Source organism: Aromatoleum toluvorans, from assembly GCF_012910905.1.
Classification (GTDB): domain Bacteria; phylum Pseudomonadota; class Gammaproteobacteria; order Burkholderiales; family Rhodocyclaceae; genus Aromatoleum; species Aromatoleum toluvorans.
Map to the genome: position 1 here is coordinate 1 of NZ_WTVN01000031.1, position 55,985 is coordinate 55,985.

General features: G+C 68.4%; 50 protein-coding genes (1 of these 50 running past the window's edge). 20 read left to right on the plus strand and 30 right to left on the minus strand.

What is annotated here, in order from left to right:
• The first annotated feature begins 247 nt into the window (after positions 1 to 247).
• A complete protein-coding gene (locus GPA22_RS17380) occupies positions 248 to 1,180 on the plus strand; it encodes a LysR substrate-binding domain-containing protein (RefSeq protein ID WP_169257319.1) in 933 nt (310 codons plus the stop codon).
• A gap of 164 nt (positions 1,181 to 1,344) precedes the next feature.
• Here GPA22_RS17380 and GPA22_RS17385 read toward each other — a convergent pair whose 3' ends face one another.
• The 3 genes from GPA22_RS17385 to GPA22_RS17395 form a co-directional block, all read right to left on the minus strand.
• The gene (locus GPA22_RS17385) at positions 1,345 to 2,091 is read right to left on the minus strand and encodes a pirin family protein (RefSeq protein ID WP_169257320.1); all 747 of its coding nucleotides are present in this window, start codon (positions 2,089 to 2,091) and stop codon (positions 1,345 to 1,347) included.
• 260 nt (positions 2,092 to 2,351) lie between these two features.
• Positions 2,352 to 3,719 carry an MFS transporter gene (locus GPA22_RS17390; RefSeq protein WP_169257321.1) on the minus strand — a complete coding sequence of 456 codons (1,368 nt, stop codon included), beginning with the start codon at positions 3,717 to 3,719 and terminating at the stop codon, positions 2,352 to 2,354.
• A gap of 61 nt (positions 3,720 to 3,780) precedes the next feature.
• Positions 3,781 to 5,001: a M20 aminoacylase family protein gene (locus GPA22_RS17395; protein ID WP_246264486.1), complete on the minus strand. Its 1,221-nt coding sequence runs from the start codon at positions 4,999 to 5,001 to the stop codon at positions 3,781 to 3,783.
• 81 nt (positions 5,002 to 5,082) lie between these two features.
• On the opposite strand from GPA22_RS17395, the gene GPA22_RS17400 reads away from it, so the two are divergent.
• Positions 5,083 to 5,976 (plus strand): LysR substrate-binding domain-containing protein, encoded by an 894-nt coding sequence (locus GPA22_RS17400; protein WP_169257322.1) that lies wholly within the window; start codon positions 5,083 to 5,085, stop codon positions 5,974 to 5,976.
• A gap of 40 nt (positions 5,977 to 6,016) precedes the next feature.
• On the opposite strand, the gene GPA22_RS17405 is transcribed toward GPA22_RS17400, so the two are convergent.
• The 6 genes from GPA22_RS17405 to GPA22_RS17430 all read right to left on the minus strand — a co-directional run bounded on the left by GPA22_RS17405 (position 6,017) and on the right by GPA22_RS17430 (position 13,967).
• Complete coding sequence (locus tag GPA22_RS17405; protein ID WP_169257323.1) at positions 6,017 to 6,379, minus strand: copper-binding protein; 363 nt, start codon at positions 6,377 to 6,379, stop codon at positions 6,017 to 6,019.
• Positions 6,380 to 6,487: 108 nt separating this feature from the next.
• Positions 6,488 to 9,676, minus strand: coding sequence for an efflux RND transporter permease subunit (locus GPA22_RS17410; RefSeq protein WP_169257324.1), 3,189 nt, complete (start codon positions 9,674 to 9,676; stop codon positions 6,488 to 6,490).
• Positions 9,673 to 11,193, minus strand: coding sequence for an efflux RND transporter periplasmic adaptor subunit (locus GPA22_RS17415; RefSeq protein ID WP_169257325.1), 1,521 nt, complete (start codon positions 11,191 to 11,193; stop codon positions 9,673 to 9,675). Before GPA22_RS17415 ends, GPA22_RS17410 begins: the two co-directional genes overlap by 4 nt.
• Positions 11,190 to 12,488, minus strand: coding sequence for a TolC family protein (locus tag GPA22_RS17420; protein WP_169257326.1), 1,299 nt, complete (start codon positions 12,486 to 12,488; stop codon positions 11,190 to 11,192). The genes GPA22_RS17415 and GPA22_RS17420 overlap by 4 nt, the downstream gene beginning before the upstream one ends.
• Before the next feature lie 70 nt (positions 12,489 to 12,558).
• Positions 12,559 to 12,954 (minus strand): hypothetical protein, encoded by a 396-nt coding sequence (locus GPA22_RS17425; protein ID WP_169257327.1) that lies wholly within the window; start codon positions 12,952 to 12,954, stop codon positions 12,559 to 12,561.
• Positions 12,955 to 13,061: 107 nt separating this feature from the next.
• The gene (locus tag GPA22_RS17430) at positions 13,062 to 13,967 is read right to left on the minus strand and encodes a LysR substrate-binding domain-containing protein (RefSeq protein ID WP_169257328.1); all 906 of its coding nucleotides are present in this window, start codon (positions 13,965 to 13,967) and stop codon (positions 13,062 to 13,064) included.
• Positions 13,968 to 14,099: 132 nt separating this feature from the next.
• Between GPA22_RS17430 and gcvH the strand changes: the two genes are divergently transcribed.
• The 6 genes from gcvH to GPA22_RS17460 all read left to right on the plus strand — a co-directional run bounded on the left by gcvH (position 14,100) and on the right by GPA22_RS17460 (position 21,594).
• A complete protein-coding gene (gcvH, locus tag GPA22_RS17435) occupies positions 14,100 to 14,468 on the plus strand; it encodes a glycine cleavage system protein GcvH (RefSeq protein ID WP_169257329.1) in 369 nt (122 codons plus the stop codon).
• Between the two features lie 83 nt (positions 14,469 to 14,551).
• Positions 14,552 to 15,520 carry a lipoyl synthase gene (gene lipA / locus GPA22_RS17440; RefSeq protein WP_169257330.1) on the plus strand — a complete coding sequence of 323 codons (969 nt, stop codon included), beginning with the start codon at positions 14,552 to 14,554 and terminating at the stop codon, positions 15,518 to 15,520.
• A gap of 5 nt (positions 15,521 to 15,525) precedes the next feature.
• Positions 15,526 to 15,957 carry a dihydroneopterin aldolase gene (locus GPA22_RS17445; protein WP_169257331.1) on the plus strand — a complete coding sequence of 144 codons (432 nt, stop codon included), beginning with the start codon at positions 15,526 to 15,528 and terminating at the stop codon, positions 15,955 to 15,957.
• On the plus strand, positions 15,938 to 16,816 hold the full coding sequence (locus GPA22_RS17450) for a formyltetrahydrofolate deformylase (protein ID WP_169257332.1): 879 nt from the start codon (positions 15,938 to 15,940) through the stop codon (positions 16,814 to 16,816). Before GPA22_RS17445 ends, GPA22_RS17450 begins: the two co-directional genes overlap by 20 nt.
• Positions 16,817 to 16,821: 5 nt before the next feature.
• Entirely contained in the window at positions 16,822 to 17,943 is a 1,122-nt protein-coding gene (gene pabB / locus GPA22_RS17455) for an aminodeoxychorismate synthase component I (protein WP_169257333.1), read from the plus strand.
• Between the two features lie 201 nt (positions 17,944 to 18,144).
• Complete coding sequence (locus tag GPA22_RS17460) at positions 18,145 to 21,594, plus strand: pyruvate carboxylase (RefSeq protein WP_169257334.1); 3,450 nt, start codon at positions 18,145 to 18,147, stop codon at positions 21,592 to 21,594.
• 182 nt (positions 21,595 to 21,776) lie between these two features.
• On the opposite strand, the gene GPA22_RS17465 is transcribed toward GPA22_RS17460, so the two are convergent.
• The 6 genes from GPA22_RS17465 to GPA22_RS17490 all read right to left on the minus strand — a co-directional run bounded on the left by GPA22_RS17465 (position 21,777) and on the right by GPA22_RS17490 (position 28,966).
• A complete protein-coding gene (locus tag GPA22_RS17465) occupies positions 21,777 to 22,172 on the minus strand; it encodes a hypothetical protein (protein ID WP_169257335.1) in 396 nt (131 codons plus the stop codon).
• 47 nt (positions 22,173 to 22,219) lie between these two features.
• On the minus strand, positions 22,220 to 23,950 hold the full coding sequence (locus GPA22_RS17470; RefSeq protein WP_169257336.1) for a cytochrome c3 family protein: 1,731 nt from the start codon (positions 23,948 to 23,950) through the stop codon (positions 22,220 to 22,222).
• Positions 23,947 to 24,996, minus strand: coding sequence for an NHL repeat-containing protein (locus tag GPA22_RS17475; RefSeq protein ID WP_169257337.1), 1,050 nt, complete (start codon positions 24,994 to 24,996; stop codon positions 23,947 to 23,949). Before GPA22_RS17475 ends, GPA22_RS17470 begins: the two co-directional genes overlap by 4 nt.
• Positions 24,997 to 24,998: 2 nt before the next feature.
• Positions 24,999 to 27,044: a hypothetical protein gene (locus tag GPA22_RS17480; protein WP_169257338.1), complete on the minus strand. Its 2,046-nt coding sequence runs from the start codon at positions 27,042 to 27,044 to the stop codon at positions 24,999 to 25,001.
• 21 nt (positions 27,045 to 27,065) lie between these two features.
• Positions 27,066 to 28,220, minus strand: a complete 1,155-nt coding sequence (locus GPA22_RS17485; RefSeq protein WP_169257339.1) for an NHL repeat-containing protein — start codon at positions 28,218 to 28,220, stop codon at positions 27,066 to 27,068.
• Positions 28,221 to 28,300: 80 nt separating this feature from the next.
• Complete coding sequence (locus GPA22_RS17490; protein WP_211169197.1) at positions 28,301 to 28,966, minus strand: cytochrome c3 family protein; 666 nt, start codon at positions 28,964 to 28,966, stop codon at positions 28,301 to 28,303.
• 242 nt (positions 28,967 to 29,208) lie between these two features.
• Here GPA22_RS17490 and GPA22_RS17495 point away from each other — a divergent pair, with 242 nt between their 5' ends.
• From GPA22_RS17495 to GPA22_RS17520, 6 genes are all read left to right on the plus strand, one after another.
• Positions 29,209 to 30,081, plus strand: coding sequence for a hypothetical protein (locus tag GPA22_RS17495; RefSeq protein WP_169257340.1), 873 nt, complete (start codon positions 29,209 to 29,211; stop codon positions 30,079 to 30,081).
• On the plus strand, positions 30,071 to 31,606 hold the full coding sequence (locus GPA22_RS17500) for a cytochrome C (protein WP_169257341.1): 1,536 nt from the start codon (positions 30,071 to 30,073) through the stop codon (positions 31,604 to 31,606). The genes GPA22_RS17495 and GPA22_RS17500 overlap by 11 nt, the downstream gene beginning before the upstream one ends.
• Positions 31,603 to 32,904, plus strand: coding sequence for an NAD(P)-binding domain-containing protein (locus GPA22_RS17505; protein WP_169257342.1), 1,302 nt, complete (start codon positions 31,603 to 31,605; stop codon positions 32,902 to 32,904). The genes GPA22_RS17500 and GPA22_RS17505 overlap by 4 nt, the downstream gene beginning before the upstream one ends.
• 136 nt (positions 32,905 to 33,040) lie before the next feature.
• Positions 33,041 to 33,877, plus strand: coding sequence for a spermine/spermidine synthase domain-containing protein (locus GPA22_RS17510; protein WP_169257343.1), 837 nt, complete (start codon positions 33,041 to 33,043; stop codon positions 33,875 to 33,877).
• A gap of 71 nt (positions 33,878 to 33,948) precedes the next feature.
• On the plus strand, positions 33,949 to 34,236 hold the full coding sequence (locus GPA22_RS17515) for a type II toxin-antitoxin system HicA family toxin (protein WP_169257344.1): 288 nt from the start codon (positions 33,949 to 33,951) through the stop codon (positions 34,234 to 34,236).
• A 187-nt stretch (positions 34,237 to 34,423) separates the two neighbouring features.
• A complete protein-coding gene (locus GPA22_RS17520) occupies positions 34,424 to 34,873 on the plus strand; it encodes a MaoC family dehydratase (protein WP_169257345.1) in 450 nt (149 codons plus the stop codon).
• A 104-nt stretch (positions 34,874 to 34,977) separates the two neighbouring features.
• On the opposite strand, the gene folE2 is transcribed toward GPA22_RS17520, so the two are convergent.
• The 4 genes from folE2 to xseB are packed head-to-tail and all read right to left on the minus strand — an operon-like array spanning position 34,978 to position 38,872.
• Positions 34,978 to 35,787: a GTP cyclohydrolase FolE2 gene (gene folE2 / locus GPA22_RS17525; RefSeq protein WP_169257346.1), complete on the minus strand. Its 810-nt coding sequence runs from the start codon at positions 35,785 to 35,787 to the stop codon at positions 34,978 to 34,980.
• A 57-nt stretch (positions 35,788 to 35,844) separates the two neighbouring features.
• Positions 35,845 to 37,710 (minus strand): 1-deoxy-D-xylulose-5-phosphate synthase, encoded by a 1,866-nt coding sequence (dxs, locus tag GPA22_RS17530; RefSeq protein WP_169257347.1) that lies wholly within the window; start codon positions 37,708 to 37,710, stop codon positions 35,845 to 35,847.
• A 23-nt stretch (positions 37,711 to 37,733) separates the two neighbouring features.
• Entirely contained in the window at positions 37,734 to 38,603 is an 870-nt protein-coding gene (locus tag GPA22_RS17535; protein ID WP_169257368.1) for a polyprenyl synthetase family protein, read from the minus strand.
• Between the two features lie 23 nt (positions 38,604 to 38,626).
• Complete coding sequence (gene xseB / locus GPA22_RS17540; protein ID WP_169257348.1) at positions 38,627 to 38,872, minus strand: exodeoxyribonuclease VII small subunit; 246 nt, start codon at positions 38,870 to 38,872, stop codon at positions 38,627 to 38,629.
• Positions 38,873 to 38,999: 127 nt separating this feature from the next.
• Here xseB and GPA22_RS17545 point away from each other — a divergent pair, with 127 nt between their 5' ends.
• Positions 39,000 to 40,106, plus strand: coding sequence for an SRPBCC family protein (locus GPA22_RS17545; RefSeq protein ID WP_169257349.1), 1,107 nt, complete (start codon positions 39,000 to 39,002; stop codon positions 40,104 to 40,106).
• 116 nt (positions 40,107 to 40,222) lie between these two features.
• Here GPA22_RS17545 and ispH read toward each other — a convergent pair whose 3' ends face one another.
• The 7 genes from ispH to tsaE all read right to left on the minus strand — a co-directional run bounded on the left by ispH (position 40,223) and on the right by tsaE (position 47,924).
• Complete coding sequence (gene ispH / locus GPA22_RS17550; RefSeq protein WP_169257350.1) at positions 40,223 to 41,161, minus strand: 4-hydroxy-3-methylbut-2-enyl diphosphate reductase; 939 nt, start codon at positions 41,159 to 41,161, stop codon at positions 40,223 to 40,225.
• Between the two features lie 39 nt (positions 41,162 to 41,200).
• Positions 41,201 to 41,632, minus strand: a complete 432-nt coding sequence (locus GPA22_RS17555; protein WP_169257351.1) for an FKBP-type peptidyl-prolyl cis-trans isomerase — start codon at positions 41,630 to 41,632, stop codon at positions 41,201 to 41,203.
• Positions 41,629 to 42,168 (minus strand): signal peptidase II, encoded by a 540-nt coding sequence (gene lspA / locus GPA22_RS17560; protein WP_211169199.1) that lies wholly within the window; start codon positions 42,166 to 42,168, stop codon positions 41,629 to 41,631. The genes GPA22_RS17555 and lspA overlap by 4 nt, the downstream gene beginning before the upstream one ends.
• Positions 42,161 to 44,980 (minus strand): isoleucine--tRNA ligase, encoded by a 2,820-nt coding sequence (gene ileS, locus GPA22_RS17565; protein ID WP_169257352.1) that lies wholly within the window; start codon positions 44,978 to 44,980, stop codon positions 42,161 to 42,163. The genes lspA and ileS overlap by 8 nt, the downstream gene beginning before the upstream one ends.
• A 23-nt stretch (positions 44,981 to 45,003) precedes the next feature.
• The gene (locus tag GPA22_RS17570; RefSeq protein ID WP_169257353.1) at positions 45,004 to 45,951 is read right to left on the minus strand and encodes a bifunctional riboflavin kinase/FAD synthetase; all 948 of its coding nucleotides are present in this window, start codon (positions 45,949 to 45,951) and stop codon (positions 45,004 to 45,006) included.
• Between the two features lie 144 nt (positions 45,952 to 46,095).
• The gene (locus tag GPA22_RS17575; RefSeq protein ID WP_211169200.1) at positions 46,096 to 47,415 is read right to left on the minus strand and encodes an N-acetylmuramoyl-L-alanine amidase; all 1,320 of its coding nucleotides are present in this window, start codon (positions 47,413 to 47,415) and stop codon (positions 46,096 to 46,098) included.
• Positions 47,412 to 47,924 (minus strand): tRNA (adenosine(37)-N6)-threonylcarbamoyltransferase complex ATPase subunit type 1 TsaE, encoded by a 513-nt coding sequence (gene tsaE, locus GPA22_RS17580; RefSeq protein ID WP_169257355.1) that lies wholly within the window; start codon positions 47,922 to 47,924, stop codon positions 47,412 to 47,414. Before tsaE ends, GPA22_RS17575 begins: the two co-directional genes overlap by 4 nt.
• A gap of 57 nt (positions 47,925 to 47,981) precedes the next feature.
• Between tsaE and queG the strand changes: the two genes are divergently transcribed.
• Both queG and murI read left to right on the plus strand, forming a co-directional pair.
• The gene (queG, locus tag GPA22_RS17585; RefSeq protein ID WP_169257370.1) at positions 47,982 to 49,004 is read left to right on the plus strand and encodes a tRNA epoxyqueuosine(34) reductase QueG; all 1,023 of its coding nucleotides are present in this window, start codon (positions 47,982 to 47,984) and stop codon (positions 49,002 to 49,004) included.
• Between the two features lie 42 nt (positions 49,005 to 49,046).
• Complete coding sequence (gene murI, locus GPA22_RS17590; protein ID WP_211169201.1) at positions 49,047 to 49,850, plus strand: glutamate racemase; 804 nt, start codon at positions 49,047 to 49,049, stop codon at positions 49,848 to 49,850.
• A gap of 18 nt (positions 49,851 to 49,868) precedes the next feature.
• Here the strand turns inward: murI and GPA22_RS17595 are convergent, their stop codons facing one another.
• Genes GPA22_RS17595 through GPA22_RS17605 form a run of 3 tightly spaced genes read right to left on the minus strand, consistent with a single transcriptional unit; the run spans position 49,869 to position 52,051 of the window.
• Entirely contained in the window at positions 49,869 to 50,747 is an 879-nt protein-coding gene (locus GPA22_RS17595; RefSeq protein ID WP_169257356.1) for a rhodanese-like domain-containing protein, read from the minus strand.
• Positions 50,744 to 51,106: a SpoIIAA family protein gene (locus GPA22_RS17600; RefSeq protein WP_169257357.1), complete on the minus strand. Its 363-nt coding sequence runs from the start codon at positions 51,104 to 51,106 to the stop codon at positions 50,744 to 50,746. Before GPA22_RS17600 ends, GPA22_RS17595 begins: the two co-directional genes overlap by 4 nt.
• Positions 51,107 to 51,166: 60 nt before the next feature.
• Entirely contained in the window at positions 51,167 to 52,051 is an 885-nt protein-coding gene (locus GPA22_RS17605; RefSeq protein WP_169257358.1) for a DMT family transporter, read from the minus strand.
• A gap of 132 nt (positions 52,052 to 52,183) precedes the next feature.
• Here GPA22_RS17605 and glpK point away from each other — a divergent pair, with 132 nt between their 5' ends.
• Together glpK and GPA22_RS17615 are read left to right on the plus strand one after the other, a co-directional pair.
• Positions 52,184 to 53,674 carry a glycerol kinase GlpK gene (gene glpK, locus GPA22_RS17610; protein ID WP_169257359.1) on the plus strand — a complete coding sequence of 497 codons (1,491 nt, stop codon included), beginning with the start codon at positions 52,184 to 52,186 and terminating at the stop codon, positions 53,672 to 53,674.
• The gene (locus GPA22_RS17615; protein ID WP_169257360.1) at positions 53,671 to 55,248 is read left to right on the plus strand and encodes a glycerol-3-phosphate dehydrogenase/oxidase; all 1,578 of its coding nucleotides are present in this window, start codon (positions 53,671 to 53,673) and stop codon (positions 55,246 to 55,248) included. The genes glpK and GPA22_RS17615 overlap by 4 nt, the downstream gene beginning before the upstream one ends.
• Positions 55,249 to 55,297: 49 nt before the next feature.
• Here GPA22_RS17615 and GPA22_RS17620 read toward each other — a convergent pair whose 3' ends face one another.
• Positions 55,298 to 55,651, minus strand: a complete 354-nt coding sequence (locus GPA22_RS17620) for a DUF2917 domain-containing protein (protein WP_169257361.1) — start codon at positions 55,649 to 55,651, stop codon at positions 55,298 to 55,300.
• 111 nt (positions 55,652 to 55,762) lie between these two features.
• Between GPA22_RS17620 and gcvA the strand changes: the two genes are divergently transcribed.
• Positions 55,763 to 55,985 carry the 5' end (the start) of a transcriptional regulator GcvA gene (gcvA, locus tag GPA22_RS17625; RefSeq protein ID WP_169257362.1) on the plus strand. Its footprint extends 782 nt past the window's final position, so 223 of the gene's 1,005 nt are visible here — the first part of the coding sequence; the start codon lies at positions 55,763 to 55,765; its stop codon lies off the right edge, out of view.

Sequence of the window (55,985 nt, forward strand, 5' to 3'; positions counted from 1 at the left end):
CTTCGCAGCGTACTCAAGGTCGGAAAAGCTCGATTGCATGCTCAGTCTCGGAGGCCATGGGCTGACAGAATTATCTCAAACGCATCGATCGCACGGGGCGACGGTGTCCGAATAAATCAGCGTCTCCCTAGGTCCGCAACAATTCGCTGATAAGCACGTGCAAATGGGATACGTTGTTTCCCGGGGGAGACAATGCACGGCAGAGTTAGGGCATATAATCGGGCGCAAGGCACATCTCCCGGCCGCCATGTTCGACTTGAATGATTTCTACTATTTCCACGCGGTCGTGACCTACCACGGCTTTTCGGCCGCGGCGCGACAGATCGGGGTACCGAAGGCGACCCTGAGCAAACGCGTGGCAAAGCTCGAAGAAAGGCTGCAAGTGCGCCTGCTCGATCGCTCGACGCGCCAGTCGCGGATGACGGATGTCGGGCGCGCGTTCTACGAGCATTGCCAGACCATGCTGGCGGGCGCGGAGGCAGCCGAATCAGTGGCGGCGCAGTCGCATGCCGAGCCGCAGGGAATCGTTCGGGTGAGCTGCCCTCAGGGACTGATCCAGAATCTCGTCGACGATCTGTTGCCCGGTTTCATGAAGCAATATCCGAAGGTCCGCGTGCAATTGAAGGTCATCAATCGCCGCGCCGATCTCATCGAGGATCGGGTCGATATTGCAATCCGCGCGCGATCGCGGCTGGATAACGACCACAATCTGATCGTGCGGCCGCTGGGGCACAGCCGACTCGTGCTCGTGATGAGCCGGCAATTCTTCGCGACCTTCGGACAGCGGCCGACCGTCGATTGCCTTGCGAGCCTTCCCATCCTGTCGATGGTGGAGGATGCCGATGAAGATGTGTGGGAACTGGTCGGCCCAGAGGGCCAGACGCGCAGCTTTCAGCTCAAGCCGAGATTGTTCTGCAGTGATTTCGAATTGCTGCGCAAGGCCACCATCGAGGGGCTCGGCGTTTCACTGTTGCCCGAACACATCTGCATGCCTTTGCTGCTGACGGGGGAGTTGGTGAATGTGCTGCCCGACTGGCACACGCGGCCCACCATCGTCCATGCAGTGTTCATGAGCCGGAAGGGCTTGCTGCCTTCGGTGCGGATCCTGATCGATTATCTCGCCCGGGAAGTACCGCGAATACTCAGTCAGACGAGTTGTCCGACCGCCGTCACTGCATAAGAGGACTTTTCCGGTTCCATTTTGCAGCAGGCACCGGAAATCAGCGAATCGGCAATCGAAGGAACGGTCGGTTCCTCCGACAGGATCGAGGCGACGGGTATCTTTCGGTCGCAGCGTCGGACGATGGCAGGCCGTGCCCGCCGCTGCACGGAACGTTTCGTGCGTCAGCGATCCGGGGATTCCGCCATCTCGATGATGATGAAGTGCGCGTGCTCGCCGGCCAGCGAGAATTCGAGTTCGGCGGGGCCGACGACTTCCAGCGCATCGCGTTCCGCGAGCTCGGTCACGCCCTTGACCGCGACATGCCCCTCGATGTTGTTCACATATGCCTGGCGTCCGGCCTGCACCGTGAAGCTCACGCGCGCCTCGGGGTCCTGCAGCTCGCTCACGTAGAGATTCACGTCCTGGTTGAGGTACAGCGGGACTTCGTCGCGGTTTTCCGTGTTGCCGACGATGTGCAGCAGGCGGTTCAGGCGGTCCTGCGGCTCGAACCGGCGCTGGGCATAACGCACCGGCAGATTCGCCGCCGGCGGCAGGATCCAGATCTGCAGGAAGCGGCACCACTCGTCGTGGCGATTGAGTTCCGAATGCCAGACGCCGGTGCCGGCGGTGACGATCTGCACGTCGCCGCGACCGATCGTCGCCTCGACGTTGGTTGCGCTGTCCCAGTGCGTCAGCTTGCCGCCGACGACGTAGCTGACGATCTCCATGTCGCGGTGCGGATGGCGGTCGAAGCCGCCGTGGGGCTTGACGTCGTCATCATTGATGACCCGCAGCGCCCCGAACTGGATGTTGTCGGGGTTGTAATAATCGGCAAACGAAAAGTGGAAGTAGGTGTCGGCCGGATGCCGGTCGCTGGCAGGCAGGTAATGCAGGGTGGAAGCGTCGATCTTGCGGAACTGCGGGGACATCGTGTGGGCTCCGGGAGGTGTCTGGACGGAGCCACTTTAATCATGGCGAGGTGCACGATAAATCGACGCCGGCGCAAAAGATCTTTGGGCATATTGCAACAATACAATCGCCATGCCGTGCGGCAGCGGGGTCGTCCGGTCCGGGCTGCCCGGGTTTATTCAGCGAATGGCCGTCGCGGCATGCGCCACGCGGCCGCAATCTCCTTTCGATTGCGGCCGCATGGGGATATGCGTCGGGGCGGATACGGCGTGCGCCGTTTTCAGGTGTGACTGGCGGCGGCGCGCGGGTGGATGGCGGCTTTCTCGCCGCGCGGCCCGGCCTGCGGCACGGCGGCTTCCTCGTCGACCGCCGCGAGGTGCGCGACGTGGGTGCGGTCGGTGAGGAAGAGGGCGGAGACGAAGCCCAGTGCGGCCGCGAACATCACGTAGAACACCGGCGCGATGACGACGCCGGTGTTCTGGATCAGCCAGGTGACGATGAACTGGGCGAAGCCGCCGAACACCATCACTGCGACGTTGTAGGCGAGGGCGAGGCCGGTGGAGCGCACGCCGGCGGGGAACTGCTCGGCCATCACCGCCGAGATCGGCCCGAAGAAGGTCGCGAGCAGGATGCACAGCACCGCCTGCATCGTGACGAGGCGTTCGAACGAAGGCGCGGCATGCACCCACGAGAGCAGCGGGTAGGACGCGACGAGCAGGCCGGCCAGCGCGAGGATCACGAGGATCTTGCGCCCGATGCGGTCCGACAGCGCGCCGAACACCGGCATCAGCAGCGTCATCAGCGCCACCGCAATGACCTGGGCGGTGAAGGCGTCCGACAGCGCCATGCCGAGCTGCTTGGTGGCGAAGGTCGGCATGTAGACCAGGATCACGTAGAAGCCGACGGTGCCGCCGACGGTGACCCCCATGACCGCGAACACTTCGCGCAGGTGGTTCTTCAGCATGCGGGCGAGGGACTGCTTCTCCGCGGGCGCCTCGTGCGCTTCGAGGAAGGCTTCGGTCTCCTCGAGGTGGCGGCGGATCCACAGGCCGACCGGGCCGATCAGCAGGCCGATCATGAACGGGACGCGCCAGCCCCAGGCGTCCAGCGCTTCGGGCGAGAGGTTGCGCGTGACCAGCGCGGTGACGCCGGCGCCGGCGAACACCGCCAGGCCCTGGCCGAACATCTGCCACGAGCCATACAGGCCTCGCTTGTTGGGCGGGGCGCTCTCGATCAGGAAGGCGGTCGCGCTGGCGAACTCGCCGCCAGTCGCGAAGCCCTGCAGCAGGCGTGCGAGCACGATCAGGAGCGGGGCGGCGAGGCCGATCGCGGCGTAGGGTGGGGCGAAGGCGATCAGCGCGATCGACACCGTCATCATCGCGATGATGAGCTGCAGCGCGGCCTTGCGTCCCTTGCGGTCGGCGTAGATGCCGAGCAGGATGCCGCCCACCGGGCGCATGAAGAATCCCACGCCGAAGGTCGCCGTGGCCATCAGCAGCGAGCTGTATTCACTGTCGGCGGGGAAGAAGAGGCGCGAGATCACCACGGCGAGGAAGCCGAAGACGATGAAGTCGTACCATTCGAGTGCGTTGCCGATGACGGCCGCGATGATCTGCTTCGCGCGCGGGGCGGTGTCGTGACTGCTCATTCCGTGTATCTCCTCTCGTCCATATGTATGAGCTGTTGTTTTGTGTGCGGCGGCCTTGCGCTCAGCCGCCGAAGAAGCGCCGCGCCAGCGCCACCCAGAAGGCGGCCCCCGGTGCGAGGCAGGCGTCGTTGAAGTCGTAGTGCGGGTTGTGCACGCTGCACGGGCCGAGGTGCTCGCCGCCGCCGAAGCCGTTGTCGCCGTTGCCGATCAGCAGGTAGCAGCCGGGCACCTGCTGCAGCATGAAGGCGAAATCCTCGCTGCCGGAGATCGGCGCGGCGTCGTCCTGGACCTTGTCTTCCCCGATCAGCGCGCGGGCGACTTCCGCGCCGAGGCGCACATGCTCGGCGCTGTTGATCAGCACGGGATAGCCGCGCTCGTAGCGGATGTCGCACTCGACGCCCCAGGCTGCAGCCTGTCCGCGCACGAGCTCGCAGATGCGCGTTTCCAGCCGGTCGCGTACGGCCGGGTCGAGTGCGCGCACGCTCAGTTCCAGTTCCGCGCTGCCGGGGATCACGTTGTAGGCCTTGCCGGCCGTCATGCGGCCGACGCTGATCACCGCCATGTCCACCGGATCGACGTTGCGCCCGACGATGGACTGCAGCGCGAGGATCGTCGCGGCGGCGGGGAGCGTGGGGTCGACCGCCATGTGGGGCAGGGCGCCGTGCCCGCCCTTGCCGTCGAAACGCACCAGCACCTTGTCGGACGAGGCCATGAAGGGGCCGGGGCGGAAGCGGAAGTGGCCGGTCGGCACGCCGGGATAGTTGTGCAGCCCGAAGATCGCATCGCAGGGAAAGCGCTCGAACAGGCCTTCCTCGATCATGCGCTTCGCGCCGCCGCCGCCGCCCAGTTCCTCGGCGGGCTGGAAGATCAGGTTCAGCGTGCCGCTGCCGGGCAGCTGTCCTTCGCGGTGCAGGCGGCCGAAGAGCTCCGCGGCGCCGAGCAGGATCGCGGTATGGCCGTCGTGGCCGCACGCGTGCATCCGGCCCGTGTTGCGGCTCGCCCAGGGCAGGCCGGTCTCTTCCTGGATCGGCAGCGCGTCCATGTCGGCGCGGATGCCCAGGCGCGGCCCGCTCTTGTCCACACCATTGCCCCAGCGCAGCACGCCGACGACGCCGGTCGCGGCGATGCCGGTATGGACCTCGAAGCCCCAGGCCGCGAGCGAGTCGGCCACTAGCTTGCTCGTCGCGACCTCGTCGAAGCCGAGTTCGGGGTTCTGGTGGATCGTGCGCCGCCAGGTCTTCATGGCGGCTTCGTCGGGGAGGTGGCGATCAATGGTATTCATGAATGGATAATAGAATTTGCCAACTATCGCGGAAGACGGTACTTTTTCCTGGGTGACAACCAATGGAGATCACTGCTTGCGATGAAGGACCATCAGCTCAAGGCGCTCGTGCAGGTCGCCGACGCCGGCTCGATCCGGGCGGCGGCGCGGGCGATGCATCTCAGCCAGAGTGCGCTGACCAAGGCGCTGCGCGAACTCGAGGAGGACGTGGGGGCGGAGCTGCTGACGCGCAGCTACAAGGGCGTGGTGTTCACGCCCGCCGGCCAGGCCTTGCTGGTGCGTGCGCGGCTCGCGCTGGCGACGCTGGAGAAGGCGCGCGAGGAGGTGCGGCTGCTGCGCGGCGGGGCGGGCGCGCGCATCGCCGTCGCGCTGACGCCGCTCGTCGCGGCGACGGTGCTGGCGCGCGTGCTGGCCGAATTCCGCCGCACCCAGCCGCATGCGGCGCTGAGCCTGGAGGAGGGGCTGCTGACCAACGTGGTGCCGGGCATCATCGAAGGGCGCCTCGATTTCGCGGTGGCGCTCGCCAATGCGCAGGACCTTCCGTATGACGTGGCTTTCGAGCGGCTGGCGGACATCCCGGCGGTGCCCGCGGGGCGTATCGGCCATCCGCTCGCCGGCGCGCGGACCTGGGCGGAACTGCGCGGCGCGAGCTGGGTGCTCAACCTGACCGGGGCGAGCCAGGGCAGCCACCTGGTGAACTGGCTGGAGGCCAACGGCATCGACGTGCCGGCGAGCACCGTGCGCTGCGCGTCGCCGACGCTGATGCTGGAGCTGATGCGGCGCACCGACCACATCGGCTTCGGCCCGACCGTGCTGGTGCGCGATCCGGTCTTCGGTGCCGGGCTGCAGGAGTTCGCCGTCGAGCCGCTGCCGCCGCCGATGTCGCTCGGCATCCTGACGCTGCGCGGCATGCCGCTGAGCGTCGCGGCCCGGCCGCTGGCGGCCTTGTTCGCACGTCAATTGCGCGACGCCTGACGCACCGCCGGCGGGCAGCCCGCGCCGGCGGCGCGCGCGCTTATTTCGCGCTGGTGAGCGTGTAGCCCTTGCCCTCCTTGACGAATTCGAACTCGATCTTCTTGCCCACGGCCAGTTTGTCGAGGAGCGCCTTGTCCTTGACGGCGAAGCCCATCACCATCGCCGGCCATTCGAGGCTCTTCACCGGCTCGTGGGCGACGCTCACCGTGCCGGCCGCGGCATCGATCGCCTTCACGATCCCGACGGCCTTGTGCGCGGCGCCGGGCGCGGCCTTCATGTCGCCCATCTTCTTGCCCATGTCCATCCCTTTCATGTCCATCCCGTCCATCTTGTCGGCGGCGAGCGCCGTGCCGGCGCCGAGGGTCAGGGCAGCCACGAGGGCCAGGGTAGCGGTCTGCTTCATGATGTTTCCTTTCACTGCGGGTTGAAAAAACCTTGTCGTGGGGCAAGGCGGACCCGTGCTGCGGTCCGCCTCCGCCCCGGAACTTCGGGTCCAGGTGGCGCGCGGCGCTCACCGCGGCGCCTCCGCATCGTCGGCGACGCGGGCGGGCGGCGCTTCGCCGGTGGCGTCGCGCGGGAGCCGCCGCCCGCGCATCAGGCGGTAGACGGCGGGGATCACGAACATCGAGAGGAGGGGCGCCGTGATCATCCCGCCCACCATGGGGGCGGCGATGCGCTGCATGATCTCCGAGCCGGTGCCGCCGCCCAGCATGATGGGCACGAGGCCGGCGAGGATCACCGCCACCGTCATCGCCTTGGGCCGCACGCGCAGCACCGCCCCCTCGCGGATGGCGTCGTCCAGCAGCGCCGTCGTCTGCGGCCGGGGCAGGTTCTCGCGCTCTTCCCAGGCGCTCTTGAGGTAGATCAGCATCACGACCCCGAATTCGGCGGCGACGCCGGCGAGCGCGATGAAGCCCACCGCCGAGGCGATCGACAGGTTGTAGCCGAGGGCGTACATCAGCCAGAAGCCGCCCACCAGCGCGAACGGGAGCGTGGCCATGATGAGCAGGGCCTCGTCGAAGCGGGCGAAGATGAGGTACAGGAGGACGAAGATGATGAGCAGGGTGAAGGGCACCACCACGCGCATCCTGGCCTGGGCACGCTCGAGGAACTCGAACTGGCCGGACCACGACAGCGAGTAGCCGGGCGGCAGCTTCACCTCTCGCGCGACGGCACGCTGCATGTCCTGCACTGCCGACTCGAGGTCGCGGCCGCGGATGTCCACATACACCCAGCCCGAGAGGCGGGCGTTCTCGCTCTTCAGCATCGGCGGGCCGTCGTCGATGCGGATCGCGGCCACGGTGCCGAGGGTGATCCGGGCGCCGCGCTCGGTGAGGACCGGCAGGTTCCGCAGCCTTTCCAGGGAATCGCGCACTTCCCGCGGGTAGCGCACATTGATGGGAAAGCGCTGCAGGCCTTCGATGGTCTCGCCGATGTTGTCCCCGCCCACCGCCGAGGCGACGATGCTCTGCACGTCGGCGATGTTGAGGCCGTAGCGGGCGGCGGCGTCGCGGTCGATCTTCACGTCGATGTAGCGCCCGCCGGTAAGCCGCTCGGCCAGCGCGGAACTCACGCCGGGCACGGTCTTCACCACGCGCTCGATGTCGCCGGCGACGCGGTCGATTTCGCGCAGGTCGGTGCCCGCCACCTTGATCCCCACCGGGCTCTTGATGCCGGTCGCGAGCATGTCGATGCGGTTGCGGATGGGGGGAACCCAGATGTTGGCGAGACCCGGGAGCTTCACCGTGCGGTCGAGTTCCTCCACCAGCTTCTCGGGCGTCATGCCGGGGCGCCACTCGCTGCGGGGCTTGAACTGGATGGTGGTTTCGACCATCTCCAGCGGTGCCGGGTCGGTGGCGGTGTCGGCCCGGCCGATCTTGCCGAACACCCGCTTGACCTCGGGCACGGTCATGATCAGCTTGTCGGTCTGCTGCAGGATTTCCTGCGCCTTGCCGACGGACAGCCCGGGGAGCGCCGAAGGCATGTAGAGCAGGTCGCCCTCGTCGAGCGGCGGCATGAACTCGCCGCCGATGCGGCTCGCCGGCCACACCGTCGCCAGGGCCGTCACGGCCGCCACAACGAGCGTCGCTTTGGGGTGGCGCAGCACGGCGTCGAGCAGCGGCCGGTAGGCGGCGATCAGCCAGCGGTTGATGGGATTGGCCTGCTCGTCCGGGATGCGGCCGCGGATCAGGTAGCCCATCAGCACCGGCACCAGGGTCACCGAGAGGCCGGCGGCGGCGGCCATCGCATAGGTCTTGGTGAAGGCGAGCGGCGAGAACAGCCGCCCCTCCTGGGCTTCCAGCGTGAACACCGGGATGAAGGACAGGGTGATGATGAGGAGCGAGAAGAAGAGCGCCGGCCCGACCTCGGCCGCGCTTTGGGCGATCACGTCCCAGTGCAGGACCGGCGACAGGTGCTCGCCGGGGTGCGCGTGACGCCACGCCTCGAGGTGCTTGTGCGCGTTCTCGATCATCACCACCGCCGCGTCCACCATCGCGCCGATGGCGATCGCGATGCCGCCCAGCGACATGATGTTGGCGTTCACCCCCTGGTGCTGCATGACGATGAAGGCGATCAGCACCCCCAGCGGCAGGCACACGATGGCGACGAAGGCCGAACGCAGGTGGAACAGGAAGATGCCGCAGACCAGCGCGACGACGATGAATTCCTCGACTAGCTTGTGCGACAGGTTGTCCACCGCCCGTTCGATGAGGTCCGAGCGGTCGTAGGCGGGCACGATCTCGACGCCCGGCGGCAGCGACGACTTGAGGCTGGCGAGCTTCGCCTTGACCGCGGCGATGGTCTCCAGGGCGTTCTTGCCCGAGCGCATGACGATCACGCCGCCCGCCACTTCGCCCTCGCCGTCGAGCTCGGCGATGCCGCGGCGCATCTCCGGCCCCACCTGGATGCGGGCGACGTCGCCCAGGCGCACCGGCACGCCGGCCCCGGACGTGCTCAGGGGAATCTTGCGGAAATCGTCGAGGCTCTGCAGGTAGCCGCCGGCCCGCACCATGTACTCGGCCTCGCCCAGTTCCAGCACCGAGCCGCCGGTCTCCTGGTTGGCGCGCGCCACCGCCTCGATCACCTTGCCGTGGGGGATGTCGTAGGCCTGCAGCCGGTCGGGGTCGAGCACGATCTGGTACTGCCTGACCATGCCGCCGATGCTCGCCACTTCGGCGACGTTGGGCACCGCCTTCAGCTCGTACTTGAGGAACCAGTCCTGCAGCGCGCGCAGTTGCGCCAGGTCGTACTTGCCGCTCCGGTCCACCAGCGCGTATTCATAGACCCAGCCCACGCCGGTGGCGTCCGGACCGAGTGAAGGCTTGGCCCCCGCCGGCAGGCGGGACTGCACCTGGTTCAGGTATTCGAGCACGCGCGAACGCGCCCAGTAGAGATCGGTGCCGTCCTCGAACAGCACATACACGAAGGAGTCCCCGAAGAAGGAATAGCCCCGCACCGTCTTCGCCCCCGGCACCGACAGCATGGTGGTGGTGAGGGGGTAGGTGACCTGGTTCTCGACGATCTGCGGCGCCTGGCCCGGCCAGGTGCTGCGGATGATCACCTGCACGTCGGAGAGGTCCGGCAGGGCGTCGAGGGGCGTGCGCGCGGCCGACCACACCCCCCACGCGCTCACCATCACGCTGGCGAGCAGCACCAGGAAGCGGTTGGCGATGGACCAGCGGATGAGCCCGGCGATCATCGTCCGGCCTCCGCACGGGACGTCGCGGGCGCGATCGACCGGATCTCGAATTCGCCCTTGGGCGTGGCGGCGAAGTCGAAGTTCACCCGGCTGCCCACCTCGACCTGCGGCGCGCCGGCAGGCAGCTTGAAGCTCATCGTCATGGCCGGCCAGTTCATGCTCGGGATGGGGCCGTGGGAGAGCGTCACCTGCTCCTTGTCGATGGCTTCGACGACGCCTTCGCCGTGGTGCTGCGCGGGTCCCGGCGCGGCGGCGGGCGGACTGCCCATGCGCTCGACCGTGGACTTGAGGCTCGCCTCGGAGTCGATCAGGAACTGCGCGGAAGCGACGACCTTCTGCCCTGCCTGCAGGCCCTTGCGGATTTCGGTCAGGCCGTCGGTCTCGATGCCCGGTTCCACTTCCAGCGGTCGGAATTTCCCGCCGTCGAGCGCGAGGATCAGGAGGTTGCGCGTGCCGGTGCGGATCAGCGCCTCGCTCGGCACCACGAGCACCTCCTGGCGCGGCGCGGCGGGCGAGAAATCGACCGTCGCGAACATGCCCGGCTTCAGGAGCCCCTTGGGATTGGCGAGCTCGATGCGCACCTTCAGGGTGCGGGTGGCCGGATCCACTTCCGGCAGCAGCGCCGCCACCTTGCCCGTGAAGCGCTCGGCCGGGTAGGCCGCCAGGCGCGCCGCGACGGGGCTGCCCGGCTGGACGAGGGCGGCCTGGGCTTCCGGCAGCTCGGCATTCACCCACACGGTGGCGAGGCCGTTGATGCGGAACAAGGGGCTCCCCATCGCCGCAGTCATGCCTTCCCGCGCGGACAGTTCGCCGATCACCCCGTCGATCGGGGCGGCGAGGACGACCCGCGTCCGGGGCCGGCCTTCGCGCTCGACGCTGCGGATGACGCTCTCCGGCATGCCCAGCACCATGAGGCGCCGGCGGGCCGCCTCGCGCAGGACCTCGGCATCGGGGGCGGCGCTGCGCGACAGCGCCAGGTATTCCTCCTGCGCCGCCACCCAGTCGGGGGCCAGCAGCTCGGCCAGCGGCTGGCCGGCGCGCACCGGGTCGAGCGGCGCCCGGACGTAGAGCTTGTCGATGAAGCCGGTGGCGCGGGCGGTCACCACTTCGACCGCGCGTTCGTTGAAGGCGACCGAGCCCACGGCCTCGACCGTGGGCGCGAGGGGCCTGCTGGCCACTTCGACGATGCGCACTCCCAGGTTCTGCTGCAGGCGGGGATCGATGGTGACGGTGCCCGATTCGCCGCCTTCGTCGGCATAGACCGGCACCAGGTCCATGTCCATGAAGGGCGACTTGCCGGGTTTGTCGAATTTCTGCCCCGGCACCATGGGGTCGTGCCAGTAGAGCACCCTGCGCCCGGTCTCGGGGTCGGTCCTGTCGCTCGCGGCAGCGGCGCTGCTGCCGGTCGTGAAGGTGCCGGCCGCCGCGTCGGGCGCCTGGCGACCGATCCAGTAGCCGCCGCCCGCACCGAGGGCGAAAAGCGTGCTGCCGATAAGGATTGCCGTGATCTTGTTCATTGCGATTCCGCAGTGTGGGCTTCGAGGAGGAAGTTGAGCCGGGCCCAGGCCTGCCCGAGTTCGGCCTGCTGCCGGATGGCCATGAGGCGGGTTTCGATTTCGTTGCTGCGGGCGGTGAGCACCGCGCTCAGGTCGCCGCGCCCGCCCCGGTAGGCGGCGAGCGCTGCCGCGGTCCGCTCGCGGGCGAGCGGCACGAGCTCGTTGGCGAGGCGCGCGGCGCGCTCCTTCGCGCTCTCCCAGGTGGCGATGTCGGCGTGCAGTTCCGCCGCGTGCATGCGCCGGGCGTCCTCGCGTTCGGCCTCGACCTGCTCGAGTTGCTTCTCGCGCGCACGGATCAGGGGATCCTGGCGCTTCTCGCCCCACAAGGGCAGGTCGATGCGGACCGCCACGGAGACCATGTTGGAGAACGCCGGGCCGCGCTGCTGGTAGGCGAGCTCCAGGCTCCAGTCGGGCTGCTTGGCGGCCCGGGCGAGACCGACCTCGGCGCGGGCCATCGCCGCCATCGGGCCGTAGGCGGAAAGCTCGGGGTGGTGTTCGATGCCGGCGAGCAGGCGCTCGGGCGGAGCGGACAGCGCCGTGAGATCGGGCGGCGCGCTCAGGGGGCGGGTCGCCGCCGGGCCGACCCAGCGGGCGAGCGCCGAGCGGGCGCGCAGGAGGTCGCGCCGGACCTCCGTGAGGCGGTCCTGGAGGGCGACGGCCGCGCCCCGGGCAGCGAGGGCGTCGGCCGCGCTGCCCTTGCCGCCGGCGAGCTGGGCGCGGGCGATGTCCACCACGAGCGCCGCTTCCGGCTCCAGCTCCGCCAGCGTGCCGACCTGCGCCTGGGCGAACCACTGATCCAGCCAGGCGGTCGCGATCTCCTGCCGGGCCGCCGCGGACTGCGCGACGAGCGTGGCACCTTCCCTGTCGGCTTCGGCACGGGCACGTTCTTCCCGCAGGCGGCGCTTTTCCGCGCGGGGAAAGTCCTGCATCACGCCGACCCGGCGCATCGTCATGAAGTCCTGCGTGAGGCTCCAGCGGTCGGGGCCATTCACGGGCAGGTTATCCACCGCCAGGGTCAGCTTGGGGTCCGGCAACTGGCCGGCAGGCGTGATCGCGGCCTCGGCCGCCTCCGCGGCGCGAGCCTGGGCGGCGAGCCGCGGCGAGTCCGCGACGGCGAGCTGCAGCGCCTCGTCAAAGCTCAGGGGCGAGACCGGCTGGGCCGGTGCGGCGGGGGAGACAATCAGCGCCAGGGCGGCCGCCAGCCACCCCGCACGCGCACGGCGATGCTTCTTCTGCGTCTTGGTCGACGTCGACATGAAAACCTCCGGAGCAAGTCAGGACACCGCCCGCAGCAGCGCTACGGACGGAATGAGACGGCTCGGGAGGCTAGGATCGGAAAACGCCGAAGGAGATGGCGGGGGGTGGCGCCGTGGTGCGCGCGAGGAATTCGGGAAGAACGTCCGGCAGCGTCGGGGCCACGACAAGCGCGATGGGAAGGGCGACTGCCAACAGCGGCAGCGCGACTCCGAGCGGCTCCGGCAGCTGCGTCGGCGCCGTCGCCTTGCTGTCCTGCTGCCCGTGCTCGAGGCAGCGGTTCGGGTCGGCGGGGTCAAGCGTCGGGCAACAATCCCCACCCGTCTCCATCCCCGCGCCTTCCATGGCCCGGGGCAATTCGACGGCCTTCGCCACGCCCGGACAGGCGTACGCCGCCACCACCAGCTGCATGAACAGCAGCAGGGCGACGGCCAGGCGGGCAATGAAGCGGCGGTAGGTTCGTATCATGAATTGTTATTGCCGGAGCTGCTCCAGCCTATAAGACTTTCGACAGATCTGCCAACAGGAAAACGGATCTGTCGCGCCGATGGTCAGGCTCGCCGGCCCGCCATGGGCTATTCGCCCGCCACGTGCGCGCCTGACCCCGCCGTGGCCAGCGCGGTGTCGGAGGTGGCAAAGCTGCTCGTGATGTAGTCCGCGAGGCAGCGTACCGCCTCGGTGGTCGCCTCCGGTCGTTCGTACAGGCGCACGTCGAGCTGCCCCATCGCGGGGAAGCCGTCGCGCTCGCCCAGCGTCCGCACGCCCTCGGGTACGGTGCTGCCGGCGAGCAGCGTCACGCCCAGGCCGGCGCGCACCGCGGCGATGATGCCGCTGTAGCTGGAACTCATGTAGGCGATGCGCCAGGCCCGCTGCTGGCGGCCGAGCGTCTGCAGCACGCGGTTGCGGTAGATGCACGGCGGCGGCGCGACCACCAGCGACAGCGGCCGTTGCGTGTGGCGCTCGTGGTCCATGCTGGTGATCCATACCAGCGGTTCGGTGAGCACCTTGTTGCCGCCGCGTTCCTCCGGGTCGTCGTGCAGCGCGATGACGAGGTCGAACTCGCCTTTCTCCTGGCGCGCGAGCAGGTTCTTGCTCAGGTCGCAGGTGACCTCGAGCATCACGCCGGGGTGCGCCTGCGCAAACTTGCCGAGGATTACCGGCAAGAGTGAAGCGGTGTATTCGTGCGGCGCGCCCAGGCGCACGCTGCCGGCGACCTTGGGCCGGCGCAGGCTGCTCACCGCCTCGTCGTTCAGCGCGAGCATCCGTCGCGCGTAACCGGCCAGCGTGGTCCCTTCCTCGGTGAGTTTCACGCGGTGCGTGCCGCGCACGAACAGCGGCGCGTCCAGCAGTTCTTCCAGACGCCTGATCTGCAGGCTCACGGCGGACTGCGTGCGGCCGACGACTTCGCCGGCGCGGGTAAAGCTGCCCGTTTCCACGGCCTTCAGGAAGGTGCGAAGCAGCTCGGTGGGGATGTTTGGCATGGCAGGCCGGGCATTTGGCGAATTAATGATTTTATTTCAACTATCAAGATCGCTCATGTCAACAGGTTGATACCATTCTTTTCGTCATTGAAGCAGACCCTTGCATCAGCCGATACCAAACCAGGAGACCTCATGAGCACGATCAAATACACCGAAGACCACGAGTGGCTGCGCGTCGAGGGCGACGTCGCGACGGTCGGGATCACCGATTATGCGCAGAACGCGCTGGGCGACATCGTCTTTGTGCAGCTGCCCGACGTGGGCGCGAGCTTTGTGGCGGGCGACGAAGCGGCGGTCATCGAATCGGTGAAGGCTGCCGGCGAACTGAAGATGCCGCTGGCGGGCACCGTCGTCGAAGTCAACGCCGCGCTGGCCGATGCGCCCGCGACCGTCAACGAGGATCCGCAGGGCGCGGGCTGGTTCATCCGTATCCGCCTCGCCGATCCGTCCGCGCTCGACGGCCTGCTCGACCAGGCCGCCTACGACGCGTTGACCGCCTGATCGACCTTCCACCGCAGGCTACTACCGCGGCTGATGCACCACCGGGCGCCCCGCACTCGCCGGGCGCTCGCCGGAGTCCTCTCATGCAGAACACAAGCACCCCCACCCCGACAGCCGGAATCAAGCTGCGCGGCGCCGACAAGACCGCGCGCATTCCGGTCAAGATCGTCCCGATCACGCCCGCCGAGCAGCTGCGCAAGCCGGAATGGATCCGCGCGGCCTTCCGCGGCACGAAGAGCGTGCGCGAGCTCACCGGCACGCTGCGCGACAACCGCCTGCACACCGTGTGCGAGGAAGCCAACTGCCCGAACCTGGGCGAATGCTTCAACCACGGCACGGCGACCTTCATGATCATGGGGGCGATCTGCACGCGGCGTTGCCCGTTCTGCGACGTGGGCCACGGCCGCCCGCTGCCGCTGGACCCGGAGGAACCGAAGAACCTCGCCGAAACCGTCACCGGCATGCGCCTGAAGTACGTCGTGATCACCTCGGTCGACCGCGACGACCTGCGCGACGGCGGGGCGCAGCATTTCGCCGACTGCATCCGCGAGACGCGCGCCGCCAACCCCGGCATCACGGTCGAAGTGCTGACGCCGGACTTCCGCGGCCGCGTCGACCTCGCGCTCGACCTTCTTGCCGCCGAGCCGCCCGATGTCTTCAACCACAACATCGAGACCGTGCCGCGCCTGTACCGCGAGGTGCGTCCCGGCGCCGACTACGAACATTCGCTCGACCTGCTCGCGGCCTTCAAGGCGCGCCACCCCGAGGTCGCGACCAAGTCCGGCCTGATGCTGGGCGTGGGCGAGACGCGCGAGGAGATCGAGGCGACGCTGGCCGACCTGCGCGCCCACAACGTCGACATGGTGACGATCGGCCAGTACCTGCAACCCAGCCTGCACCACCTGCCGGTGCGCCGCTACGTGACGCCGGCCGAGTTCGACGAGCTGCGCGTGGTCGGCGAGAAGATGGGCTTCCGCCACGTCGCCTCCGGCCCGATGGTGCGCTCGTCCTACCACGCCGACCTGCAGGCGCGCGGCGTGATCGGAGGCTGACGGCGATGAACGGAATCTGGAGCGTCAGGATCGAACGGCTGGAAACGCGGCTCGCGGTCGGCCTCTACGACGACGAGCAGGATGCGCAGCCGGTGTGGGTCTCCGTGACCCTGACCGGCCTCGCGCCGACCGTGCCGGGCGACCTCGGCGACTGCCTCGACTACGAACCGCTGTGCCGCTGGCTCGCGACCGAATGGCCGGGCACCCCGCACACGCCGCTGCTGGAGACGCGCATCAACGAGGTGTTCGATTTCGCCTTCGCTCTCGACCCGCGCGTGCAGGAGGTGTCGGTCGGCCTCTACAAGCAGCGCGTGAGCCGCTACGCGACCGCAGTCGGCATCGAACGCACCACGAACCGCGGCGAACACGCCCGCATCAGACAGAACGCAGACGCACGCACCCGGAAGAGGGCCGAACATGTCGCAAGCATTGAATGATCCGGCGCGCTTCGCGCTGACCTTCGCCGCCGCGGGAGAACGCGGCCAGACCGCCGCCGTGACTGCGCTGCTGGAAGCGCACGGTGCCTACATCGAGGAATTCACGGTCTTCGACGACGTCCTCAGCGGGCGCTTCTACCTGCGCACGACCTTCCGCGTCGTTGACGCGACCGATGCCGCGCTTGCCGCGCTGCGCAGCGAGTATGTCGCATTGCGCAGCCGCTTCCGCGACTCCGAAGGCGAGATCCACGACCTGCGGCGCCCGATGCGCGTGCTGCTGATGGTGTCGAAGGCCGACCACTGCCTGCGCGACCTGCTCGACCAGTGGCGCCGCGGCGAGCTGCCGATGGAGATCGTCGGCGTGGCGTCGAACCACACCCTGCTCGAACCGCTCGCGACCGCGGAAGGATTGCCCTTCCACCACCTGCCGATCACGGCCGACACCAAGCCGCAGCAGGAAGCGGCGCTGCTCGCGCTGATCGAATCGAGCGGCGCGGAACTGGTCGTGCTGGCGCGCTACATGCAGGTGCTGTCGGACGACATGTGCCGGCGGCTGGCCGGCCGCGTCATCAACATCCACCATTCCTTCCTGCCCGGCTTCAAGGGCGCGCGCCCCTACGAGCAGGCGCATGCCCGCGGCGTCAAGCTGATCGGCGCGACCGCGCATTTCGCGACCACCGACCTCGACGAAGGCCCGATCATCGAGCAGGCGGTCGAGCGCGTGGACCACGCCTTCACGCCCGAGCAGCTCCTGAGCACCGGCCGCCACGTCGAATGCCTCGCGCTCGGCCGCGCGCTGCATTACGTGCTGCAGCATCGCGTGTTCATCAACGGCCTGCGCACCGTGGTGCTGCGCTAATCATCATGGCGAACCTGCGTTTCGACTTCCCCGCCGATGCCGCGGGCGCCGCGCCGCTGCACTTCCGCCGGCCGCGTCTGCGTCTCGTGGCCCACCGGCCCGAAGCCGTGCCCGCCGTGCTCGCCCGCGCCGACACGCTCGCGCGGGCCGGCGAGTGGGTCGCGGGCTTCGTGACCTATGAAGCGGGCGCGGCCTTCGATCCCGCGTTCCGCTTCCGGCCGCGCTCGGCGCTGCCGCTCGCGTGGTTCGGCGTGTTCGACGCGCCGGACGCCGTCGACGAGGAAACGCGGCGCGGCGCGGTGCGTTGCGACGACTGGCAGCCGGGCGTCGAGCGCGGGCGCTACGACGCCGACATCCAGCGCATCCTCGACCACATCCGTGCCGGCGACGTGTACCAGATCAACCACACGATCCGTCTGCACGGCCGCTTCGACGGCGATCCCCGCGACCTCTACGCGCACCTGCGCGCAGGGCAGCCGGACGGCTACTGCGCGCTGCTCGACCTCGGGCGCCACCGCATCCTGTCGCTGTCGCCCGAGCTTTTCTTCCGCCGCGACGGCGACCGCCTGATCTCCAAGCCGATGAAGGGCACGCTCGCGCGCGGCAGCACCCCCGAGCAGGATGCACAGCACGCCGCGACGCTGGCCGCTTCCGAGAAGAACCGCGCCGAGAACCTGATGATCGTGGATCTCATCCGCAACGACCTGTCGCGGGTGGCACGACCGCACAGCGTCGAGGTGCCCGAGCTCTTCTCGATCGAGACCTACCCGACCGTGCATCAGATGACCTCGACGGTGTCGGCCGAACTGCGCGCGGACGCGGATCTCGCGGACATCTTCGCCGCGCTCTTCCCCTGCGGCTCGATCACCGGTGCGCCCAAGATCAAGGCGATGGAGATCATCGCCGGCCTCGAAGCCGAACCGCGCGGCATCTACTGCGGCGCGATCGGCCTGCTGAAGCCGGGCGGCGACGCGATCTTCAACGTCGCGATCCGCACGCTGGCGCTCGACGGCATGACCGGTCGCGCCGAGTACGGCGTCGGCGGCGGCATCACGGCGGACTCGGTCGCGCACGACGAATACGAGGAGATGCGCGCGAAGGCCCGCATTTTGAAGTGTGCGGCATGAAGTGGGGGCGCGGATGGCGAGTTGGGGCGGGGCAACTTGCCGCCACCGGCTCAAATCTGCAAAAACCTGTCGCTTAACGGACATCGTTCCGCCGCATACAGCCGTAAATTTCCAGAACGGGCATTTTTGGTCGGATTCCACACCCGACGTATCCATTCATAACGACAACCAGCCACGCACACAAAGGGGCAGGGCAGCCACATGAAACCGATCAAGAGCATCCTCGTCGCCAACCGTGGCGAAATCGCGATCCGCGTGTTCCGCGCCGCGAGCGAACTGGGCATCCGCACGGTGGCGATCTTCGCCAACGAGGACCGCTTCGCGCTGCACCGCTTCAAGGCCGACGAGTCCTATCTGGTCGGCAACGGCCAGAAGCCCATCGCCGCCTACCTCGACATTGCGGACATCATCCGCGTCGCGAAGGACGCGCAAGTCGATGCGATCCACCCCGGCTACGGCTTCCTGTCCGAGAACCCCGAGTTCGCCGAAGCCTGCGCCGCGGCCGGCATCGCCTTCATCGGCCCGCAGCCGCAGGTGATGCGCGACCTCGGCAACAAGGTCGCCGCGCGCAACCTCGCGATCGCCGCGGGCGTGCCGGTCGTGCCCGCCACCGGCGTCTTGCCGCGCGACCTCGACGAGATCAAGCGCCTCGCGCGCCAAGTCGGCTACCCGCTGATGCTGAAAGCCAGCTGGGGCGGCGGCGGCCGCGGCATGCGCGCGATCGAGAACGAAGAAGAACTCCCCGGCCTGCTGGACGTCGCCCGCCGCGAAGCACTCGCCGCCTTCGGCAACGACGAGGTGTACCTCGAGAAGCTGGTGCGCCGCGCCCGCCACGTCGAAGTACAGGTCCTGGGCGACACGCACGGCAACCTCGTACATCTCTTCGAGCGCGATTGCTCGGTGCAGCGACGCAACCAGAAAGTCGTCGAACGCGCCCCCGCCCCCTACCTGGACGGCGCCCGCCGCACCGAGCTGTGCGACGCCGCGCTCAAGCTCTGTCATGCCGCGCACTACACCCACGCCGGCACCGTCGAATTCCTGATGGACGCCGACACCGGCGCCTTCTACTTCATCGAAGTCAATCCGCGCATCCAGGTCGAGCACACCGTCACCGAACAGGTCACCGGCGTCGACATCGTCAAGGCGCAGATCCGCGTCACCGAAGGCGCGAGGATCGGGGCGGAAGACGCCTACCTCCCGGCGCAATCGGCCATCCGCCTCAACGGCCACGCGCTGCAGTGCCGCGTCACGACCGAAGACCCGGAGAACAGCTTCACCCCCGACTACGGCCGCATCACCGCCTACCGCAGCGCCGCGGGCTTCGGCCTGCGCCTCGACGGCGGCACCGCCTACTCGGGCGCAGTGATCACCCCGTTCTACGATTCGCTGCTGGTGAAGGTCACCGCCTGGGGCCACAGCCCGGACGAAGCCATCTCCCGCATGGACCGCGGCCTGCGCGAGTTCCGCATCCGCGGCGTGTCGTCCAACCTGCAGTTCCTCGAGAACGTCATCGCGCATCCGCTCTTCAAGTCCGGCGAATGCACGACGCGCTTCATCGACACCACGCCCGAACTCTTCCGCTTCCAGAAGCGCCAGGACCGCGCGACCAAGCTGCTGAAATTCCTCGGCGAAGTCAGCGTCAACGGCAACCCCGAGATGGCCGGGCGCCAGGCGCCCAGGCTCCCGCTCGCGAAGCCGATCAAGCCGCAGGTCGACCTCGCGGCAGCGCCCGCCGCCGGCACGCGCGACCGCCTCAAGGAGCTGGGCCCGCAGCGCTTCGCCGAGTGGATGAAGAACGAAAAGCGTGTGCTGCTGACCGACACGACGATGCGCGACGCGCACCAGTCGCTCTTCGCCACCCGCATGCGCACGCGCGACATGCTCGAGATCGCGCCGCACTACGCACGCCTGGTGCCCGAGCTTTTCTCGCTCGAATGCTGGGGCGGCGCGACCTTCGACGTGGCGCTGCGCTTCCTCAAGGAAGACCCGTGGGAGCGCCTCGCGCGCCTGCGCCAGGCGGTGCCCAACGTGCTGTTCCAGATGCTGCTGCGCGCCTCGAACGCCGTCGGCTACACGAACTACTCCGACAACGTCGTGCGCTACTTCGTGCAGCAGGCGGGGAAGGAGGGCATCGACGTCTTCCGCGTGTTCGATTCGCTCAACTGGATCGACAACATGCGCGTCGCGATGGACGCAGTGAATGAAGCGGGCGCGCTGTGCGAAGGCACGATCTGCTACACCGGCGACCTCTTCGACGCGAGCCGCCCGAAGTACAACCTGCAGTACTACGTCAACCTCGCCAAACAGCTCGAAAAGGCCGGCGCCCATATCCTCGGCATCAAGGACATGGCCGGCGTGTGCAAGCCGCGCGCCGCCAGGGCATTGGTCAAGGCGCTGAAGGAAGAAGTGGGCCTGCCGATCCACTTCCACACCCATGACACCTCCGGCATTGCCGCCGCGAGCGTGCTCGCCGCGATCGAAGCGGGTGTCGACGCCGTCGACGGCGCGATGGACGCGATGAGCGGCCTCACCGCGCAGCCCAACCTCGGCTCGATCGCCGCCGCCTTGGCCGGTTCCGAGCGCGACACCGGGCTCGACCTCGACGCGATGCAGTCGCTGTCGCACTACTGGGAAGGCGTGCGCCGCGCCTACGCGCCCTTCGAGGCCGACATCCGCTGCGGCACCTCCGACGTGTACAAGCACGAGATGCCCGGCGGGCAGTACACGAACCTGCGCGAGCAGGCCCGCGCGATGGGGATCGACCACCGCTGGCCGGAAGTCTCGCAGGCCTACGCCGACGTGAACCAGCTCTTCGGCGACATCGTGAAGGTCACGCCGACGTCGAAAGTCGTCGGCGACCTGGCCCTCTTCATGGTCGCCAACGACCTCACGCCCGCGGAAGTGCGCGACCCCGCGAAGGAAATCGCCTTCCCCGAGTCGGTGATCTCGCTCTTCAAGGGCGAACTCGGCTTCCCGCCTGACGGCTTCCCGAAGGAGCTCGAGCGCAAGGTGCTGAAAGGCGCCGAGCCGCTCGCGGGCCGGGCCGGGGACTTCCTGCCCGCCGTCGACCTCGACGCCGCGCGTGCCGACGCCGAAGCCGCCACCGGCCGCCAGATCTCCGACACCGACCTCGCCTCCTGGCTGATGTATCCCAAGGTCTTCAAGGACTACGCCGCGCACCATGCGCGCTTCGGCGACGTGTCGCTGCTGCCCACGCCGGTGTTCTTCTACGGCCTCAAGGACCGCGAGGAGATCAGCGTCGACATCGAGAAGGGCAAGAGCCTGATCGTGCGCCAGACCGGTAGCAGCGACACGCCGGACGAGGAGGGCCGCGTAAAGGTCTTCTTCGAGCTGAATGGCCAGCCGCGCCTGCAGCGCATCCCCAAGGCCGGCGCCGCCCCGACCGGACGCCGCCACCCGAAGATCGACGAGGCCAACCCCAACCACATCGGCGCGCCGATGCCCGGTGCCGTCGTGACGGTCGCGGTGCACGCCGGCCAGAAGATCGCCAAGGGCACGCCGCTGGTGTCGATCGAGGCGATGAAGATGGAAACCGCGCTCACCGCCGAGCGCGACGCGGTCGTCAAGGCGGTGTTCGTGAAGCCCGGCGACAAGGTCGCCGCGAAGGATCTGCTGGTCGAGCTGCAGTAAGCGCGACCCCTACAGCGTTCTCCCCTCCTCTCCAGAGGGCTTGCCGGCCCGGGGCTTCGTGCCCCGGGCCGTTTTTTCGTCTGCAGCGCCACGTGCCCGCACGCCTCCTCGAGCGGGGCCGCGGGCTCCCCCTTCACGCCTCAGCCCTGTCGCAACGTCCTCCCAGCGGGCCGGCTGTCGACTCATTGGCAGACCGCGTTGCGCAGGCGGATCGTGCCGGCGCTGCGATAGGTGCGTGCCACCGTGCCGCCGACCTTGACGCGCTGGCCCTTCCTCATCTGCAGCAGGTCGCCGCAGCCGTGCGAGCCCGCGAGCAGCACGGTGACGCCGAGGCCGTCCTCGGCGACGATCTCGAATTCGTCCTTGCCGTAGACCTGTTTGACGCTGCCCGATGCAACAAAGGGCTTGTCGAGACAGGCCTTCTCGGCGGCATCGTCGAGGAAATAGGCAGTGTTCGTGCGGTCGCGGTTCAGTTCGTCGAATCCTGCCTTGGAGCAGGTGATCGCGGCGCTTGCCACGCCGGACAGCAGCAGGCCCGCGACGGCGGCGGCGAGTTGGCGGAATGCGATGTGCAGCATGATTTCATCCTTCACGGGAAAAATCCGGGTGTCGATAACCCCGCCGTTCAATACGTCTCGGGGTTGTGATTGTCGTTGTGGCAGTTCATGTAGCAGCGCCCGTGGCCGGCCGAGGTGCGCTCCCATTTCAGCAGCCCCGCCGAGTTGCGCTTCACGATCGAGATGTCCCAGTTGATCAGGCGGCTGTTGTTCGTCGCGTTGCCCTGGGTCGAGGAAATGCCGTGCGGGTCGTGGCAGGCGCTGCAGGGCGTGCGGATGCTTACGACGTGCTTGCGGTGCACGGTGCTCGACACGCTGGTGCTCGAGTTGAGCAGGATGTTGCGGTCGTGGCACTTGTAGCACAGCGCGTAGGCGCCGGCGCTTTCGGTGGTGAAGTCGGCGGTCAGGTACTGGCGCTCGAGCAGCGGGGCGTACTTCGAGCCGTGCGGGCCGTCGGGGCCGATGCCGCCCGCGCCGGGGCCGGCATCGTTGCTGTGGCAATCGCTGCACTTGATGATGCTGGCCGTGGTCCATGGCGCCTTCAGGTCGGGGACGCTGGTGCCCTTGCCCGCGCCGGCGACCGGATGATACGACGGGTTCGACGTGCTGAACTCGAGCCGCGTGTTGGTCTGCACGATCTGGCGGGGGATGTGGGCGGCGGGCTTGCCGGGGCTGTCGCCATGACAGCGGAAGCACAGCTGGTATTCCGCGGTGGCGGGTTCGACCGCGGTGCCGCCGATCGTGACGCCGCGCACGCCGGTGAGGGAACCGGGCAGGGCGCCGGCCGAGCCGGATTTCGCCGCGTGGGGATTGTGGCAGTCGGCGCATTCGACGTGGCGGGTCTGCGACACCGTCGGCTCGGCGGCATCGTGGACGCCGGTGGTCGTTGCGACCGGGTGGGCCGAGGCCTTGGCGAACTCCGCCTTGATGTTCTTCGCCGCGACGTTGCCGTTATGGCAGTGGTTGCAGTTGTCCTCCTCCTTGGCATCGTTGAGCAGCCACTTGCGGCCGCCGGCCGAGTGCGGGCGGTGGCAGTTCTCGCAGCCGTTGGCGGCGACGGTGGTGCCGCTGGTGTGCGGCCACGGACTGGTGCCGACGCCGTTCCAGGTCGCCGTCGACAACTTGTGGCTGCTGGTGCTCCACTGTGCCGGCTGATGGCAGGTCTGGCACAGCGCGGAGGCGGTGTTCGGCATCACCAGGAACTTGCCGTTGGTGTCGTCGTGGGCGTCATGGCAGGACGTGCATTGCAGCTTGCCGCCGGCGTCGAGGCGCACCTTGGCGGTCAGCGTCGCCGGGTCGGCGAGCTCGCCGCGGGTGGTCGCCAGCGCCGCGTTGTACAGGATCGACACCGGGTGGTCGTCGGACAGGTCGGTGCCGAGGTTGCTGTGCCCGGCCGGCATCGTCGTCACGCCGCCCGCCATCGTCGTGACTTGGCTGCGGCTGCGCAGGTCGCCGAGGGCGATGGTGCCGTCGTGACAGGAGAGGCAGTCGAGCGAGGCGCCGTCCGGTTGGCCGGAGGCGGCCTTGGCGGTGGAGCTCGTGTAGGGGGTGTAGCCGCCGGTGCGCGCACGGCGGTTCCACAGCGGTTCGCTCGGCGAGGCGTTGTGGGAGATGTGGCAAAAGACGCACACCTGCGTCTCGCTCGCCGCCTTGACCGTCCCCGGGCCGCTCGCCGACAGGTTGTGCTTGCTCGCGACGATGCCGGCGCCGGCGGGCAGGGCGGCGAGCAGCAGCGTCGCGGCGAACGCGAGTGCCACCGGCAATCCGGCGAGGGGCCGGGCCGAGGTCCGCGCCGTCATGCGGCCCCGCCCAGGTAGCGCAGCACCTGCACGCGCCGGTTGTAGGAGTCGGCGACATAGATGTAGCCGTCGCTGCCGACGAAGATGCCGGCCGGCAGCCAGAAGTCGCCGCGCTCGCGTCCCTGCTGGCCGACCGGGAGCAGGAAGCGGCCAGCCTCGTCGAAGATCTGCAGGCTGTGGAGCAGGGCGTCGACGAGATAGATGTGGCCGTCGCGGTCGGTCGCGACGCCCTTCGGCCGCGGCGTGTCGCCGGGCACGTCGCCCGAGCGGCCGAAGACGCCGGCGACGCGGCCGTCTGCGTCGAAAATCTGGATGCGGAAGTTGAGCGAATCGGTCACGTACAGGCGGCCGTCGGCCCCGCGCCACAGCGCCGTCGGGAAGTTGAACTCGCCCGGGCCTTCGCCCCGCCGGCCGATGCTCGTCTGCAGGCGCAGGTCGTGGTCGAACACGAGGATGCGATGGGCGCCGGTGTCGACGACGAGGAGGTGCCCTGCCGCGGGGTCGAAGGCGATGCCGGTCGGCTGGACCGGCGGGCTGTCGAGCACGAGCGGCGCGGCGGTCCGTTCGCCCGGCTTGATCACCAGCACGCGTGCGAGCCGGGAATCGGTGACATACACGTCGCCTGCGGCGCCTTCGGCGAGGCCCACGGGCGAGGGCAGCGGCGTGCCGCCCGGTCCGCGCACCAGGGTGTAGCCGCCGCCGAGCGGGTCGAAACGGTGCACGCCCTGCACGCCCGGGTCGGCGACGTAGATGACGCCCTTGACCGCGACGACGGCCATCGGGCGCACCATGCGGGCCTCGTCGGCGCCCAACAGGAGGTCCTGCATGCGTTCGAGCAGGCTCCGCGTGATGCCCAGGTCGGCAGGCCCGGCGATGCTGCGGATGTAGGCGATGCGCGCGGTTTCCGGCGCCGGCGGCCAGACGAGCGGCGGGCCTGTGGGCGCGTCGGGCCGGCTGCCGGTGCAGCCCGCGAGGGCGGCGACGAGCGCGAGGACGTGAGCGAGGCGGAAGGCGGTCGCGACGACGGAGAAGCGTCGGGGCGTCATCGTCAGAGATCCCGCCGCAGGCTGATCTGGAACAGCGTATGGCTGCGCTCGAACCCGGCCTGGGTCTCGCGTCCGTGCGCGAGCCGTGCGTTCATCGCCAGCTTGCGCTCGCGCCACTGCGCGTTGATCGCGTTGTCCACGCGGCAGCGCACCGTCGGGCCGCCGCGGTCGCATTCGAAATTGCGCACCGCCGACACATCGACGCCCATCCAGCGCGCCGAAAAACGCAGGCCGTAGCCGCGCAGGTCCATGTCCTGCGCGGAACTGGCGTAGTCCATCGTCATCCGGTGCAGCGTCACCCCGACATTGCCGAGATCGAACAGCGGTTCCTCGGTCTGCAGGTACAGGTCGGCGGCGTTGCGCACGAGCGGGCTGATCGGGTCGACGATGCGTTCGTGCTCGACCGTCGCGCCGGCCGACAGCGGGACGCCCGCTGCGCTGAACGGCAGGTCCGTGCGTAGGCCGTAAAGCCGGCTGCGCGAGTCGCCGAGCGCGAAGGTGGGCGTGCCCGACAGGACCTCCACCGTCGAGCGCGATTCGCGCAGGTAGAGGCTCAGGCGCTGGGACAGGGACCAGCCGAGGTTGAAGGTCTGGTCGGTTTCCGCGCTGGCGAAGGTGCCGCCGAGGTCGTACGCGTAGTCGACCAGCACGTCCTCGCCGTCGAGGATGCTGCCGCCGATGAGGCGCTGAAGGCGCGTCGTCTGTCCGACCGTGGTGAGCGTGTAGTCGATGTTTTCGACATAGACCTGCGAGCGAGTCAGGTTGCTGACGACGACGCTGCCGGCGACGACGCGCGCCTGCGACAGCGCGCTCGGCGAGGTTCCGCCGAGGATCGTGCGCTCGCCGATCGCGCGCGCGTCGGACGCCTGTGCCCGCTGGCTGCGCTGATCGTGGCGCACCCGGTAGCTCGCCGTCAGGGTGCCGAGGGGCAAGGCCTGCTGGCGACGCACCATCGCGTCGACGCCGCGGTCGCTCACCGAGAAGGGGCCGGCCTGCTGCGTCTCGATGCGTCCGCCCGCCGACAGCTCCAGTTCCTTGTCCGGCGACCAGGCGATGCCCGAGGAGGCGCTCTGCGTCACCGCCGCGCGGTCCCCGTTGTCGTTGTTGCTGTAGTGCGCGGTGCCGAAGCTGGTGAGCGCGTCGGAATGCTTCATGCGCAGGTCGAGGAGCAGGTTGAGGTCGGACTGCTGCGGCATCGCCCGTCCATCGACCACGAAATCGTGCCGGTTGAGCGACACGAGGTTGAGCAGCTCGTGCTCGCCGTCGGTCCCGAAGGGCAGGCGCGTGTCGATGTCGAGGCTCCCGCTGTCCGACGTCGACGACTGGATCGGCAGGCTGGTGCTGCCGCTCAGCGATTCCTGGCGGACGGCCTGGAACTGGACCTGCGTCGCCCCCTGCTTGCCGATGTCGCGCGAAAGGCGCAGGTTCAGCTGGTCGGTGCGGTCGTGCATCACGCGCTCGTCGCTGCGGCCGTTCGATTCCGAGCGTGTCAGTTCGAAGCGCAGCGGCGTCGGCAGCGCGGCGGCGGTCGCCGCGACCTCCATGCCGTAGCGCGAGGTCTCCTGCTGCAGGGTCTGCCCGGGGGCGATCGACAGCACCGGGTTCAGGTGCTCGTAGAACAGCGCTCCGCTCACCGGCTTGCCGCGGAGGAAGTTCGCGCGCCCGACGAGGTTGTACAGCACGCCGCGCGACTGCGTCGTGCCGCCGTCCGTCTCGAGCGCGCCGGCCTGCAGGATCGGCCCGCCGCCGATGTCCAGCGTCACGAAGTTCGGGTGGTAGACGTAGCTGTGCGTCATCAGGAAGACTTCGTTCCGCCAGTCCGAATCGCCCTGCGTCGAGCGCGTGACGCCCGCGGGGCCGGCCTGGCGCGTCGCGTCGCGGTTGCCGAGATAGTTCGTCGACACGTGACCTTCAACGTCCGTCAGGTTGAACAACGCGACCTCCTGTGCCGCGGCGCCCGCGCTGAAGCCGGCGAGCAGCGACACCAGCGCGCGCCCGGCCAGTGCTTGCGCCGGCCGGAGCCGCGCCGCGTCGGCGCATCGTCGCATGCGTCAATCCCCTTCGCCCCCTCAGCGGGCGGCGAGGGCCGGCCCGGCCGCGGCGGCCGCCGGATCATCCATGCCGCTCATGCTGCCGAAGGCGAACACGTCGACCTTGTTGGGCCCGAACTGGCTCGCCACGAGCACCAGGTACTCGACCTTGAAGCCCGGTGCGACGAACTGGCGGAAGGCCTCGATGCCCTCGTAGCTCACCGTGACGCCTGCGGGCAGGCTCAGGCCTTCCGCCCCTTCGCCGGCCTGGCCGAAATCCATCAGGATGCGGCCGGTGGCGTCGAAGATCTGGACGTTCTCGAACGCGGCGTCGCCGACGTACATGCGCCCCGCGCGGTCGATCGCGATGCCCTTGGGACGGGCGAAGCTGCCCGGCACCGAGCCGACCGCACCGTAGGTGCGGACGGGTTTGCCTTCCGGGGTGAAGCGCTGCACGCGGTAGTTGCCGGTCTCGACGACGTAGAGGTCGCCGTCCGTGCCGAGCGCGATGTTGGTCGGGTGGAACAGCTCGCCGATCTCCGATCCCGCCTGCCCGAAGGTGAACAGGCTGCGGCCGGAGCGCTTGTCGAGCACATGCACCTGATGATGCGTGATGTCGGTGACGTACAGCCGCTCGCCGACGATGGCCAGGTCGATCGGCTTGAACTGGCCCTGGCGGCCGTAGGCGGCGACGAAGCGGTCGTCGCGGTCATAGACGAGGACCTGCTCGCGCCCGCCGTCGGTGACGTACTTCGTGCCGTCGCTGTCGATGCGCACGTTGAGCGGCTGCTTCATGCGTCCGCCGCCGACCCCCGCGACGAGCGAGAAACGCCGCTGCGCCATGTCGAACACCGCAAGGCCGGGCGCGCGGCTGTCGGCGACGTAGACCTTGCTGCCGGTCATCGCCACGCCATAGGGCTGGACCAGCTGATGCCGTTCGCCTTCGTTGCCGAGGATGAATTCGGCGAACTTGCCCTTTTCAGCGGCAAGGTCGCGCTCGCCGGCGAGCGTTGTCAGGTACTGGATGCGCGGCGGGTTCGGCAGCGACGGATAGAACACCGGCGCGGCAGCGTCCGCGGCCCGTGCCGCGGCGGGTTTGCTCGGCGTGGAGGCGCAGCCGGCGAGCGACAGCGCCAGCAGGGTCGCCGCTGCCGCGGGCAGGAGGCGGCGGAAGAAGGGAAGGGCGTGGTTCATGATCGGGCTCGTGACGATGGCGGGGCGTGCGCCGCCGCCCCCCCGCCGAAGCGCCGGGGACGGCAGCCGCATGCGCGGGACTACTTGTTGTGGCAGTCGAGGCAGATCTTGCTGCCGGCTTGCGTCACCTTGACCAGACCGCTGCCTTTGCCACCGACGGTGAAGGTGTTATGCACGTCGTGGCAGGAGCCGCATTCCATCTTGCCGCCGAAGAGGAGCACGGCGCTGATCGTGCCGGTCTTCGTCTGCGGCGCGGTGCCGATCGTGACGGACTTCGTGAGCGGGTCGTGCAGCGATCCGTTCGACGTCGCCAGCGCGCTGTCGTAGGTGAAGCCGATCGGGTGGGATTTCTTCAGGTCGGTGCCGATGTTGCTGCCGGCCGTGATCATCGTCGTGCCGGTCGTGCCGCCGAAGCTGTCGACCGCGATGGTGCCGTCATGGCAGGACAGGCACAGTTTCGACGTCCCGCCCGGCTGGGATACGGCCGCCTTCAGCGTGGCGCTGCTGTAGAGGCTGTAGGCCGTCGTCGACAGCGTGTGATTCCACAACGGTGCGTCGGCGACGCTCGTGTCGGATTTGTGCGGCGCATGGCAGGCGACGCAGATGCGGCCACCCGACCAGTTCAATGCGGAGAAATCGTGCGCCGACCCGGTGATCGTGCCTGCCCAGCCGGCGTGTGCCGCCAGCATCCCGATGCCGCCCACGAGCCATCCCGCGGCTCGCCCGCGCAGCTTTGATTGCCTCATCCCCTTGCCCCCTGATATGCCTTGAATGGCGCCTTTTGCGCCCGGTTATTATTGCGAATGCAATTGCGAATGATTCGTATTTGTGATGAAATATCTCAAAACGTGTTTGTACTGTCAAGCGCCGTTTGCAATGACGAGCGATCATCGCAGCGGCATGACGTGGCGGTAGGCCGCACCGGAACTGGAATCCGGGCGGATGAACGATCGGCGACGCCGATCCTTTCGATGACAAGGGGATTGAAATGGGGTTGTCCGCGGCCGTTCCGGCGACGCCTTCCGCCGGCTTGACGATGCCTTCGCGCGCCGCCGCGCGGCGGTTCTCCGTGGCGGCCGCGATCGCGGCGCTGATCGGGACGGGCGTGTGGGTCGCTTTCCACGAGCCCTATACCGCCGGCTCGCCGCTCGGTTACAACCTGGGCCTCGTGGGCGGGGTGCTGATGCTCACGCTGCTGCCCTACGCGCTGCGCAAGCGCCTGCGCTGCCTGCGCAGCATCGGCACGATGCGCGGCTGGTTCCTGTTCCACATCGCTGCCGGACTGTTCGGGCCCCTGCTGGTGCTGTTCCATTCGACCTTCCGCATCGGCTCGTTCAACGGCGGGGTCGCACTCGCGAGCACTCTGCTGGTGACCTTCAGCGGCATCGTCGGGCGTTTCCTGTATCGCAAGGTGCACCGCGGCCTGTCGGGCAGCCGCGCGACGCTGAAGGAGCTGGAGGGCACGCTGCAACAGCATCTGGACGCGCTGCAGCCGCAGCTGCAGGTGCTGCCGGCGATCGGTGACGACGCCCGGCGCTATATCGATCACGCGACCGCTCAGCCCGCCAGGCGCTGGCAGCGCGCGGTGCATTTCATGTCGCTCGGTGGACGCCGGCACCTCGTTCGCCGCAGCATCCGCCGCGCCGTTCGCGTGACCGCCGTGCGCGCGAATCCGGCAGGGCGTCACCAACTCACCCAACTCCTGCACACGATCGACGCCGCCACGGCGACCGCGCAGCGCACCGCCCAGTTCACGACCTACGAACGGCTGTTCGCCCTGTGGCACGTGATCCACATCCCCTTCCTGTTCCTGCTGGTGCTTTCCGCCGTCGTACACGTGATCGCGGTGCATGCGTACTGAGGGCCCGCTCGCCCGTGTCGCGGCCCTGGTGGTGCTGTGGCTGGTGCTCGGCGCAGCGTCGGCGTGGGGCCAGTCGCTGGAGTCGGTGGTCATGCCGGGCGCCGTGATCAAGGGGCACGCCGACGTCGAGCACGAATGCGGCGAATGCCATGTGCGCTTCAGCCCGAGTTCGCAGCCGCAGCGCTGTCTCGCGTGCCACCGCGACGTGCGCGCCGACGTGCGCGACGGTGCGGGCTACCACGGGCGCCTCAAGGAAGAGCAGTGCCGTCGCTGCCATACGGACCACAAGGGGCGCGACGCGAAGGTGGTCGTCTTCGACGAGAAGAAGTTCGACCACCGCCAGACCGATTTCCAGCTGCGCGGCGCCCACCGCGGCAAGGAGTGTTCGGGCTGTCACCGCACGGGCAGGAAATACCGCGACGCGCCGCAGGATTGCTACAGCTGCCACCGCGGCAACGACAAGCATCGCGAAGGCCTCGGCCAGCGCTGCGAGAACTGTCACGTCGAGGACAACTGGAAGGTCGCGCGCTTCGACCACGGGCGCACGCGCTTCCCGCTGCTGAACCGTCACGCCCGCGCGCGCTGCGCCGACTGCCACGTCGACGAGCATTACGCCGGCACGGCGCGCGAGTGCGTGTCCTGCCACCGCAAGGACGATGCGCACAAGGGACACAACGGCCCGCGCTGCGAGAGCTGCCACACCGAGCAGGACTGGAAGGCGACGATCTTCCGTCACGACCGCGACGCCAACTACGCGCTCCTCGGCCGCCACCGCACGATCGAATGCACGGCCTGCCACCGCGCGCCGCTGTATTCCGAGAAGTTGCCGACGCAGTGCATCGCCTGCCACCGCCAGGACGATTCCCACAAGGGCGTGCTGGGCGAGAAGTGCGCGAGCTGCCATAACCCGGAAGGCTGGAAGAGCGGGCGCTTCGACCACGACCAGAACACGCGCTTCGCGCTCAAGGACAAGCACCGCAGCGTCAAGTGCGAGAGCTGCCACAAGGACCCCGGGATGCGCGAGAAGCCCGCGCTCGAATGCGTCGGCTGCCACCTGCGCGACGACCGCGAACGCGGCCACAAGGGGCGCTACGGCGGGCGCTGTGCCGCGTGCCACGTGGAGCAGGGCTGGCGGACGATCGTCTTCGATCACGAGCGCGACACCAGATTCCCGCGCGCCGGCCGCCATCGCGCCGTGAAGTGCGACGCCTGCCACCGCGACGGCCCGTTCCGCGCGAGGACCGACGACCGCTGCCACGCCTGCCACAAGGAGGACGACATCCACTTCGGCAGCTTCGAGCAGAAATGCGACACCTGCCACCTGCCCGACGATTGGCGCAAGATCCTGCGCGCGGCCACGGACAGGTTCTGCCGCGGCGGCACCGAACCGGGCGCGCATCGGCGCGACGACGACCCGCCGAAGGCGGCGTTCTGGATTCCCGCCTGCGCCCCGGCCAACGACCTGCCCGCGCGCCCCGCCCGCCGCGACGACGGGCGCACCCCCGATGCCGGACGCCGACCATGAAAGACAGCCTGATCTGGACGCTGTACGCGTCGCCCCTCATCATCGCCCTGGCCTACCACTTCGCACAGCGTACCGGCCGCGAGGCACGCTCGCAGGCGGTGCTCGAGGAAGCGCTGCAGGCCGGCATGGCCGAGCCGTCGAGCCGCTACCCGGTGGTCGACCCGGCGGTGTGCATGGGCGGCGGCGCCTGCGCGCGCGCCTGTCCGGAAGAGGCGATCGGCTTCGTCGGCGGCAAGGCCCATCTCGTCGACCCGGCGGCCTGCATCGGCCACGGCACCTGCGCGCCGGCCTGTCCGGTGGAGGCGATCACGCTCGTCTATGGCACCTCGAAGCGCGGCATGGACATCCCGCAGGTGGCGCCCAGCTTCGAGACCAACGTGCCAGGCATCTTCATCGCCGGCGAGCTGGGCGGCCTCGGGCTGATCCACAACGCCATCGACCAGGGGCGTCTGGCGATCGAATCGGTCGCGAAGAAACGGGCCGAGGGCGACCTGCTCGACGTCGTGATCGTCGGCGCCGGCCCGGCCGGGCTTGCGGCAACGCTGGGGGCGATGGAGAAGAAGCTGCGCTTCATCACGCTGGAGCAGGAAAACGCGCTCGGCGGCACCGTGAATCACCGCTTCCCGCGCAACAAGCTCGTCATGACCTACCCGGTGACGCTGCCGCTCGCGGGCAAGCTGAAGGTGCGCGAGATCCTCAAGGAAGCCCTGCTCGGCCTGTGGCAGGCCGCCGCCGACCGCGTGAAGATGCCGGTGAACTACAACGAACGCGTCGAGCAGGTGACGCCCCTCGACAAGGGCTTCGTCGTGCGCACCAACCGCGCCGAATACCGCAGCGCCAACGTGCTGCTGGCGCTGGGCCGCGGCGGCACGCCGCGCACGCTGGGCGTGCCGGGGGAAGACCTGCCCAAGGTCGTGTACCGCCTGACCGACGCCGAGCAGTACCGCGGCCAGGCCGTGCTCGTCGTCGGCGGCGGCGACAGCGCGATCGAAGCGGCCGTATCGCTCGCCGCCGAGCCCGATACGCGCGTCACGCTGTCGTACCGCGGCGACGCCTTCGGCCGCGTCAAGCCGAAGAACCGCGACCGCCTCGCCGAGGCCGAGCGCGCCGGGCGCCTGACCGTGGTGCTGAGCTCGACCGTCACCCTCGTCGAGGCCGATCGCGTCATGCTCGACCACAAGGGCCAGGGGCTTGCGCTCGACAACGACACGGTCATTGTCTGCGCGGGCGGCATCTTGCCCACGGCGATGCTCAAGGCGATGGGGGTCGAAGTCGAGACCAGGTACGGCAGCGCGTGACGCGCCTGCCGACCGGGGGCCCGCGACCGGCGCCGATGCGTAGGCGTTCGCCGCCACGGCGTCTTACAATGCGGGTTACGCAAGCCACTTGCCCCCGGAGCGCGGGTGATCGGTCGAACCGTCACCGGCAGCCGCGATGAAACTCGATGAACTTTCCCTGTTGCGCTACTGCAGCCTCGCGATGACCGCCGCCGAGGAGGGGCGCCCGTATGTCGTCGAATCCGACGGCCTGCGCTCGCTGCACTTCGATGGCTTCACCGTGCAGAGCCAGATGCGCCTGGACGATCCCGCCGCGCTCGCGATCGACTACACGCGCACGATGATGGGTTTCCTGCTCTTCAACCCCGAACCGTGCGACATCGTGATGATCGGACTCGGGGGCGGTTCGCTGGCGAAATACTGCCTGCGCACCTTGCCCCGCGCCCGCTTCACCGCCGTCGAGATCGATCCCGACGTGATCGCGTTGCGCGACGCCTTCGGCATCCCGCCCGACAGCGAGCGCTTTCGCGTGGTGTGCGCGGACGGCGCGACCTACGTGCGCGAACGCGCGCACGCGCCTGACGTGCTCCTGATCGACGGCTTCGACCGCGGCGGCCAGCCGGAGCGCCTGTGCTCGGCGGGATTCTATGACGACTGCCACTCGCTGCTCGCCGACGGCGGTGTGCTGGCGGTCAACCTCTGGTCCGGCGACCGCCGCTACGGGCTGTACGCGTCGCGCATCCGCGACAGCTTCGAGGATCGCTTCGTCGCGGTCGGCGCCGAGGAGGACAGCAACCGCATTGCATTCGCCTGCAAGGGGCGCGGATTCCCGCCCCGGCGTTCGCAACTCCTCGAACGGGCGCGAAAGCTCACCGCCCATCACCCGATCGGGATAATGTCGACGGCGCAGCGCATCCAGGGCCGCCTCGAGCGGCGCGCGCACTACCGGCCCGACCTGTGGGACGAGGACGGCCGAAGAACGCGGGGGGCGTGAGGGCACATCACGGCGGCGCGGGCGCCGGCAGTCGCGGCGCGCGGGGCGTCACAGCACGGAGGTCGAGAGCCATGAGCCACAAGCACATCGCGCTGATGCGCGCCATCTTCCAGGACCCGATCAGTGCCAACATCCACTGGCGTGAGGTCGAATCGCTGCTCAATCACCTCGGTGCCACGATAGAACCGGCGCATGGCGCGCGGTTTCGCGTCGTGCTCAACAAGGTGGAAGGCTTCCTGCATTACCCACACCATGGCAGCGCGTGCACGAAGCAGGACATCAAGCAGCTGCGCGAGTACCTTGCGCACGCCGGCGTGAGCCTGTCGGCATACGAGCAGGAGCACGGCGGGCACGCTTAGCGGGGAAAGCGCTCAAGGCGGGCAGAGTGCTTGCCTTCTGTCACATGCATGTCCAGTCATTTGAGTTATGCTGATGGGGTCGATCGCCGGGGAAGCCGGCGCGACTCGTCCCCAACATGGATTGCCTCGCCCTTGGCGCGCACGACCGTCGTGCGTCAGGGGCGAGGCTCAGCGGAACCTGAATGACATGACTGAACAAACGCGCGATTTTTCGGAGAGCCTCGGCTACCGGTTCGAGGATCTGAAGGTGGGCATGACCGCCGCAAGCGGGCGCACCGTCACCGATGGCGATATCCTGATGTTCGCAGGCGTATCGGGCGACACGAACCCGGCCCACCTCGACGACGAGTTTGCCAACGCCTCGATGTTCGGTGGCCGCATCGCCCACGGCATGCTGTCGGCGAGCTACATCTCCGCCCTGTTCGCGAACAGGCTGCCCGGGCCGGGCTGCATCTACCTGTCGCAGACGCTGAAGTTCAGGGCACCGGTGAAGCCGGGCGACACGGTGGTCGCGCGCGTGACGCTGAAGGAACTCAACACCCCCAAGCGCCGCGCCATTTTCGATACCGTCTGTAGCGTGGGCGGCAAGGTGGTGCTGGAGGGCGAGGCGGAGATGCTGGTGCCGGCGCGCGACTGAGGCATTCGCGGCCCGCGCAGGGCCGCAACGCGGACGCAAAAAACGGGAGGGACGCGCTGCGCGACCTCCCGTTTTTTCTTGCTGCCGGTCGAACGGGACCCGGTTCAGCCCTCGGTGCGCTTGTCGCGTTCGATCAGCGCGTAGGCCGAGTGGTTGTGGATGGATTCGAAATTCTCCGATTCCACCACGTAGCGGTCGATGCGCGCTTCCGCGTTGAGCAGCCCGGCGACGTCGCGCACCATGTCTTCGACGAACTTCGGGTTCTCGTAGGCGCGCTCGGTCACGAACTTCTCGTCCGTGCGCTTGAGCAGGCCGTAGAGCTCGCACGAGGCCTGGCTCTCGACGAGCTGGACCAGCTCCTCGATCCACAGGAAGTCGTTGGTCTGCGCCGTCACGGTGACGTGCGAGCGCTGGTTGTGCGCGCCGTATTCGGAAATCTTCTTGGAGCACGGGCACAGGCTCGTCACCGGCACCACGACCTTCATCTCGAACACGTACTCGCCGCCGTCGCGCAGCTCCGCGACGAAGGTCACTTCGTAGTCCATCAGGCTCTGCACGCCGGAAACCGGGGCGGTCTTGTTGATGAAGTACGGGAAGGACATCTCGATCACGCCGGTCTCGGCTTCGAGGCGCTTGACCATCTCGCGCAGCATCGGCTCGATCGACTCGACCGAGATTTCCCGCTCGTTGCCGTTGAGCAGTTCGATGAAGCGCGACATGTGGGTGCCCTTGAAGTTGTGGGGCAGCCCGACATACATGCTGAAGGTCGCGATCGTGTGCTGCACGCCGCCGCTCTTGTCGCTGACGCGGATCGGGTGGCGGATCGACTTGATGCCAACCTTGTTGATGGCCAGCTGACGACTGTCCTTGGAGTTCTGGACGTCAGGGATGGCTTGGCTCTCTTGGGCTTTCATGTGGCGTTCTCTGTTTGGTTGCAGCCGTGTAATGCTACCATTTCCCGACCAAATCGCTCAGCTATTGCGCACATAGATGTGCTCAATCGCGCTCAGGATCCCGACCGGGTGCAGGCCGACCTGTTCGAAGAGCTGGCTCTGGTCGCCATGATCGACGAAATGATCGGGCAGGCCAAGGCGCAGCAGGCGCGGGCGCTGCGGCAGGCTCTCGAGCACGCGCGCGACCTCCGAGCCGGCGCCGCCGATCACCGCGTTTTCCTCGAGCGTCACGATCAGTTCGTGACTGCCGGCCAGTTCTTCGATCAGCGCCGCGTCGATCGGTTTCACGAAGCGCATGTTGGCGACCGTCGCGTCGATCTGCTCGCCGGCGAGCAGCGCGTTGGTGAGCAGGCTGCCGAAGGCGAGGAGGGCGACCTTCTTGCCGTGGCGGCGGATTTCGCCCTTGCCCACGGGCAGTTCGGCCATCGCCGCGGTGGGGGGGACGTTCATGCCGCTGCCGCGCGGATAGCGGACCGCGGTGGGGCCGTTGTGGCGGTAGGCGGTGTACAGCATCTGCCGGCACTCGTTCTCGTCCGCGGGCGTCATCACGACCATGTTCGGGATGCATGCGAGGAAGGACAAGTCGAACGCTCCGTGGTGCGTGGCGCCGTCGGCACCGACGAGGCCGGCACGGTCGATCGCGAAGACGACCGGCAGGTTCTGCAGCGCGACGTCATGGATGAGCTGATCGTACGCGCGCTGCAGGAAGGTCGAATAGATCGCCACCACCGGCTTGAAGCCCTCGCAGGCAAGGCCGGCCGCGAAGGTCACGGCGTGCTGCTCGGCGATGCCGACGTCGTGGTAGCGGTCCGGGAACTCCTTCGCGAAGCGCACCATGCCCGAGCCTTCGCGCATCGCCGGGGTGATGCCGACGACCTTGTCGTCGCGTGTGGCGATGTCGCACAGCCAGTCGCCGAACACCTGGGTGTAGGTAAGCTTGCCGCCGCCCTTGCCGCTCTGGATGCCCGCGCGGTGGTCGAAGCTCGACACGCCGTGGTAGAGGATGGGATCGACTTCGGCGAGCTTGTAGCCCTGGCCCTTGCGCGTGATCACGTGCAGGAACTGCGGGCCCTTGAGCCGCTTGAGGTTCTGCAGCGTCGGGATCAGCGCCTCGAGGTCGTGGCCGTCGATCGGGCCGTAGTAATGGAAGCCGAATTCCTCGAACAGCGTGCCCGGCGTGATCAGCCCCTTCACGTGCTCCTCGACCTTGCGTGCGAAGTCGAGCATCGGCGGTGCGACGCCGAGGACCTTCTCGCCGGCGCGGCGCGCGGCGTTGTAGGTGCTGCCCGAGAGCATGCGCGCGAGGATCTTGGTCAGCGCGCCGACCGGCGGCGAGATGGACATCTCGTTGTCGTTGAGGATCACCAGCAGGTTGATGTCGCTGGTGTCGCCCGCGTTGTTGAGCGCCTCGAAGGCCATGCCGGCCGACATCGCGCCGTCGCCGATGATGGCGATCGAGCGCTGTTCGGTGTCGCCGCGGTCGCGCGCGGCGACGGCCATGCCCAGCGCGGCGGAGATCGACGTCGAGGAGTGTGCGGTGCCGAAGGTGTCGTATTCGCTTTCGCAGCGCCGCGGGAAGCCCGAGATGCCGCCGAAGCGGCGCAGGCCGCTCATCGCGTCGCGGCGTCCGGTGAGGATCTTGTGGCCGTAGGTCTGGTGGCCGACGTCCCAGACGATGCGGTCGTCGGGGGTGTTGAAGATGTAGTGCAGGGCGATCGTGAGCTCGACGGTGCCCAGGTTCGACGACAGGTGCCCGCCCGTCTTCGAGACGGACTCGATCAGGAAGGCGCGCAGTTCGGTGGCAAGGGCTTGCAGTTCGCGCCGGTCGAAGCGGCGCAGGTCGGACGGGGAATCGATGCGGTGCAGCAGGGGGTACTGGGGCATGTTGTTGTCCGGCACGGCGGAATTCAGAATCTGCGATGGACGATGAAATTCGCCAGTTCGTCCAGTCTCGCGGCCGCGGCGCCGAAGGACGCAATGGCGGCGCGCGCGTCGGCGAGCAGGGCATCGGCCAGCGTGCGCGCTTCGGACAGGCCGAGCAGCGTGACGTAGGTGGGCTTGTTGTGGTCGGCGTCCTTGCCCGCGGTCTTGCCGAGGGTGGCGGTGTCGGCCTGGGCGTCGAGGATGTCGTCGACGACCTGGAACAGCAGGCCGACGAGCTTGCCGTAGCGGTCGAGCTGCGCGAGCGCGTCCGGCGCGAGCGGCGCGCCGCACTGCGCGCCGAGCAGCACCGACGCGCGGATCAGCGCGCCGGTCTTGTGGATGTGCATGAACTCGAGCTCTTCGCGCGTGAGCTGCTTGCCCACGGCGCCGAGGTCGATGGCCTGTCCGCCGGCCATGCCGCGCGAACCGGAGGCGCGCCCGAGGAGGGTCACCATTTCCAGCTGCACGGCGGGGCTGTCATTCACGGGCCCTTCCGCGATCGTCTGGAAGGCGAGCGCCTGCAGCGCATCGCCGACGAGCAGCGCGGTGGCTTCGTCGTATTCGACATGCACCGTCGGCTTGCCGCGCCGCAGGACGTCGTCGTCCATGCAGGGCAGGTCGTCATGGACGAGGGAATACGCGTGGATCAGCTCCACCGCACAGGCGGCGCGGTCGAGGCGCTCGGGCGCGGCGCCGGCAAGTTCCCCGGCGGCATGGACGAGCAGCGGCCGGACGCGCTTGCCGCCGCCCAGGACGGCGTAGCGCATCGCCTCGTGGAGGCGCTGCGGCGCGATGGAGGCTTCGGGCAGGAGGGCGGCGAGGGCGGCTTCGGTGCGCTGCTGGACGCCTTCCATCCAGGCGGCGAAATGATTCTGGCTCACTCCGGGCTCCTCTTGTCTTCGCCGGTACCGAGCGGCGCGAGCTCACCGTTTTCGAGCTGCAGCACCCGCTGTTCGGCCGCCTGCAGGGTTTCCTGGCAGAACTTCAGCAGGCTGGCACCGCGCTGGTAATGTTCCAGCGCCTGCTCGAGCGTGATGTTGCCGGTTTCCATTTCCTGCACGATCGATTCGAGTTCGGCGATGGCCGATTCGAAGGATTTCGGCGAGTTTGCCGTGTTTGCCATGACGCGAGGCCGGGCCGATAAAAGGGAGAAAAGTAACCGATCGCGCTACTGGCGGTCAAATTACTTCTCGCATAGAATGCCCTGCTGATTTTTCCGAATTTCTTGACTTTACATGGGAGGTTCGGGGGTGTCCGACCTTGCATCCAAGGCCAAATTGTCCCCGGCGGTGTCTCAGTTGCCGGTGTCGGCGTATTTCGACGACAAGCTCTTCGAGCTCGAGAAGCGCCTCTTGTTCCAGGCCGGGCCGGGTTATGTCGGGCATGAATTGATGGTGCCGGAAGTCGGCAGCTATCGGTCGCTCGAATGGCTCGATCATTCCAAGCTTTTGTTTCGCAGCGATGACGGCGTGCATCGCCTGTCGAACATCTGCCGCCATCGCCAGGCGATCATGCTCGAAGGCGCGGGCAAGACCGAGCGCATCGTGTGCCCGATCCACCGCTGGACCTACGACCAGAAGGGCGAACTGCTCGGGGCACCGCACTTCCCCGAGAACCCCTGCCTCAACCTGAAGCGCGACGCGCTGGAGACCTGGAACGGCCTGCTGTTCGCCGGTCCGCGCTCGGCCGCGGTCGATCTGGCGGGCATGGACGTGGCGGGGCAGTTCGACTTCTCCGGCTACAAGCTCGATCGCGTCGAGATCCACGAGTGCAAGTACAACTGGAAGACCTTCATCGAGGTCTATCTCGAGGATTACCACGTCGTGCCCTTCCACCCGGGACTGGGCAGCTTCGTGACCTGCGACGACCTCACCTGGCAGTTCGGCGACTGGTACTCGGTGCAGCGCGTGGGCATCACCTCGCTGGCCAAGCCGGGTTCGCCGACCTACCAGAAGTGGCACCAGGCGGTGCTCGACTACCACGGCGACAAGCGGCCGGCGCAGGGGGCGATCTGGCTCACCTACTATCCCAACGTGATGGTGGAGTGGTATCCGCACGTGCTGGTCGTCAGCACGCTGATTCCGCAGGACGTGAACCGCACGACCAACGTGGTCGAGTTCTACTATCCGGAGGACATCGTCGAGTTCGAGCGCGAGTTCGTCGAGGCCGAGCAGGCGGCCTACATGGAAACGGCGATCGAGGACGACGTGATCGGCGAGCGCATGGATCGCGGCCGCTGGGCGCTGCTGCAGGAAGGGCGCAGCGAGGTCGGCCCCTACCAGTCGCCCTACGAGGACGGCATGCAGCACTTCCACGAGTTCTATCGGCGGATCATGCGGGAGCATCTGCGCGATTGACCCGCCAACCAGGGTTCATCCGTCTGCCCTGAGTCGAAGAGCCAGGCTCGGCAGGGCTTCGACAAGCCCGGCCCGAACGGTATTTGGTTGCCGGGTTGATAACCCGGCATGCATGGTCAGGCGTCGCCCTGCAGCTCCCTGGGCAGCGGGAAGGTGACGCGTTCGGGAACGCCGTCGAGGGTGCGTACCGAGCCGCCGCCCAGCGACTTGAGGCGTTCGATCACGGCGTCCACCAGGACTTCGGGCGCCGACGCGCCCGCGGTCACGCCGATGCGCTTCCTGCCTTCGAGCCAGGCCGGGTCGATCCCGTCGGCATTGTCGATGAGGTGCGCCGGCACGCCCAGCAGCTCCGCCACTTCGCGCAGGCGGTTGGAGTTGGAGCTGTTGCGCGAGCCGACGACGAAGACGATGTCGACGCGCGGGGCCATGAACTTCACGGCGTCCTGGCGGTTCTGCGTCGCATAGCAGATGTCGTCCTTCTTCGGTCCGACGATGGCCGGGAAGCGCGCGCGCAGCGCGGCAACGAGCGTCGCCGCGTCGTCGACCGAGAGGGTGGTCTGCGTGACGTAGGCGAGCTTCTCGGGGTCGGCGACCTGCAGCGTTGCGACGTCCTCGACCTTCTCGACGAGATGGATGCCGTCCCTGACCTGGCCCATCGTGCCTTCGACTTCCGGGTGGCCCTTGTGGCCGATCATGATGATCTCGCGGCCTTGGTCGCGCATGCGGGCGACCTCGATGTGCACCTTGGTCACGAGCGGGCAGGTGGCGTCGAACACGCGCAGGCCGCGTTTTTCGGCCTCCGCGCGCACCGTCTGCGGTACGCCGTGGGCGCTGAAGATCACGGTGTTGCCGGACGGGACCTCGTCGAGCTCCTCGACGAACACCGCGCCCTTGGCGCGCAGGCCGTCGACGACGAACTTGTTGTGCACGACTTCGTGGCGCACGTAGATCGGTGCGCCGAAGCGTTCGAGCGCGCGCTCGACGATCTCGATCGCCCGTTCCACCCCGGCGCAGAAGCCGCGCGGGTTGGCGAGCAGGATTTCAGGGTCGTTCATTATGGTCTCTGTGTCGGGGTCGGGGCGCTGCGTCGGGGCTCAGAGGACGCCGATGATGTCCACCTCGAAGCGGATGGTCTTGCCGGCGAGCGGATGGTTGAAGTCGACGATCGCGCGGACGTCGTCGATCTCGCGCACGAGGCCCGAGTAGCGGGTGCCGTCCGGCGCGCCGAATTCCATGATCGTCATCGGCTCGATCTCCTGGTCGGCCGGCATGTGCTCGCGCTTCACGTGCTCGACGAGTTCCGGATTGTAGGGGCCGAAAGCCTGCTCCGGCGCGAGCGTGAAGAGCTGGCGGGTGCCGACTTCGAGGCCTTCGAGCACGCGCTCGAGGCTCGGGAGGAGATCGCCGCAGCCAAGCTGCAGCGTCGCCGGCGTGCCCTCGAAGGTGCTGATGAGCGGTTGGCCGTTTTCCAGTGCGATGCGGTAGTGCAGCGTTACGAGGCTGTTCGGTTGGACGGTCTGCGTCACGATGGGTTCTCCGGATTGGTGTTGCGCGGGGCGCGGAACTGCGCCCACAGCATCAGGGCGACGCCGACGGTGATCGCCGAGTCGGCAAGGTTGAAGGCCGGCCAGCCGTAGCGGCCGACGTGGAAGTAGAGGAAATCGACGACCGCGCCATGCACGACGCGGTCGATCACGTTGCCCAGGGCGCCGCCGATGAGCAGGCTGAAGGCGAGCGGCAGCAGGGTCTCCCGCTGGTGCTGGCGCAGCAGCGTCAGCAGCCAGCCGCTGACGCCGAGCGCGAGGACGACGAAGAACCAGCGCTGCCAGCCGGAATGTTCGGCGAGGAAGCTGAACGCGGCGCCCGGATTGTAGACCAGCACGAGCTGGAAGAAGCCCGTGACCGGAATGCCTTCGCCGAAGTCGAGGTTCGACAGCACGAGCCATTTCGTCAGCTGATCCAGGCCGATCACCAGCGCCGCGAGTTCGAGCCAGCCGAAGAAGCGGCGCGTCAGCGGGACGCCGCCGCGCGCCGCGGGCGAGGCTGCGGTCGAATCACGCATGGACGCGCGTTTCCCCCGGGCCGGTCAGGTTGTCGTGGCAGCGGCCGCACAGTTCCGGGTGGTCGGCGTGGCTGCCGACGTCCTCGCGGAAATGCCAGCAGCGCCCGCACTTCGCGTGCGAGGAGGGTGTGGCGTCGATGCCTTCGGCCGCCTCGTCGGCAACGCGGACGAGCTCGGCGCGCGAGGTGATCAGCACGAAGCGCAGGTCCTCGCCGAGGCTCGCGAGCGCGTCGAAGCGCGCGCCGCTCGCGCGGACCGTCACTTCGGCCTGCAGCGAGGCGCCGATCCGGCCTTCCGTGCGCAGGCCTTCGAGCACCTTCTGCACCTGGGCGCGCGACTCGCGGATCAGCTCCCAGCGCGCGGCGTTCTCGGCCCCGCCGGCGGCTTCCGGTAGCGTGTGCCAGGTGTGCAGCATCACGCTGTCTTCGGCGTCACCGCCGACGATCTGCCAGATCTCCTCGGCGGTGAAGCTCAGGATCGGCGCCATCATGCGCGTGATCGCCTGCGTGATGTGCCACAGCGCGGTCTGTGCGGCGCGGCGGGCGAGCGAGTCGACCTGCGTCGTGTACAGGCGGTCCTTCAGGATGTCGAGGTAGAAGGCGCCGAGGTCCTCGGCGGCGAAGTTCTGCAGCGCCTGCACGATCTTGTGGAACTCGTAGCGTGCGTAGTCGCCCGTGACCTGCTCCTGCAGGCGGCGCGTGAGCTCCAGCGCGTAGCGGTCGATGTCCAGCCACTCGCCGACCGGCACGCCGTTCTTCTCGATGTCGAAGTCGGCGGTGTTGGCGAGCAGGAAGCGCAGCGTGTTGCGCAGGCGGCGATAGACTTCGACGACGCGGTCGAGGATCTCCTTCGAGATCGTCAGCTCGCCCGAGTAGTCGGTCGCGGCGACCCACAGGCGCAGGATCTCGGCGCCCAGCTTGTCGGAGACTTCCTGCGGGGCGACGACGTTGCCTTTCGACTTCGACATCTTCTTGCCCTGGCCGTCGACGACGAAGCCGTGCGTCAGCAGGCCGTCGTAGGGGGCGCGGCCGTCGAGCGCGCAGCCGGTGAGCAGCGAGGAATGGAACCAGCCGCGGTGCTGGTCCGAGCCTTCGAGATAGAGGTCGGCCGGCCAGCGGCTGTCGGCGGCGTGCGAGCCGCGCAGCACGGTCCAGTGCGTGGTGCCGGAATCGAACCACACGTCGAGCGTGTCGCGCATCTTGTCGTATTGCGCCGCCTCGGCGCCGAGGAGTTCGGCCGCGTCGAGCTTGAACCAGGCATCGATGCCTTCCTGCTCGACGCGCTTGGCGACTTCCTCGATGAGTTCGAGGCTCTTCGGATGCGGCTCGCCGCTTTCCTTGTCGAGGAACAGCGGGATCGGCACACCCCAGTTGCGCTGGCGCGACACGCACCAGTCGGGGCGGTTGGCGATCATCGAGTGCAGGCGCGCCTTGCCCCACGCGGGGAAAAACTGGGTTTCGTCGACCGCCTTCAGCGCCAGTTCGCGCAGGGTCGGCGCGCCGGCCTCGATGGCTTCGCGCCCCGGGAGGCGATCCATGCCGACGAACCATTGCGTCGTCGCGCGGTAGATCACCGGCGTCTTGTGGCGCCAGCAGTGCATGTAGCTGTGCGTGATGTTGCCGGAGGCGAACAGGCTGCCGACTTCGGCGAGCTTCTCGACGATCTTGGGGTTGGCGTCCCACACCGACAGGCCGCCGAAGAAGGGCAGGCTCTCGTGGAACACGCCGTCGCCTTGCACCGGGTTGAGGATGTCGTCGTTGCGCATGCCGTAGCGCATGCACGACTGGAAGTCGTCCAGGCCGTAGGCGGGCGCGCTATGGACGATGCCGGTGCCGGCGTCGGCTGCCACGTAGTCGCCGAGGAAAACCGGCGAGACGCGGTCGTAGAACGGGTGGCGGAACTGGATGCGGTCGAGCGCGACGCCCCGTGCGGCGGCGAGCACGCGGCCTTCGAGCGCGTAGCGTTCGAGGGCGGAGGCGCGCAGTTCGGCGGCGAGGATCACGAGGCCCTTCGGGGTCTCGACCAGTTCGTACATCAGTTCGGGATGGACGTTGAGCGCCTGGTTGGACGGGATCGTCCACGGCGTGGTGGTCCAGATCACGATGTAGACCGGCTGCTCGGGCAGCGCATCGAGGCCGAAGGCGCGCGCGAGCTTGGGACGGTCCGCGTCGGTGAGCGGGAAGCCGACGTCGATCGCGGGCGACTTCTTGTCCTGGTATTCGACTTCCGCCTCGGCCAGCGCCGAGCCGCAGTCGAAGCACCAGTTCACCGGCTTCAGGCCCTTGAACAGGAAGCCCTTGCGGTACATCTCGCCGAGCGCGCGGACCTCGTCGGCCTCGTTCGAGAACTGCATCGTGCGGTAGGGGTGATCCCAGTCGCCGAGCACGCCGAGGCGGATGAAGTCCTTCTTCTGGCGTTCGATCTGCTCGCCGGCATACTCGCGGCACAGCTCGCGCGCGCGGTCGGCGGGCAGGTGCTTGCCGTGCTGCTTCTCGATCTGGTGTTCGATCGGCAGTCCGTGGCAGTCCCAGCCCGGCACGTAGGGGGCGTCGAAACCGGCCATCGTCTTCGAGCGGACGATGATGTCCTTGAGGATCTTGTTCACCGCGTGGCCGATGTGGATGTCGCCGTTGGCGTACGGGGGGCCGTCGTGCAGGATGAACTTGGGCCGGCCGGCCGCGGCCTTGCGGATCTTCTGGTAGAGCTTCTTCTGCTGCCAGGCGGCGATCCAGCCCGGCTCCCGCTTGGCGAGATCGCCGCGCATCGGGAAGGGGGTGTCGGGCAGGTTCAGGGTCTTGCGGTAGTCAGCCATGGTGGGTTCCGGCGTCAGGGCGATCAGCGACGATCGAGGACAAAAGGATTGGCGGCGAACCAGGCGCGGGCGTCGGACGCGTCCCGGGCGATCTGGGCCTTGAGGGCGTCGAGCGAGGGAAACTTCATCTCGTCGCGCAGCTTCCTGAGGAAATGCACGCGCAGGTGGGCGTCGTAGCAGTCGCGGGTCCAGTCGAAGAGGTTCACTTCGAGCGTGGGACGCCCGGCGCTGGTGACGGAGGGCCGCACGCCGATGTTGGCGACGCCGGCGACCGGCGCATCGCCGAGGCCTTCGACGCTCACCGCGAACACCCCGGCGAGCGCGGGGCGGCGGTGCTTCATCTGGATGTTGGCGGTCGGGAAGCCGAGCTTGCGGCCAATCTGGTCACCGCGGATCACCCGTCCGGCGATGCTGTAGGGACGGCCCAGCAGGCGTGCGGCGTGGTCGAGGTCGCCGTCGGCGAGGGCTTCGCGCACGGCCGAGCTCGAGGCGCGTTCGCCGGCGACATCGAGCGTGGGCATCGCCTCGACGGCAAAGCCCTGGCGGGCACCGCGCGCCTGAAGCAGCGCGAAGTCGCCCTGGCGGCGGGCACCGAAGCGGAAGTCGTCACCGATGATGAGATGGTGCACATCGAGACCGCGCACGAGGATGTCGTCGATGAACTGGTCGGCGGTCAGTGCCGCGAAGCGGGCGTCGAAACGGCACACGTGGATGCGGTCGACGCCGGCCGCGGCGAGCAGCAGCAGCTTTTCGCGCAGCGAGGCGAGGCGGGCAGGGGCGTCGGCAGGGGAGAAGTATTCGCGCGGATGAGGCTCGAACGTCATCACCACCGCGGGCAGCGACTTCGCGCGCGCGGTGTCGATGAGCATCTGGAGCAGCGCCTGGTGGCCGCGATGCACACCGTCAAAGTTTCCGATGGTGAGCACCGAAGGTTGTGCGGCGTGCTCGGGAATCCCGCGAAAAACCTGCATAACCGCCTGAAAAAGCCGTAATTATAACGACAACGCGCACGCTCTGGGGGGCGCACGCGGCGCGGACAGGGCAATCGGAAGCGCGGCCGGATCCTTGCGGGGGAAGGGGCGAGCGTGTCCGTTCGGCGGCGTGCGGGCGGGGAATCAGTCGAGCTGGGCGATCCTGGTGCGGCCGAGAGGTGGGTTGTCTCGGAAATAGCGCCGCAGGCCCTTCAGGATCGCGTTGGCCATCTTGTCCTGGTAGGCGTCGTCGTTGAGGCGCTGCTCTTCCTCGGGATTGCTGATGAAGGCCGTCTCGACGAGGATCGATGGGATGTCCGGTGCCTTCAATACCGCAAAGCCGGCCTGCTCGACCTGGCCCTTGTGCAGGGTGTTGATGTCGCCCAGTTCGTTGAGCACGGCCTTGCCCAGCTTGACGCTGTCGTTGATCGTCGCGGTCTGCGACAGGTCGAGCAGCGTGCGGGCGAGGTGGCCGTCCTGCTTGGCGAGGTTCACGCCGCCGATGAGGTCGGCATCGTTCTCCTTCTGGGCGAGCCAGCGTGCCGCGGAACTGGACGCGCCGCTCTCCGACAGCACGAACACCGAGCTGCCGCGCGCGTCGGGGCGCACGAAGGCGTCGGCGTGGATCGACACGAAGAGGTCGGACTGCACGCGCCGCGCGCGCGTCACGCGCTGGCCCAGCGGCACGAAGTAGTCGCCGTCGCGCGTGAGCACCGCGCGCATGTTCGGTTCGGCGTCGATCTTCTGCTTCAGGCGGCGCGCGATCGACAGGGTGACGTTCTTCTCGAAGCTGCCGCGCGAGCCGACCGCGCCCGGATCTTCGCCGCCGTGGCCGGGGTCGAGCACGATGGTGACGAGGCGGTTGGCTGCCGGGCGCGTGGCGCGCCGGCCGTTCGGCGCCTGGTCGACGGTTTCGGGGCGCGCGATCTGGGCGGGGGCGTCGGCGGAAGTCCGCGCGTCGCCGGTCTGTCCCGCCGCGGTGTCCATCGGCGAGGACTTCTCGATCAGGGCGAGGAGCGGATCGACGGGCGTCGTCGGGTACAGGTCGAGCACGAGGCGGTGGCCGTAATTGCCGACCGGCGCCAGCGTGAACACCTGCGGGTTGATCTCGCTCTTCAGCTCGACGACGAGGCGCACGACGCCGGGGCGGTTGCGGCCCGCGCGGATGAGCTTGATGTAGGGGTCGGAGTCGAGCACCTTGGACGGCAGCGACTGCAGCACGCTGTCGAACTCGACGCCTTCGAGGTCGACCACCAGGCGGTGCGGGTCGGTGACGAGGAGATGCGTGTACTTGAGCTGCGAGTTGCCTTCAATCGTGACGCGCGTGTATTCGGCCGCGGGCCACACGCGCACGGCGAGAAGGCTGGTCGCGGCCGCCCTGCCGACGGGGCTGACGAGCAGCGCGAGCGTGGCGCCGGCGAACTTCAGCAGGTCGCGCCGGGTCACGCCGGGTTCAGCGTTCATGAGGGGTTCCGGCTCAGCTCCGAATCCAGTTTGCGTGTGCATGTCCGTCCTGCCTCCGTCAGTGCCAGCGCTTCCAGGCGCCGGCCCGAGCCGGATACGGTGAGGCAAATTTCGACGTCCGGTGCGGCGATGTAAGGCGCCGCCTTGTCCGGCCATTCGACCAGACACACCCCGTTTCCATCGAAATATTCGTCCAGCCCTGCTTCCAGATATTCTTCTGGGACTGCGAAGCGATAAAAATCAAAGTGATATAAGTGTAATCTAGAAACAAGGTAAGGTTCAATCAAGGTGTACGTGGGACTTTTCACTTTTCCCGCGTGACCGAGTGCTCGCAGGGCCCCGCGTACGAGGGTGGTTTTGCCCGCGCCGAGGTCGCCGCGCAGGTAGATGACGAGGCCGGCACGAAGGGCGGCTGCGAGCGCCGCGCCGGCCAACTCGGTGTCGCGTTCGTCGTCGAGGTGAGCCGCAAGGGGGCTGGTATCATCTGCCCGGTGAAGAACGTGAATCATGCTGAAGTCTCTGCGGATGTCGCATCCGACGCGTCGCTGGGCGCACTCGTCGGGCGGATGAAGGTGTGGGCCGGGGAGCTCGGGTTCGCCGATCTGGCCGTCTCCGGTGTCGATCTGTCGTCCGCCGAGCCGGGACTGGAAGCCTGGCTGGCGAGCGGATTTCACGGCGAGATGGATTATATGGCGCGCCACGGCATGATGCGGGCACGTCCCGCGGAACTGGTGCCCGGCACGCTGCGCGTCGTCAGCGTGCGCATGAACTACTGGCCGCAGGCCGCGGATGCGCAGGCCACGCTCGCAGACGGCGGGCGGGCCTACATTTCGCGCTACGCGCTGGGGCGCGACTACCACAAGCTGGTGCGTAACCGCCTGCAGAAACTGGCGGAGCGGATCGCGGCCGAAATGCCGCACGGTTATCGTGTGTTCACCGATTCCGCGCCGGTGCTCGAAGTCGAGCTGGCAAGCCGCGCGGGGCTGGGCTGGCGCGGCAAGCACACCCTGCTGCTCAATCGCCGTGCCGGGTCGTACTATTTCCTCGGCGAGATCTTCACCGACCTGCCCCTGCCGGTCGACGCGCCCGAGGCGCCGCATTGCGGCAGCTGCCGCGCCTGCCTCGACGCGTGTCCGACGGGCGCGATCGTTGCGCCCTACCAGGTCGATGCGCGCCGCTGCATCTCCTACCTGACGATCGAGCTCAAGGGCGCGATCCCCGAGGAACTGCGCCCGCTGATCGGCAACCGCATCTACGGTTGCGACGACTGCCAGCTCGCGTGTCCGTGGAACCGCTTCGCGCAGCTCGGCGCGGAGCCGGATTTCGCGCCGCGCCATCGGCTGGATGAGGCGAGCCTGGTCGAACTCTTCGCCTGGAGCGAAAGCGAGTTTCAGGCGCGCATGGCGGGCAGTGCGATCTACCGCATCGGCTACGAGCGCTGGCTGCGCAACCTCGCGGTCGGCCTGGGCAACGCGCCCGGCACGCCCGAGGTGATCGCGGCGCTGCAGGCGCGTGCCGACGACCCGTCCGGACTGGTGCGCGAGCATGTCGGCTGGGCTCTCGCCCGGCACGGCCTACGGGGCACCTGAGCTTGCGCTAGAATTCGTTTTTGTCCTGAACTGGTTTCTGCATTGGACTCCTCCCGACCCATAGGCGTCTTCGATTCGGGCATCGGCGGGCTCACCGTCGTGCGCGCCCTGATGGAGCGGCTGCCGCTCGAGCGCATCGTGTATTTCGGCGACACGGCGCGCGTGCCCTACGGCGTGAAGTCGGTCGCGACGATCGAACACTTCACCGCACAGATCACCGAGTTCCTGCTGCAGCAGGACGTGAAGATGCTGATCGTCGCGTGCAACACGATGGCGGCGGTGGCGGCCGACGTGGTGCGGCGTCTGGCGCGGGACATTCCGGTGCTCGACGTGATCGAGGCCGGCGCGCATGCGGCGGTCGCGGAGTCGAAGGGGCGCGGCATCGGCGTGATCGGCACGCCGACGACTGTCAACAGCAATGCCTACGCGCGGCGCATCCACGCGCTGGATCCCGGCGTGCGCGTGTATTCGCAGGCCTGCCCGCTGTTCGTTCCCCTGGTCGAGGAGGGGTGGCTGGATCATCCGGTGACGCGGCTGACGGCGCAGGAGTACCTGAAGCCGGTGCTCGCCGAGGAGGTCGGCTGTCTCGTCCTCGGCTGCACCCACTATCCGTTGCTGAAGCCCCTGCTGCGCGATGTCGTCGGGCCGGGCGTGCGTCTGGTCGATTCCGCGATCACGACGGCCGAGCTGGCGGCCGCGAAGCTGCAGGAGCTCGGCATCGCCAGCACGCAGGCGGGGCCGACAGCCTATCGCTTCGTCGTCACCGACGTGCCGCTGCGTTTCCAGACCATAGGCGAGCGCTTTCTCGGGCGTTCGCTCGGCGTGGTCGAAAAGGTCGAGTGGTAAGACGGCGGGAAGGGGCCGTCAGCGTTCCGGGCCGGTTGCGACCGGGCGCGCGGGATCGGCGCACCATTCGCTCCACGAGCCTGCATAGAGCCGCGAGCCGGTAAGGCCGGCCGCCTCCATCGCAAGCAGGTTGTGGCAGGCGGTGACGCCCGAGCCGCACTGGTGGACGACGCGTCGCGCGTCGCTGCCCTTCAGCAGCGCGCCGAATTCCTCGCGCAGCACCGAGGCCTGCTTGAAGTGCCCGCGCTTGTCGAGGTTGTCGCGGAAGAAGCGGTTCAGTGCGCCGGGAATGTGGCCGCCGACCGGATCCAGCGTCTCGTTTTCGCCGCGGTAGCGATCGGGGCTGCGGGCGTCGATCAGGAGCATCTCGGGGTGCTGGAGATGGTCGAGCACGTAGCCGGCGTCCACCGCTTCCGGGCGGAGCGAAATCCGGAAGTCGGCGCTGGCCGGCTTCGGCAACTCGGCGGTGAGCGCTTGCCCCGCTTCCAGCCAGGCGACCAGGCCTCCATCCAGCACCGCCACGCAGTGGTGCCCGAGCCAGCGCATCATCCACCACAGGCGTGCCGCGAACATGCCGCCGGCGTCGTCATAGGCGACGACCTGCGTTTCGTTGCCGACTCCCGCCGCGGCAAGGCGCCGGGCGAAGCCGTCCGGATCAGGTAGCGGATGCCGGCCGTTCGTGCCGGTCAGGGCGCTCGACAAGTCTTCGTCGAGGTGCAGGAAACGCGCACCGGGAATGTGCGCGCGAGCGTAGGCCTCGCGCCCGAAATCGCGGTTCGCGAGGTCATGGCGGCAGTCGAACACGACCCAGCCGGGATCGTGCAGATGCTGGGCAAGCTCCTGGGCGCCGATCAGCGTGCTGTAGGCCGCCGAACAGCTGGTGGCGGCACTGCTCACTGGGCGGGCTCCTCGGCTGCTTCGAGCCAGGTGCGCGCATCGGCGTCGTCATCGAAAACAATTACTTCCGCATCGACGAAGATCTGCGAGAGCCACGCGCTCCACGTCAGCCACTGGTCGGTTGTCAGGACGGCGATGCGGCGGAAATCGTGCGAATGCTGGCGCGAGAAGCGGATCTCTTCCCACGCTACGTCGAGCGTGAAGCCGACCATTTCGCGCAGGTCGAACAGCAGGCTCACCGGCCCCTCGAACTTGATCTTGTAATTGACCAGTTCTTCGAACTCCTTGTAGTCCGGGAGGGTGAATTCGCCGAAGACGGCAACCGATACCAGATTGGGGCGATGGTCCGTGGTGATCATGACTGCCTCCGCATGGCGACTGGATGATGCAAACTACTATAGCCCGGGGCGGAAGCCGCATCAATCATGGCTGCGGCCGCTCGCGGCGCCGGCCGGGAGCGGTTCGGCGGACGGCCGCGATGCGAGCGACACGGCCGCGCCGCTCGCGATGATCAGGATGACCGCGATCCACGCATCGAGCGGGAGAATCTCGTCCCACAGCAGCACGCCGAACAGGCTGGAAAAGATCACGGTCGTGTACGCGAGGTTGGCGGCGACGATGGTCTTGCCAAAACGGTAGGCGCGGGTCATCGCGAGCTGCGCCAGGGTGGCGAAGAGACCCACGCCGAGCAGGATCGCCCCGCCGGAAAGGTCGATCGCCCGGATGTCGCCGGAGAGGGCCCAGGGGAGGCCCAGCAACGCCGTGATCGCGGAGAACCACAGCACGGTGCGCGCCTCGGGCTCGCCGGCGCGACCCAATTCCCGCACGTTGATGTAGGCGAGGCTCGCGACGAGGCCGGAGCCGAGGCCGGCGCAGGCGCCGAGCCATTGCTCGGCCTGCAGCGTGGGCTTGAGCAGCAGGACGACGCCGAGGAAGCCGAGGGCCACCGACGCGATCGCGGCGCCGCGCAGGCGCTCGCGGAACCAGAACGCGAGGAGCAGCGCGACGAAGATCGGCGACGTGTAGTTGAGCGTGACCGCGGTGGCCAGCGGCAGGGCACTGATCGCGTAGAAGTAGCAGACGAGCGAGGCACAGCCCGACAGGGCGCGCGTGAGCTGCAGGCGCCAGCGGGGCGTGCCGAGCGCTACGCCCTGCAGGCGCGCGATGACGGCGACGACGAGCACGCCGACGAAGCCGCGGTAGAAGACGAGTTCCCCGGTGGAGAAGCTGCCGGCGCCGAGCTTGACGCATACGCCCATGCAGGCGAAGAGGAGGCTGGCGACGATCATCCAGAGCGATTGCATGGCGATTTGCTGCGGTGCAACCAAAAGCGCCATTGAACCACATGCCGGCTGGTCGCGCGAGGGCGGGGAGGATGGTCATGCGCCGGGCGCCGCGGTAGGCTTGCGTCATCGCGAGCCATTTGCGGGGGTGGCATGAGCTGGCTGCTGGCGCTGGATCAGGGGACGACGAGTTCGCGGGCGATGGTGTTCGACGCAAGCGGGCGCGTGTGCGGAACGGCGCAGAAGGCCTTCGCGCAGCATTTTCCACAGCCGGGCTGGGTCGAGCACGATCCCGACGAGATCCTCGCGACACAGCTGGATTGTGCGCGGGCCGCCCTGGCCGATGCGGGGATCGAGGCGCAGGCGCTGGCCGGCATCGGCATCACGAACCAGCGCGAGACGACGATCCTGTGGGAACGGGCGAGCGGCCGGGCGCTCGCGCCGGCGATCGTGTGGCAGGACCGCCGCACTGCCGCCGCTTGCGACCGCCTGCGCGCGGCGGGCCATGCGGAGCTGGTCCGTGCGCGAACGGGCCTGGAACTGGACGCCTACTTTTCCGCGACCAAGCTCGCCTGGCTGCTGGACAATGTGCCGGGGGCGCGAGCGCGGGCCCGGGCGGGGGAGCTGGCGTTCGGCACGGTGGATAGCTGGCTCGTCTGGCACCTCAGCGGCGGCGCACTGCACGTCACCGATCCGGGCAACGCCGCCCGTACGATGCTGTTCAACATCCACGCCTGCGACTGGGACGACGAGCTGCTCGCGCTGTTCGACATCCCGCGCGCGCTGCTGCCGCGCATCGTCGACAGCAGCGGTGTATGCGGCGAGACGCGTGTCGACGTCCTCGGTGCCGCGGTGCCGATTGCCGGCATCGCGGGTGACCAGCAGGCGGCGACCTTCGGCCAGGCCTGCTTCACCCCCGGGATGGCGAAGAACACTTACGGAACCGGCTGCTTCCTGCTGATGAATACGGGCGACGAGGCCGTCGCGTCGGCGAATCGCCTGCTCACGACGGTCGGATGGCGGGCCGCGGGGCGGACGCGCTACGCGCTCGAAGGCAGCATCTTCATGGGCGGGGCGATCGTGCAGTGGCTGCGCGACGGCCTGGGGCTGATCCGGCGCTCGCCGGACATCGAGGCGCTCGCCGCGAGCGTGCCGGACAGTGGCGGCGTCGTGCTGGTGCCGGCGTTCACCGGCCTGGGCGCGCCGTACTGGGATGCCTACGCGCGCGGCGCCCTGTTCGGGCTGACGCGCGGCACAGGAGCCGGGCACATCGCACGCGCGGCGCTGGAAGCGATCGCGTTGCAGACGGTGGACCTCGTCGCGGCGATGGATCGCGACGGCGCGGGACCGCTGACCGAGCTGCGCGTCGATGGCGGCGCGGCGGCGAACGACCTCCTGATGCAGTTGCAGGCGGACCTGCTCGGCGTGCCGGTCGTGCGCCCGCAGATGCTCGAGACGACGGCGCTGGGTGCGGCGTATCTGGCCGGACTGGGCGTCGGCGTGTGGTCGGGGCAGGACGAGCTTGCCGCGCTCTGGCGTGGCGGGCGGCGTTTCGAACCGACGATGGACGCCGATCGGCGCGAAGCCCTGATCTCAAGCTGGCATCGGGGCGTCGAACGCTCCCGCGCCTGGGCCGACGCATGAGCGTGGCGGGCGGTCGGGGGCCCGAGGCCGTGCTGGACCGGGCGGCGCTGCTCGCGCGCCTGAGGGAGACCGAATCCTGGGACGTGCTGGTCGTCGGCGGCGGGGCGACGGGACTGGGCTGCGCCGTCGATGCGAGCTCGCGCGGGCACCGCACGCTGCTGCTCGAAGCGCACGATTTCGCGAAAGGCACCAGCTCGCGCGCGACCAAGCTGATCCACGGCGGCGTGCGCTATCTGGCGCAGGGCGAGCTGCCGCTGGTGCATGAGGCGCTCGCCGAGCGTTCGCGCCTGCTCGCCAATGCGCCGCATCTGGTGCACCGGCTGCGTTTCGTCGTGCCGGCCTATCGCTGGCTGGACATCCCCAGGTACGGTACCGGGCTCGCGTTCTACGACCTGCTCTCGGGCATGCAAGGCATCGGCCATAGCCGTGTCCTCGACCCGGCGAGCACGATCGTCGCCTTGCCGACGCTCAAGCCCGCCGGCCTGCGCGGCGGCATTGCATACTGGGACGCACAGTTCGACGACGCCCGCCTTGCCGTCGCCCTGATGCGCACCCATTTCGACCACGGCGGCCTCGCGCTGAACTACCTGCCGGTCGACGGACTGATCGTGGACGACGGACACGTGCGCGGTGTGCTCGCCCATGATGCCGAAACCGGGGAGTCCTTCCGTGTCCGCGCGCGCGTCGTCGTCAATGCGACCGGCGTGTGGGCGGATGCGATCCGCCGCGCGGAGCTGCCGCAGGTTCGCCCCCTGCTCAAGCCCAGTCAGGGTGTGCATATCGTCGTGGATGCCGGCTTCCTGCCCGGGCGCGACGCCCTGCTGGTGCCGGAGACCGCCGATGGTCGCGTGCTGTTCGTGATTCCCTGGCAGGGCCGCGTGCTGATCGGCACCACCGATTCGCCACGGCAGGATCTTCCGCTGGAGCCGACGCCGCTCGCCGGCGAGATCGACTTCATCCTGGCCGCGGTCGCACCCTATCTTGTGCGCCCGCCCACGCGCGCGGACATCCGCAGCGTCTTCGTCGGTCTGCGTCCGCTGATCGGCGCGGGCGACAGCGCCGCCACGCGCAGTCTGTCGCGCGAACACTGCATCGAAGTGTCGCCGGGCGGCCTCGTCACGATCACGGGCGGAAAATGGACCACCTACCGGCGCATGGCCGAGGAGACCATCGATACGGTGCAATCGGTGGCGGGACTGCCGCAGCACGCCTGCATCACAGCAGGGCTGCGCCTGCACGGCGGGGAGGCGGGGCCGTCATCCGATCCGTACGGCGCCGCACGCGCTGCCGTGGAGGCATTGCCGGGGGCCGGACATCCGGTGCATGCCGGTCTCGACCTGACCGAGGCTGAAGTGCGTTACGCCGCACGCTGCGAGCTCGCGCGCGGCGTCGAAGATGTGCTGGCCCGGCGCCACCGTGCGCTCTTTCTGGATGCGGCGGCTGCCGAAGCTGCCGCCCCACGGGTGGCCGCGGTGCTGGCCGACGAGTTGGGGCGGGACGCGGCCTGGTGCGATGCCGAGGTGGAGCGCTTCCGCATGCTCGCCCGGCAATATGCGCAGCCCCGGGAGCAATGACGTCGGCGCGTGCCCCACGCGCCCCGACGTGGTTGCCGGCCGTGCCGGTTCAGTGCTCCGGGCCGGCGCTGATGCGTTCGGCCGAATAGACCGTCGCGTTGGCCACCGTCCGGGCGAATCGCCGCGTGCTGCTCTCGAGCTGCGTGAGGAGGTGCTGCAGCGCGCTTGCAGGCGGAGGCTCGAGGCGGATGCGGGAGTCCCGGTCGGCCTCGATGATCATCTGGCCATCGCCTGGAATGCGGAAGCGCTCACCCACGGCGAGCCATTTGTCTTGTGAGTAACCCTCAAGTGTCAGCCAGACGTCACCGCTCTCCAGGGTGACTTCCCAGTCACTTGCGTCACTGATCGACAGGATTCCGCCGGCTTGCAGACTCCAGTCAGAGCGCGCATATTTCGCTTCCATGATGCCTCCATGCGATCCATTGGCGGACGACGTCCGTGAGTCGCATTGTCCCGATGTCCGGCATCCGTGAAAATCGATCTTTTCTGGCATGCATGTGAGCGGAATTCACATATGGAACGCCCCGGCAAACTTCCTCCGCTGCCCGCGCTGCGCGTCTTCGAGGCGGCGGCACGACTGTCCAGCGTCTCGCGGGCGGCCGACGAGCTGTTCGTCACGCATGGGGCGGTCAGCCATCAGATCCGCGCGCTCGAAGAGCATCTGGGCTTTCCGCTCTTCCACCGACAGGGCCGGGCGGTGGTGCTGACGGCTGCGGGCGAGGAACTGCTGCAAGCCG

Excerpts from the sequence above, each read along its gene's own strand:
- GPA22_RS17490 (WP_211169197.1), bottom strand. The coding sequence starts at position 28,966 with ATGAGGCAATCAAAGCTGCGCGGGCGAGCCGCGGGATGGCTCGTGGGC.
- GPA22_RS17515 (WP_169257344.1), top strand. The coding sequence starts at position 33,949 with ATGAGCCACAAGCACATCGCGCTGATGCGCGCCATCTTCCAGGACCCG.
- GPA22_RS17495 (WP_169257340.1), top strand. The coding sequence starts at position 29,209 with ATGGGGTTGTCCGCGGCCGTTCCGGCGACGCCTTCCGCCGGCTTGACG.
- xseB (WP_169257348.1), bottom strand. The coding sequence starts at position 38,872 with ATGGCAAACACGGCAAACTCGCCGAAATCCTTCGAATCGGCCATCGCC.
- ispH (WP_169257350.1), bottom strand. The coding sequence starts at position 41,161 with ATGAACGACCCTGAAATCCTGCTCGCCAACCCGCGCGGCTTCTGCGCC.
- GPA22_RS17430 (WP_169257328.1), bottom strand. The coding sequence starts at position 13,967 with ATGCCAAACATCCCCACCGAGCTGCTTCGCACCTTCCTGAAGGCCGTG.
- gcvH (WP_169257329.1), top strand. The coding sequence starts at position 14,100 with ATGAGCACGATCAAATACACCGAAGACCACGAGTGGCTGCGCGTCGAG.
- lspA (WP_211169199.1), bottom strand. The coding sequence starts at position 42,168 with ATGCGTGATTCGACCGCAGCCTCGCCCGCGGCGCGCGGCGGCGTCCCG.
- GPA22_RS17520 (WP_169257345.1), top strand. The coding sequence starts at position 34,424 with ATGACTGAACAAACGCGCGATTTTTCGGAGAGCCTCGGCTACCGGTTC.
- GPA22_RS17405 (WP_169257323.1), bottom strand. The coding sequence starts at position 6,379 with ATGAAGCAGACCGCTACCCTGGCCCTCGTGGCTGCCCTGACCCTCGGC.
- tsaE (WP_169257355.1), bottom strand. The coding sequence starts at position 47,924 with ATGATTCACGTTCTTCACCGGGCAGATGATACCAGCCCCCTTGCGGCT.
- GPA22_RS17465 (WP_169257335.1), bottom strand. The coding sequence starts at position 22,172 with ATGCTGCACATCGCATTCCGCCAACTCGCCGCCGCCGTCGCGGGCCTG.
- ileS (WP_169257352.1), bottom strand. The coding sequence starts at position 44,980 with ATGGCTGACTACCGCAAGACCCTGAACCTGCCCGACACCCCCTTCCCG.
- GPA22_RS17450 (WP_169257332.1), top strand. The coding sequence starts at position 15,938 with ATGTCGCAAGCATTGAATGATCCGGCGCGCTTCGCGCTGACCTTCGCC.
- GPA22_RS17600 (WP_169257357.1), bottom strand. The coding sequence starts at position 51,106 with ATGATCACCACGGACCATCGCCCCAATCTGGTATCGGTTGCCGTCTTC.
- folE2 (WP_169257346.1), bottom strand. The coding sequence starts at position 35,787 with ATGAAAGCCCAAGAGAGCCAAGCCATCCCTGACGTCCAGAACTCCAAG.
- GPA22_RS17420 (WP_169257326.1), bottom strand. The coding sequence starts at position 12,488 with ATGTCGACGTCGACCAAGACGCAGAAGAAGCATCGCCGTGCGCGTGCG.
- GPA22_RS17415 (WP_169257325.1), bottom strand. The coding sequence starts at position 11,193 with ATGAACAAGATCACGGCAATCCTTATCGGCAGCACGCTTTTCGCCCTC.
- GPA22_RS17615 (WP_169257360.1), top strand. The coding sequence starts at position 53,671 with ATGAGCGTGGCGGGCGGTCGGGGGCCCGAGGCCGTGCTGGACCGGGCG.
- GPA22_RS17460 (WP_169257334.1), top strand. The coding sequence starts at position 18,145 with ATGAAACCGATCAAGAGCATCCTCGTCGCCAACCGTGGCGAAATCGCG.
- lipA (WP_169257330.1), top strand. The coding sequence starts at position 14,552 with ATGCAGAACACAAGCACCCCCACCCCGACAGCCGGAATCAAGCTGCGC.
- GPA22_RS17605 (WP_169257358.1), bottom strand. The coding sequence starts at position 52,051 with ATGCAATCGCTCTGGATGATCGTCGCCAGCCTCCTCTTCGCCTGCATG.
- GPA22_RS17410 (WP_169257324.1), bottom strand. The coding sequence starts at position 9,676 with ATGATCGCCGGGCTCATCCGCTGGTCCATCGCCAACCGCTTCCTGGTG.
- GPA22_RS17575 (WP_211169200.1), bottom strand. The coding sequence starts at position 47,415 with ATGAACGCTGAACCCGGCGTGACCCGGCGCGACCTGCTGAAGTTCGCC.
- GPA22_RS17485 (WP_169257339.1), bottom strand. The coding sequence starts at position 28,220 with ATGAACCACGCCCTTCCCTTCTTCCGCCGCCTCCTGCCCGCGGCAGCG.
- dxs (WP_169257347.1), bottom strand. The coding sequence starts at position 37,710 with ATGCCCCAGTACCCCCTGCTGCACCGCATCGATTCCCCGTCCGACCTG.
- GPA22_RS17385 (WP_169257320.1), bottom strand. The coding sequence starts at position 2,091 with ATGTCCCCGCAGTTCCGCAAGATCGACGCTTCCACCCTGCATTACCTG.
- GPA22_RS17480 (WP_169257338.1), bottom strand. The coding sequence starts at position 27,044 with ATGCGACGATGCGCCGACGCGGCGCGGCTCCGGCCGGCGCAAGCACTG.
- pabB (WP_169257333.1), top strand. The coding sequence starts at position 16,822 with ATGGCGAACCTGCGTTTCGACTTCCCCGCCGATGCCGCGGGCGCCGCG.
- GPA22_RS17400 (WP_169257322.1), top strand. The coding sequence starts at position 5,083 with ATGAAGGACCATCAGCTCAAGGCGCTCGTGCAGGTCGCCGACGCCGGC.
- GPA22_RS17445 (WP_169257331.1), top strand. The coding sequence starts at position 15,526 with ATGAACGGAATCTGGAGCGTCAGGATCGAACGGCTGGAAACGCGGCTC.
- GPA22_RS17395 (WP_246264486.1), bottom strand. The coding sequence starts at position 5,001 with ATGAATACCATTGATCGCCACCTCCCCGACGAAGCCGCCATGAAGACC.
- GPA22_RS17570 (WP_169257353.1), bottom strand. The coding sequence starts at position 45,951 with ATGCAGGTTTTTCGCGGGATTCCCGAGCACGCCGCACAACCTTCGGTG.
- queG (WP_169257370.1), top strand. The coding sequence starts at position 47,982 with ATGAAGGTGTGGGCCGGGGAGCTCGGGTTCGCCGATCTGGCCGTCTCC.
- GPA22_RS17475 (WP_169257337.1), bottom strand. The coding sequence starts at position 24,996 with ATGACGCCCCGACGCTTCTCCGTCGTCGCGACCGCCTTCCGCCTCGCT.
- GPA22_RS17505 (WP_169257342.1), top strand. The coding sequence starts at position 31,603 with ATGAAAGACAGCCTGATCTGGACGCTGTACGCGTCGCCCCTCATCATC.
- GPA22_RS17390 (WP_169257321.1), bottom strand. The coding sequence starts at position 3,719 with ATGAGCAGTCACGACACCGCCCCGCGCGCGAAGCAGATCATCGCGGCC.
- GPA22_RS17500 (WP_169257341.1), top strand. The coding sequence starts at position 30,071 with ATGCGTACTGAGGGCCCGCTCGCCCGTGTCGCGGCCCTGGTGGTGCTG.
- glpK (WP_169257359.1), top strand. The coding sequence starts at position 52,184 with ATGAGCTGGCTGCTGGCGCTGGATCAGGGGACGACGAGTTCGCGGGCG.
- GPA22_RS17380 (WP_169257319.1), top strand. The coding sequence starts at position 248 with ATGTTCGACTTGAATGATTTCTACTATTTCCACGCGGTCGTGACCTAC.
- GPA22_RS17470 (WP_169257336.1), bottom strand. The coding sequence starts at position 23,950 with ATGACGGCGCGGACCTCGGCCCGGCCCCTCGCCGGATTGCCGGTGGCA.
- GPA22_RS17510 (WP_169257343.1), top strand. The coding sequence starts at position 33,041 with ATGAAACTCGATGAACTTTCCCTGTTGCGCTACTGCAGCCTCGCGATG.
- GPA22_RS17535 (WP_169257368.1), bottom strand. The coding sequence starts at position 38,603 with ATGGAAGGCGTCCAGCAGCGCACCGAAGCCGCCCTCGCCGCCCTCCTG.
- GPA22_RS17620 (WP_169257361.1), bottom strand. The coding sequence starts at position 55,651 with ATGGAAGCGAAATATGCGCGCTCTGACTGGAGTCTGCAAGCCGGCGGA.
- GPA22_RS17425 (WP_169257327.1), bottom strand. The coding sequence starts at position 12,954 with ATGATACGAACCTACCGCCGCTTCATTGCCCGCCTGGCCGTCGCCCTG.